Source organism: Streptomyces sp. NPDC050546 (assembly GCF_044457425.1).
Classification (GTDB): domain Bacteria; phylum Actinomycetota; class Actinomycetes; order Streptomycetales; family Streptomycetaceae; genus Streptomyces.
The window spans coordinates 179034-234812 of record NZ_JBITGX010000013.1 but is presented as its reverse complement, the minus strand read 5'-3'; the positions used below and the strand labels follow the sequence as shown (position 1 = coordinate 234812).

At 70.1% G+C, this 55779-nt stretch carries 52 protein-coding genes, 2 pseudogenes and 1 riboswitch (2 of these 55 running past the window's edge); of the genes and pseudogenes, 32 read left to right on the top strand and 22 right to left on the bottom strand.

Annotation, left to right across the window (positions count from 1 at the left end; translation table 11 throughout):
* From rsgA to ACIBK5_RS30325, 3 genes are all read right to left on the bottom strand, one after another.
* A protein-coding gene (rsgA, locus tag ACIBK5_RS30335) for a ribosome small subunit-dependent GTPase A (RefSeq protein ID WP_399024398.1) crosses the window boundary here: on the bottom strand, positions 1–889 show its 5' portion. It extends 122 nt beyond the left edge of the window; only the first 889 of its 1011 coding nucleotides appear in the window; its start codon is at positions 887–889; its stop codon lies off the left edge, out of view.
* 17 nt (positions 890–906) lie between these two features.
* Positions 907–2247 carry a 3-phosphoshikimate 1-carboxyvinyltransferase gene (aroA, locus tag ACIBK5_RS30330; protein ID WP_399024396.1) on the bottom strand — a complete coding sequence of 447 codons (1341 nt, stop codon included), beginning with the start codon at positions 2245–2247 and terminating at the stop codon, positions 907–909.
* A 110-nt stretch (positions 2248–2357) separates the two neighbouring features.
* Positions 2358–3080, bottom strand: a complete 723-nt coding sequence (locus tag ACIBK5_RS30325; RefSeq protein WP_399024394.1) for a M50 family metallopeptidase — start codon at positions 3078–3080, stop codon at positions 2358–2360.
* A gap of 50 nt (positions 3081–3130) precedes the next feature.
* On the opposite strand from ACIBK5_RS30325, the gene ACIBK5_RS30320 reads away from it, so the two are divergent.
* From ACIBK5_RS30320 to ACIBK5_RS30275, 10 genes are all read left to right on the top strand, one after another.
* Positions 3131–3946 carry an SOS response-associated peptidase gene (locus ACIBK5_RS30320; protein ID WP_399024392.1) on the top strand — a complete coding sequence of 272 codons (816 nt, stop codon included), beginning with the start codon at positions 3131–3133 and terminating at the stop codon, positions 3944–3946.
* A gap of 22 nt (positions 3947–3968) precedes the next feature.
* Entirely contained in the window at positions 3969–4595 is a 627-nt protein-coding gene (locus ACIBK5_RS30315) for an alpha/beta family hydrolase (protein WP_399024472.1), read from the top strand.
* Positions 4596–4851: 256 nt separating this feature from the next.
* A complete protein-coding gene (sigR, locus tag ACIBK5_RS30310) occupies positions 4852–5538 on the top strand; it encodes an RNA polymerase sigma factor SigR (protein WP_189723136.1) in 687 nt (228 codons plus the stop codon).
* Positions 5535–5846 (top strand): mycothiol system anti-sigma-R factor, encoded by a 312-nt coding sequence (rsrA, locus tag ACIBK5_RS30305; RefSeq protein WP_309095367.1) that lies wholly within the window; start codon positions 5535–5537, stop codon positions 5844–5846. The genes sigR and rsrA overlap by 4 nt, the downstream gene beginning before the upstream one ends.
* A 160-nt stretch (positions 5847–6006) precedes the next feature.
* The gene (locus tag ACIBK5_RS30300; RefSeq protein ID WP_399024389.1) at positions 6007–7338 is read left to right on the top strand and encodes an HD-GYP domain-containing protein; all 1332 of its coding nucleotides are present in this window, start codon (positions 6007–6009) and stop codon (positions 7336–7338) included.
* Complete coding sequence (locus ACIBK5_RS30295; protein WP_399024387.1) at positions 7335–8582, top strand: HD-GYP domain-containing protein; 1248 nt, start codon at positions 7335–7337, stop codon at positions 8580–8582. The genes ACIBK5_RS30300 and ACIBK5_RS30295 overlap by 4 nt, the downstream gene beginning before the upstream one ends.
* Before the next feature lie 117 nt (positions 8583–8699).
* The gene (locus ACIBK5_RS30290; protein WP_399024470.1) at positions 8700–9680 is read left to right on the top strand and encodes a tetratricopeptide repeat protein; all 981 of its coding nucleotides are present in this window, start codon (positions 8700–8702) and stop codon (positions 9678–9680) included.
* Positions 9681–9813: 133 nt separating this feature from the next.
* A complete protein-coding gene (gene def / locus ACIBK5_RS30285) occupies positions 9814–10461 on the top strand; it encodes a peptide deformylase (RefSeq protein WP_328343249.1) in 648 nt (215 codons plus the stop codon).
* A gap of 295 nt (positions 10462–10756) precedes the next feature.
* Positions 10757–11842: an epi-isozizaene synthase gene (gene cyc1 / locus ACIBK5_RS30280; RefSeq protein ID WP_399024385.1), complete on the top strand. Its 1086-nt coding sequence runs from the start codon at positions 10757–10759 to the stop codon at positions 11840–11842.
* Positions 11839–13206 (top strand): cytochrome P450, encoded by a 1368-nt coding sequence (locus ACIBK5_RS30275; protein WP_399024383.1) that lies wholly within the window; start codon positions 11839–11841, stop codon positions 13204–13206. The genes cyc1 and ACIBK5_RS30275 overlap by 4 nt, the downstream gene beginning before the upstream one ends.
* Positions 13207–13220: 14 nt before the next feature.
* Here ACIBK5_RS30275 and ACIBK5_RS30270 read toward each other — a convergent pair whose 3' ends face one another.
* The 3 genes from ACIBK5_RS30270 to ACIBK5_RS30260 form a co-directional block, all read right to left on the bottom strand.
* Complete coding sequence (locus ACIBK5_RS30270) at positions 13221–14183, bottom strand: GlxA family transcriptional regulator (protein WP_399024381.1); 963 nt, start codon at positions 14181–14183, stop codon at positions 13221–13223.
* Between the two features lie 248 nt (positions 14184–14431).
* Positions 14432–15436: a ribonucleotide-diphosphate reductase subunit beta gene (locus ACIBK5_RS30265; RefSeq protein ID WP_399024379.1), complete on the bottom strand. Its 1005-nt coding sequence runs from the start codon at positions 15434–15436 to the stop codon at positions 14432–14434.
* Positions 15437–15492: 56 nt separating this feature from the next.
* Positions 15493–17868, bottom strand: a complete 2376-nt coding sequence (locus tag ACIBK5_RS30260) for a ribonucleoside-diphosphate reductase subunit alpha (protein WP_399024376.1) — start codon at positions 17866–17868, stop codon at positions 15493–15495.
* A 122-nt stretch (positions 17869–17990) separates the two neighbouring features.
* Positions 17991–18134, bottom strand: a riboswitch (cobalamin riboswitch).
* Between the two features lie 191 nt (positions 18135–18325).
* On the opposite strand from ACIBK5_RS30260, the gene ACIBK5_RS30255 reads away from it, so the two are divergent.
* Positions 18326–21919 carry an ATP-binding protein gene (locus ACIBK5_RS30255; protein WP_399024374.1) on the top strand — a complete coding sequence of 1198 codons (3594 nt, stop codon included), beginning with the start codon at positions 18326–18328 and terminating at the stop codon, positions 21917–21919.
* A 68-nt stretch (positions 21920–21987) separates the two neighbouring features.
* Here the strand turns inward: ACIBK5_RS30255 and mctP are convergent, their stop codons facing one another.
* From mctP to ACIBK5_RS30240, 3 genes are all read right to left on the bottom strand, one after another.
* The gene (gene mctP, locus ACIBK5_RS30250) at positions 21988–23616 is read right to left on the bottom strand and encodes a monocarboxylate uptake permease MctP (RefSeq protein ID WP_399024372.1); all 1629 of its coding nucleotides are present in this window, start codon (positions 23614–23616) and stop codon (positions 21988–21990) included.
* Positions 23613–23867, bottom strand: a complete 255-nt coding sequence (locus ACIBK5_RS30245; protein WP_382835897.1) for a DUF3311 domain-containing protein — start codon at positions 23865–23867, stop codon at positions 23613–23615. The genes mctP and ACIBK5_RS30245 overlap by 4 nt, the downstream gene beginning before the upstream one ends.
* 137 nt (positions 23868–24004) lie before the next feature.
* A complete protein-coding gene (locus tag ACIBK5_RS30240; protein ID WP_215118602.1) occupies positions 24005–24769 on the bottom strand; it encodes a GntR family transcriptional regulator in 765 nt (254 codons plus the stop codon).
* A gap of 266 nt (positions 24770–25035) precedes the next feature.
* Here ACIBK5_RS30240 and ACIBK5_RS30235 point away from each other — a divergent pair, with 266 nt between their 5' ends.
* From ACIBK5_RS30235 to ACIBK5_RS30210, 6 genes are all read left to right on the top strand, one after another.
* Positions 25036–26316: an extracellular solute-binding protein gene (locus tag ACIBK5_RS30235; protein WP_399024369.1), complete on the top strand. Its 1281-nt coding sequence runs from the start codon at positions 25036–25038 to the stop codon at positions 26314–26316.
* Between the two features lie 73 nt (positions 26317–26389).
* The gene (locus ACIBK5_RS30230) at positions 26390–27376 is read left to right on the top strand and encodes a carbohydrate ABC transporter permease (protein ID WP_399024367.1); all 987 of its coding nucleotides are present in this window, start codon (positions 26390–26392) and stop codon (positions 27374–27376) included.
* The gene (locus ACIBK5_RS30225) at positions 27373–28260 is read left to right on the top strand and encodes a carbohydrate ABC transporter permease (RefSeq protein WP_399024365.1); all 888 of its coding nucleotides are present in this window, start codon (positions 27373–27375) and stop codon (positions 28258–28260) included. Before ACIBK5_RS30230 ends, ACIBK5_RS30225 begins: the two co-directional genes overlap by 4 nt.
* A 9-nt stretch (positions 28261–28269) precedes the next feature.
* Positions 28270–29835 carry a glycoside hydrolase family 3 protein gene (locus ACIBK5_RS30220; protein WP_399024363.1) on the top strand — a complete coding sequence of 522 codons (1566 nt, stop codon included), beginning with the start codon at positions 28270–28272 and terminating at the stop codon, positions 29833–29835.
* Positions 29836–29865: 30 nt separating this feature from the next.
* The gene (locus ACIBK5_RS30215; protein ID WP_184590604.1) at positions 29866–30114 is read left to right on the top strand and encodes a helix-turn-helix transcriptional regulator; all 249 of its coding nucleotides are present in this window, start codon (positions 29866–29868) and stop codon (positions 30112–30114) included.
* Positions 30111–30656: a hypothetical protein gene (locus ACIBK5_RS30210; protein ID WP_399024360.1), complete on the top strand. Its 546-nt coding sequence runs from the start codon at positions 30111–30113 to the stop codon at positions 30654–30656. The genes ACIBK5_RS30215 and ACIBK5_RS30210 overlap by 4 nt, the downstream gene beginning before the upstream one ends.
* An 85-nt stretch (positions 30657–30741) precedes the next feature.
* On the opposite strand, the gene nagB is transcribed toward ACIBK5_RS30210, so the two are convergent.
* Positions 30742–31527: a glucosamine-6-phosphate deaminase gene (nagB, locus tag ACIBK5_RS30205; RefSeq protein ID WP_399024358.1), complete on the bottom strand. Its 786-nt coding sequence runs from the start codon at positions 31525–31527 to the stop codon at positions 30742–30744.
* Positions 31528–31774: 247 nt separating this feature from the next.
* Here nagB and ACIBK5_RS30200 point away from each other — a divergent pair, with 247 nt between their 5' ends.
* Positions 31775–32845, top strand: coding sequence for an SIS domain-containing protein (locus ACIBK5_RS30200; protein ID WP_399024356.1), 1071 nt, complete (start codon positions 31775–31777; stop codon positions 32843–32845).
* Positions 32846–32925: 80 nt separating this feature from the next.
* On the opposite strand, the gene ACIBK5_RS30195 is transcribed toward ACIBK5_RS30200, so the two are convergent.
* The gene (locus ACIBK5_RS30195; protein WP_399024355.1) at positions 32926–33678 is read right to left on the bottom strand and encodes an SDR family oxidoreductase; all 753 of its coding nucleotides are present in this window, start codon (positions 33676–33678) and stop codon (positions 32926–32928) included.
* A 97-nt stretch (positions 33679–33775) separates the two neighbouring features.
* Between ACIBK5_RS30195 and ACIBK5_RS30190 the strand changes: the two genes are divergently transcribed.
* Positions 33776–34471, top strand: a complete 696-nt coding sequence (locus tag ACIBK5_RS30190) for a TetR/AcrR family transcriptional regulator (RefSeq protein WP_399024353.1) — start codon at positions 33776–33778, stop codon at positions 34469–34471.
* Positions 34472–34850: 379 nt separating this feature from the next.
* A complete protein-coding gene (locus ACIBK5_RS30185) occupies positions 34851–36317 on the top strand; it encodes a sensor histidine kinase (protein WP_399024468.1) in 1467 nt (488 codons plus the stop codon).
* 186 nt (positions 36318–36503) lie between these two features.
* Here ACIBK5_RS30185 and ACIBK5_RS30180 read toward each other — a convergent pair whose 3' ends face one another.
* Together ACIBK5_RS30180 and ACIBK5_RS30175 are read right to left on the bottom strand one after the other, a co-directional pair.
* Positions 36504–36761 (bottom strand): WhiB family transcriptional regulator, encoded by a 258-nt coding sequence (locus tag ACIBK5_RS30180; RefSeq protein ID WP_016639615.1) that lies wholly within the window; start codon positions 36759–36761, stop codon positions 36504–36506.
* 322 nt (positions 36762–37083) lie between these two features.
* Positions 37084–38052 (bottom strand): diacylglycerol kinase family protein, encoded by a 969-nt coding sequence (locus tag ACIBK5_RS30175; RefSeq protein ID WP_215118593.1) that lies wholly within the window; start codon positions 38050–38052, stop codon positions 37084–37086.
* A gap of 116 nt (positions 38053–38168) precedes the next feature.
* Between ACIBK5_RS30175 and ACIBK5_RS30170 the strand changes: the two genes are divergently transcribed.
* Positions 38169–38618: a hypothetical protein gene (locus ACIBK5_RS30170; RefSeq protein ID WP_399024351.1), complete on the top strand. Its 450-nt coding sequence runs from the start codon at positions 38169–38171 to the stop codon at positions 38616–38618.
* 3 nt (positions 38619–38621) lie between these two features.
* Here the strand turns inward: ACIBK5_RS30170 and ACIBK5_RS30165 are convergent, their stop codons facing one another.
* The 3 genes from ACIBK5_RS30165 to ACIBK5_RS30155 all read right to left on the bottom strand — a co-directional run bounded on the left by ACIBK5_RS30165 (position 38622) and on the right by ACIBK5_RS30155 (position 40710).
* Positions 38622–39758, bottom strand: coding sequence for an RNA polymerase sigma factor SigF (locus tag ACIBK5_RS30165; RefSeq protein WP_399024348.1), 1137 nt, complete (start codon positions 39756–39758; stop codon positions 38622–38624).
* A 17-nt stretch (positions 39759–39775) separates the two neighbouring features.
* A complete protein-coding gene (locus tag ACIBK5_RS30160; RefSeq protein WP_003992877.1) occupies positions 39776–40189 on the bottom strand; it encodes a hypothetical protein in 414 nt (137 codons plus the stop codon).
* A 260-nt stretch (positions 40190–40449) separates the two neighbouring features.
* Complete coding sequence (locus ACIBK5_RS30155; RefSeq protein ID WP_391110355.1) at positions 40450–40710, bottom strand: UBP-type zinc finger domain-containing protein; 261 nt, start codon at positions 40708–40710, stop codon at positions 40450–40452.
* Between the two features lie 64 nt (positions 40711–40774).
* Here ACIBK5_RS30155 and ACIBK5_RS30150 point away from each other — a divergent pair, with 64 nt between their 5' ends.
* Positions 40775–42373, top strand: coding sequence for a Na+/H+ antiporter (locus ACIBK5_RS30150; protein WP_399024344.1), 1599 nt, complete (start codon positions 40775–40777; stop codon positions 42371–42373).
* Between the two features lie 67 nt (positions 42374–42440).
* Here the strand turns inward: ACIBK5_RS30150 and ACIBK5_RS30145 are convergent, their stop codons facing one another.
* Positions 42441–43358, bottom strand: a complete 918-nt coding sequence (locus tag ACIBK5_RS30145; RefSeq protein ID WP_399024343.1) for a 1-aminocyclopropane-1-carboxylate deaminase/D-cysteine desulfhydrase — start codon at positions 43356–43358, stop codon at positions 42441–42443.
* Positions 43355–43810, bottom strand: a complete 456-nt coding sequence (locus ACIBK5_RS30140; protein WP_399024341.1) for a DUF6010 family protein — start codon at positions 43808–43810, stop codon at positions 43355–43357. The genes ACIBK5_RS30145 and ACIBK5_RS30140 overlap by 4 nt, the downstream gene beginning before the upstream one ends.
* A 282-nt stretch (positions 43811–44092) precedes the next feature.
* Here ACIBK5_RS30140 and ACIBK5_RS30135 point away from each other — a divergent pair, with 282 nt between their 5' ends.
* The 3 genes from ACIBK5_RS30135 (at position 44093) to ACIBK5_RS30125 (ending at position 47904) form a co-directional block, all read left to right on the top strand.
* Positions 44093–45499: a family 2B encapsulin nanocompartment shell protein gene (locus tag ACIBK5_RS30135; RefSeq protein ID WP_399024339.1), complete on the top strand. Its 1407-nt coding sequence runs from the start codon at positions 44093–44095 to the stop codon at positions 45497–45499.
* A 111-nt stretch (positions 45500–45610) separates the two neighbouring features.
* Positions 45611–46801 (top strand): family 2 encapsulin nanocompartment cargo protein polyprenyl transferase, encoded by a 1191-nt coding sequence (locus ACIBK5_RS30130; protein WP_399024337.1) that lies wholly within the window; start codon positions 45611–45613, stop codon positions 46799–46801.
* 461 nt (positions 46802–47262) lie between these two features.
* Entirely contained in the window at positions 47263–47904 is a 642-nt protein-coding gene (locus tag ACIBK5_RS30125) for a GNAT family N-acetyltransferase (protein ID WP_399024335.1), read from the top strand.
* Between the two features lie 115 nt (positions 47905–48019).
* Here the strand turns inward: ACIBK5_RS30125 and ACIBK5_RS30120 are convergent, their stop codons facing one another.
* Complete coding sequence (locus ACIBK5_RS30120; protein ID WP_399024333.1) at positions 48020–48619, bottom strand: TetR/AcrR family transcriptional regulator; 600 nt, start codon at positions 48617–48619, stop codon at positions 48020–48022.
* Between the two features lie 124 nt (positions 48620–48743).
* Here ACIBK5_RS30120 and ACIBK5_RS30115 point away from each other — a divergent pair, with 124 nt between their 5' ends.
* The 4 genes from ACIBK5_RS30115 (at position 48744) to ACIBK5_RS30100 (ending at position 51652) form a co-directional block, all read left to right on the top strand.
* A complete protein-coding gene (locus ACIBK5_RS30115; RefSeq protein WP_399024331.1) occupies positions 48744–49328 on the top strand; it encodes a dihydrofolate reductase family protein in 585 nt (194 codons plus the stop codon).
* 407 nt (positions 49329–49735) lie between these two features.
* A complete protein-coding gene (locus tag ACIBK5_RS30110; protein WP_376385860.1) occupies positions 49736–50149 on the top strand; it encodes a YciI family protein in 414 nt (137 codons plus the stop codon).
* Positions 50150–50183: 34 nt separating this feature from the next.
* Complete coding sequence (locus ACIBK5_RS30105; protein ID WP_399024328.1) at positions 50184–51404, top strand: RNA polymerase sigma factor; 1221 nt, start codon at positions 50184–50186, stop codon at positions 51402–51404.
* Between the two features lie 11 nt (positions 51405–51415).
* Positions 51416–51652, top strand: coding sequence for a hypothetical protein (locus tag ACIBK5_RS30100; protein WP_399024326.1), 237 nt, complete (start codon positions 51416–51418; stop codon positions 51650–51652).
* Here ACIBK5_RS30100 and ACIBK5_RS30095 read toward each other — a convergent pair.
* Positions 51649–52382, bottom strand: a pseudogene (locus ACIBK5_RS30095) (VOC family protein). The gene ACIBK5_RS30100 and the pseudogene ACIBK5_RS30095 overlap by 4 nt on opposite strands.
* 104 nt (positions 52383–52486) lie before the next feature.
* Between ACIBK5_RS30095 and ACIBK5_RS30090 the strand changes: the two are divergent.
* Positions 52487–53641 (top strand): anion permease, encoded by a 1155-nt coding sequence (locus ACIBK5_RS30090; protein WP_399024324.1) that lies wholly within the window; start codon positions 52487–52489, stop codon positions 53639–53641.
* Between the two features lie 16 nt (positions 53642–53657).
* Positions 53658–53891, top strand: coding sequence for a hypothetical protein (locus tag ACIBK5_RS30085; protein ID WP_399024322.1), 234 nt, complete (start codon positions 53658–53660; stop codon positions 53889–53891).
* 89 nt (positions 53892–53980) lie between these two features.
* On the opposite strand, the gene ACIBK5_RS30080 is transcribed toward ACIBK5_RS30085, so the two are convergent.
* Positions 53981–54544: a hypothetical protein gene (locus ACIBK5_RS30080; protein ID WP_399024320.1), complete on the bottom strand. Its 564-nt coding sequence runs from the start codon at positions 54542–54544 to the stop codon at positions 53981–53983.
* Between the two features lie 670 nt (positions 54545–55214).
* The gene (gene sodN / locus ACIBK5_RS30075) at positions 55215–55610 is read right to left on the bottom strand and encodes a superoxide dismutase, Ni (RefSeq protein WP_030928916.1); all 396 of its coding nucleotides are present in this window, start codon (positions 55608–55610) and stop codon (positions 55215–55217) included.
* On the opposite strand from sodN, the pseudogene sodX reads away from it, so the two are divergent.
* Positions 55522–55779: pseudogene (gene sodX, locus ACIBK5_RS30070) on the top strand (nickel-type superoxide dismutase maturation protease); its annotated part runs 228 nt beyond the window's last position; the annotation flags it as partial. The gene sodN and the pseudogene sodX sit on opposite strands and share 89 nt — an antisense overlap.

The window sequence follows — 55779 nt, the reverse complement described above, 5'->3', positions numbered from 1 at the left end:
ACGCGCGCGGGCAGCCCTCGGTGCCCGGCTCCAGATCGGGGAAGGCGTGGATGACCCGGGACGGGTCCACGTGGTGCAACCCGAAGGACCGCAGGCCCGGGGTGTCGATCACCCAGCCGTCGCTGTCCGACAGCGGCAGCGCCAGAGCCGAGGTGGTGGTGTGCCGGCCGCGTCCCGTCACCGCGTTCACATGCCCGGTCGTACGCCGCCGCTCCTCCGGCACCAGGGCGTTGACCAGGGTCGTCTTGCCGACCCCGGAGTGCCCGACGAACGCGGTGATCTTGCCGTCGAGCTGCTCGCGCACCCGAGCGACGGCGACGCCGCTGTCCAGTTCCGCGCGGCTCGTGACGACGTAGGGGATGTCGAGGTCGCCGTACAGCTCCAGCAGCTTGTCGGGCGGGGCGAGGTCCGACTTGGTCAGCACCAGCAGCGGGTCCAGGCCACCGTCGTAGGCGGCGACCAGACAGCGGTCGATGAGGCGTGGGCGGGGCTCCGGGTCGGCCAGGGCGGTGACGATGGCCAGCTGGTCCGCGTTGGCGACGACCACGCGCTCGAACGGATCGTCGTCGTCCGCCGTACGGCGCAGCACGGATGTGCGCTCCTCGATGCGGACGATCCGGGCGAGGGTGTCCTTCTTGCCGGACAGGTCGCCCACGAGGGCCACGCGGTCGCCGACCACGGCTGCCTTGCGGCCCAGCTCGCGGGCCTTCATCGCCATCACCACATGGTCCTCGACGAGGCAGGTGAGCCGTCCCCGGTCGACGGTGAGGACGAGGCCCTCGGCGGCGTCCTCGTGCTTGGGCCTGATGTTCGTCCGGGGCCGGGTGTTCCGGCGGCCGGGACGGGTGCGGATGTCGTCCTCGTCGGTGTGCTTGCCGTAGCGGCGCATGACGTGATCCCTGCGTCCTACGCCCCGAGCATCCCGGTCCACAGATCGGGGAAGTCGGGCAGGGTCTTGGCCGTCGTCGCCACGTTCTCGATCTGAACTCCCTCGACCGCGAGGCCGATGATCGCGCCGGCCGTGGCCATGCGGTGGTCGTCGTAGGTGTGGAAGATCCCGCCGTGCAGCCGGCGCGGGCGGATGTGCAGGCCGTCGGCGGTCTCCGTCACGTCGCCGCCGAGCTCGTTGATCTCCTTCGTCAGCGCGGCCAGCCGGTCCGTCTCGTGCAGCCGCAGATGGGCCACGCCGCGCAGGGTCGAGGGGGAGTCGGCGAGGGCCGCGACCGCCGCGATGCCCGGCGTCAGCTCGCCGACCTCGCTCAGGTCGACATCGATGCCGTGGACCGAGCCGGAGCCGGTGAACGCCAGGCCGTACTCGGTCAGTTCGCAGGAGCCGCCCATCTCGGTGAAGATCTCGCGCAGCCGGTCACCGGGCTGGGTGGTGCGGGCCGGCCAGGCCGGGACGACGACCTTGCCGCCGGTCACCAGCGCGGCCGCCAGGAACGGCTGGGCGTTGGACAGGTCCGGCTCGATGACCAGGTCCCGGCCGAGCAGGGCGCCCGGCGTGACCCGCCAGACGTTCGGCTCGCCGCCCGACTCGGGCGTGTCCACCTGGGCGCCGACCGCGCGCAGCATGTCGACGGTCATGCGGATGTGCGGCATGGAGGGCAGCGTGCTGCCGGTGTGGCGGACCTCGACACCCTGGTTGAAGCGCGGCCCGGACAGCAGCAGCGCGCTCACGAACTGCGAAGAGGAGGACGCGTCGATCGCGACCTGCCCGCCCGCCAGGGCGCCGCTCCCGTGCACGGTCATCGGCAGCGCGCCGCGCCCGTCGTCGTCGATCCGGGCGCCGAGCTGTCGCAGCGCGTCGATGACTCCGTTCAGGGGACGCTCGTACGAGCGAGGGTCGCCGTCGAACCGGACGGGACCGTCGGCGAGCGTGGCCACCGGCGGCAGGAACCGCATCACCGTGCCGGCGTTGCCGACGTCGACCGTGGCCGGTCCGCGCAGGCCCGTGGGGAGCACACGCCAGGCCTCGCCGGTGCCGTCCGGGCCCCCCGCGACGGCGGAGCTCGACGACACCGTCTCCTCGATCTCGACGCCCATCGCGCGCAGGGCACCGGCCATCAGCAGGGTGTCGCGGGAGCGCAGGGGGCGGCGCAGCCAGCCGGGCTCGGAGGCGAGGGAGGCGAGGACCAGGGCGCGGTTGGTGACGGACTTGGACCCGGGCACGTGGACCGTCGCGTCGACGGCTCCGCTCGCGTGCGGGGCGGGCCAGAGGGCGGTGTCTGCGGTGTTCGGGGCCATGCCTTTACTTTATAAGCAGGCAGGGAGGCGAGTAGTTCTTCGGGTGCGGCACCGTTGTGGTCGAGCGCGCCGTTCCCCGCGCCCCTGTGACGCTGCCCCTTCGGGGCGCGTCACAGGTCCAGGAGCCACCTGCCCCCGCCTATCAGCGAGCACAGCGACACCGCGTGGAACAGGAAGAACCACATCGCCGCCGGCACATGCGTCAGCCGCGACAGCTGGTCCGCGTCCGAATCACCCGCACCACCCCGTGACCGCTTCGCCTGCAGTTCGAACGCCGGGCGCACTCCGCCCAGCAACAGGAACCACACCACCACGTACGCGAACGCCGCCTGCACCTGAGGGCCGGCCAGCCAGGACACCAGGACGAACAGGCCGCCGGTGACGATCATGGTCAGGGCGCCGTACGCGTTGCGGATCATCACGAGCATGATCAGGAGCAGGGCGGTGGCCAGCCACAGCAGGAGCGTGATGCGGCCGGCGCCCAGCAGGGCCGCTCCGCCCAGGCCCAGCAGGGGCGGGGCGGTGTAGCCGGCGGCGGCCGTGAGGATCATGCCGATGCCGTGCGGCTTGCCGCGGCTGACGGTCAGGCCGCTGGTGTCCGAGTGCAGCCGTATGCCGGTGAGGGTGCGGCCGGTGAGCAGGGCCACGAGCCCGTGGCCGCCCTCGTGGGCGATGGTGATGGCGTTGCGGGAGATACGCCACGGGCCGTGCGGGATCACCACGGCGAGCGCGGCGGCCAGAGTCGCGAGCACCACCCACAGGTCGGGGTCGGGCTGCGTGCCGGAGACCTCGTCCCAGAGGGAGGCGAGCGAGGCGGTAGCGGTGCTGTCCATGTAAGGCGTTGGCTCCCTGTGGTCGGATGGAATCTGGCAGTGTGGCACGTATGTGCGGACGGTATTCAGCGAGTCGCAGGCCAGAGGATCTCGCAGGAATCTTTGAGATCGAGAAGTGGGAGCCCGAGGAGACCCTCGAGCCGGACTACAACGTGGCGCCCACCAAAGAGGTCTACGCCGTCCTCGACCGCCCTCTGAAAGACGTGGACGACCCGCGGCCGGTTCGGCAGCTGCGCAAGCTGAAGTGGGGGCTCGTCCCGTCCTGGTCGAAGACCCCCGAGGGCGGCGCCCGGATGATCAATGCCCGCGCGGAGACCGTCCACGAGAAGCCGTCCTTCCGTCGCGCCTTCACCTCCCGGCGCTGCGTCCTGCCCGCCGACGGCTACTACGAGTGGGTCACCGGCACGCAGGAGCGCGAGCTGGAGGTCGAGGGGAAGAAGAAGCGGCCCCGCAAGCAGCCGTACTTCGTGACACCGGCGGACGGGTCGGTCTTCGCCATGGCCGGGCTGTACGAGTTCTGGCGGGACAGGACGCTGCCGGACGACCACCCGCAGTCCTGGTGGGTGACGTGCTCCGTCATCACCACCGAGGCCGAGACGAGCCCGCTGGCGGTGTCCCCGGCGGACGGTCCCCGGGCCCTGGCCGAGATCCACCCCCGGATGCCGCTGATGCTGACGCCCGACCGCTGGGACGCCTGGCTGGACCCCTCCCGCACGGACGCCGACGACCTGCGCGAGCTGCTCGCCCCGCCGCCCGCCGGGCTGATGCGCGCCTACCCCGTCACCACGGCCGTCAGCAACGTGCGCAACAACGGGCCGGAGCTGCTGAAGGAGCTGGAAGGGCCCGAAGAGGGCACACTCTTCTGACGTGACGCATGCGACGAACGCGATGACGGAGACTGTCGAGACCGACGCCGGAACCGCCCGTATCACCTGGCACGAGGCGAAGAAGGCCCGGCTGGTGCTCGCCGTCAGCCATGGCGCCGGCGGCGGCATCGAGGCCCGCGATCTGAAGGCCCTGGCCGAGGCCCTGCCCGCCCACGGCGTGACCGTGGCCCGTGTGGAGCAGCCGTGGCGAGTGGCCGGAAAGAAGCTGGCGCCCGCGCCGAAGACCCTGGACGTCGGCTGGCGCGGGATCTGGCCCGCCCTCGCCGCACCCGGACTGCCGGTGATCTCCGGCGGCCGCAGCGCCGGCGCCCGGGTCGCCTGCCGTACCGCCGCCGAACTGGGCGCCCACGCGGTCCTCGCCCTCAGCTTCCCCCTCCATCCACCGGGCAAGCCGGAGAAGTCCCGGGCGGACGAACTGCTCGGTTCCGGGGTGCCCACCCTGGTCGTCCAGGGCGGGAACGACCCGTTCGGGAAGCCGGAGGAGTTCCCTGCGGGCTCGTACGAACTCGTCGAGGTGCCGTACGGCGATCACGGCTTCGCCGTCCCCAAGCGTGCGGAGATCTCGCAGGACGAGGCCGTGAAGCTCATCACGGACGCGGTCCTGGAGTGGACCGGGTCACTCGGGTAAAGCTCCGGGAATGCCGGGGCGGCGAGCGCTGTTGTGCGGGACGTACGTGCTGGAGACCAGCGCAGACGCCGTAGGAGAGGAAGTCCGCCGCATGGGTTCGACCATCTGCCCGAGCCGCAGCAGCCGCGCCGACCTGGAGTGGACGGTGCTGCACGCGGCCAGGACCGCCCCTGTTCGGGCGGCGGGCGGACCGGATCGTCGTCTATCCTCCGATTCGGGTGAGACCGGTCTCGGTCTCACGAGAACACTCGAGGAGGTGGGTCCGGTCACTGGGACCGACGCAGGGACCGAACACGGCCAGGCGGAGCAGCCCGAGGGCCAGGGCGGCACGGGCGCGGAGACGGCCGCGGAGCGCAGTGCGCGCTTCGAGCGGGACGCGCTCGAGTTCCTCGACCAGATGTACTCGGCCGCGCTGCGCATGACGCGCAACCCGGCCGACGCCGAGGACCTGGTGCAGGAGACGTACGCCAAGGCGTACGCGTCCTTCCACCAGTTCCGCGAGGGCACCAACCTCAAGGCGTGGCTGTACCGGATCCTCACCAACACCTTCATCAACTCGTACCGCAAGAAGCAGCGCGAACCTCAGCGCTCCGCGGCCGAGGAGATCGAGGACTGGCAGCTCGCCCGCGCCGAGTCGCACATGTCGACGGGCTTGCGCTCCGCGGAGTCGCAGGCGCTCGACCACCTGCCCGACTCGGACGTGAAGGAAGCGCTCCAGGCGATCCCCGAGGAGTTCCGCATCGCCGTGTATCTCGCGGACGTCGAGGGGTTTGCCTACAAGGAGATCGCCGACATCATGGGGACACCCATCGGTACGGTGATGTCCCGGCTGCACCGGGGCCGCCGTCAGCTGCGCGGCATGCTGGAGGACTACGCCCGTGACCGCGGGATGGTCCCGGCCGGCGCCGGAGAGTCGAACGAAGCGAAAGGCTCGGGGTCATGAGCTGCGGAGAGCCGCACGAGACGGATTGCAGCGAAATCCTCGATCATCTCTACGAGTTCCTCGACCGAGAGATGCCGGACTCGGACTGCGTGAAGTTCGAGCACCACTTCGAGGAATGCTCGCCCTGCCTCGAGAAGTACGGGCTCGAACAGGCCGTGAAGAAGCTGGTCAAGCGCTGCTGCGGGCATGACGACGTGCCGGGCGACCTGCGGGCCAAGGTCATGGGGCGGATCGACCTGATCCGTTCCGGCCAGGCGGTCCCCGAGCAGGACGTCACGGCCTCGCCTGCCACGCCCCAGGAGTCCTGACACTCCTGCGCTTTTCAACTACCCCGCCTCTTCAGGGGTAGTCCTCCTCTAGTCACCTTCGAACGCGTCACTCGAACGTGCTAATCCACGGGCTATCGGCCCGTGGAGCCCCCCACCGCCCTAGGCTCCGGGCCTGACGGACATGGCCGGGGAGGGGCTCATGGAAGCGGTATCGGCGCGGGTACGGGTGTATGTCGCCTCTGTCGCCGTCGCCGCCCTGTGCTGTCTGCTCCCGCTGCCGGGCGTCCGTACGCCCTGGTGGGCGGTCGCGCTGCTCGCCGCGCTGTACGCCGGGTGCGAGCGCGTCGCCCGGTCCCGGTTCGTCGGCATCTCGCACCCGGCCGGGACCTTCTACCCCGTGCTGCTCGCCGGTGCCTTCCTGCTGCCGGCGCCCGCCGCCGCCCTGGTCGCCGTGCCCGCCGCGCTGCTCTCGCCCGTCGGGCAGCGGCCCGTGACGCTGCGGCGGATCTGGCGGGCCGCCCAGCTCGTCCTCGGGGTGTGGGCCGCCGCCAAGGTGCACTGGGTGCTCGGCGGGCGGGACGCGGTCGTCGCGGGCGACGTCCCCTACGCGCTCGGGCCGGCCGGGGCCGCCGTGCTGGCGTTCTGCCTGGTGCTCGCGCTGCTGGACGGCGGGATCCTCGCCGTCGCGGAGCGGGTGCCGGTGCGGCGGGCCTGGCGGGGGCTGGTGGCGCGCTCGCTCGCGCCGATCGCCGTGCACGGGCTCGCCGGGCTGATGATGGCCGTCCTGTGGCGCAGCCCGTACGGTCCCGTGGCCGCCCTGCTCGTGCTGCTGCCGATGTGCGTCTCGTGGTGGGCGTTCGCCCAGTACCACCGGGAGCGCGCCGCCCACCAGGCGACCATCCGGGCACTGGTCCAGGCCGTCGACATCAAGGACGGGTACACACGCGGGCACAGCGAGCGCGTCGGGCAGGCCTCCATGATGATCGCGCGCGAGCTGGGCATGGACGACGAGCGCGTCGAGGTGCTCCGCTTCGCGGGGATCCTGCACGACGTCGGCAAGCTGGGCGTGCCCACCCGGCTGCTCAGGAAGAACGGGCCGCTGACCCCCGAGGAACGGCGCGTGATCGAGCTGCACCCCGAGTACGGGCACGAGATGGTGCGCGGCATCGGCTTCCTCGGGGAGGCCCGTGCCGCCGTACTGCACCACCACGAGCGGCTGGACGGCAGTGGGTACCCATACGGGCTGGTGGGCCGTCAGATCCCGGAGTCCGCGCGGGTCGTGGCGGTCGCCGACGCCTTCGACGCCATGACCTCCACCCGGAGCTACAGCAGGGCCCGCCCCGTCCCGGTGGCCCTGGAGGAACTGGAGCGGTGCGCGGGCAGCCACTTCGATCCCGTGATGGTCGCGGCCCTGGTCGAGGCCGTACGGCGGGCGGGCTGGCACCCCGCGGTGACCGCCGACGACGCCCGCACGCCCCGGGTGCCCGCGCCCGGCGAACCCGTCTCCAGCCGGCCGGGAGCACACCGGTGAGCGCGTGCGGGGCGCCGCTCCTGCGCACCCTCGTCCACGCCTCCGCCGCCCTCCTCGCCACGAGCTCCCTCGCCGTCACCCTCTACAACGGACTCGAGGAACGCCGCGTCGCCCTCGCCTTCGGGGTCCTCGTCACCGTCGGGGAGCTCACCCGGCGCAACGGGGCGCGGGTCCGGGAACCGGCACCGCTCGGGGCCGCGGCGGCCCTGTCGTACGCGCTGCTCGGGGAGGCGGGCGGGCAGGCCACGCACCACGGCCTCGCCCAGGTCGTCGCCGTCGTACTGGCCGCCTCGCTGCTCGGCAGCGTGCCGCACGTCGCGCGCGGCCAGGGGCCCACCCTCGACCACCTGGCGCGCCGCATGCTCACCGTCGGATTCGTCGCCGTGTGCTTCCAGCCCCCGTACAACCGGGGGATGTTCGACGACTGGGGCGGCCCCGCCTACGCGCTGCTGCTGCTCGCGCTGCTGTCCCTGACCGCGCTGTGCGACGCCCTGCTCGCCGCCGCCCTGGCCCACTCCCGCACCGGCTGGCCCTTCGGCCCGGTGCTGCGGGACGAGCTGCGGGCCGTGTGCGGCATCGGGTCCGCCGTCATCGCGACCGGGGCCGTGATGGCGCTCGCGGTCGCCGTCGTCGGGCTGTGGGCGCTGCCCGTCTTCTCCGTGCCGCTGCTGCTCGCCCAGATGTCGTTCCGGCGGTACGCCGCCGTCCGGGCCACCTACCGGCAGACCATCGCCTCCCTCGCGCGGGCCACCGAGGTCGCCGGCTACACCCCCTGCGGGCACGCCCGGCGCGTCGCCGCGCTCGGCCAGGCCGTGGGGCGGGACCTGGGCCTGACCGAGCCCGAACTGGCCGTGCTGGAGTACGCCGCGCTCATGCACGACATCGGCCAGCTGAGCCTCGTCGATCCGGTGCCGGCGGGCGCCACCGCCGACCTGCCCGCCGCGGAACAGCGGCGGATCGCCCTGCTCGGCGGCGCCGTCGTACGGCATACGGGGGTCGACGAGGCGGTCGCCGTGGTCGTGGAGCGGCAGGCCGACCCCTACGCCGAGCAGCCGCTCGCCGCGCGAATCGTCCGGGCCGTGAACGCGTACGAGGAGAAGTCCAGGGAAGGCGGGCCCGGCGGGCCGCTGACGGCGCTGGAGGAACTCCGGCTCGCCACCGCCGGGAAGTACGCGCCGGAAGTGGTGGAATCACTGGCCCGGGTACTGGCAAGGAGCAGTCTGACTCTGCCCGTGGCTGGGTAACCCATGGGTAATGAGCGGCTCGGAGGCCGTACGTGGTTGGATGCGAAGGAGAAGGTGTCCGGGGGCTCGAAACACAGCTACGGCCAGCCCACCGCACGGAACTGGCAGGCGGGAATCGTGAGGATCTTCGGCAAGGGACGGCACCGGCCCTCCGCCTCCTGGCGGCAGGCCACAGACAGGGCGTTCACACTTATCGGCGACGGCCGGTACGAGGACGCGGGCGCACTGTTGACACGTGCCGCCGATCTGGAGCCCTGGTTGTCCGAGTCGTGGTTCAACCTGGCCCTGCTGCACAAGTTCCGGCACGACTGGGAGCAGGCACGGGCGGCGGGCCTCAGGGCCGTGGCCCTGCTCGACCGGGACACCGGTGCTCCCGACTGGTGGAACGTCGGCATCGCCGCGACCGCCCTCCAGGACTGGCCGCTGGCCCGGCGTGCCTGGCAGGCCTACGGGCTGCGGATGCCGGGTTCCGCCATGGCCGCCGGCGAGCCCGTCGGCATGGACCTCGGCAGCGCGGCCGTACGGCTGTCCCCGGAGGGGGAGGCCGAGGTCGTGTGGGGGCGGCGGCTGGATCCCGCGCGGATCGAGGTGCTGTCCATTCCGCTGCCGTCGTCGGGGCGGCGCTGGGGCGAGGTCGTGCTGCACGACGGGGTGCCGCACGGGGAGCGGACCACGGCCGCCGGGCACACGTACCCGGTGTTCGACGAGATCGAGCTGTGGGCGCCGTCGCCGGTGCCGACCTGGGTGGTGCTGCTGGAGGCGGCGACCGAGGCGGACCGGGACGCGCTGGAGCAGCTGGCGGGGGACGCCGGGTTCGCCGCGGAGGACTGGTCCTCCTCGGTGCGGTTGCTGTGCCGGATGTGTTCGGAGTCCCGGATGCCGTCGGACGAGGGTGACGGGGAGCATCTCGATCCGCATGATCACAGTGAGCCGGGGCATCCCGGGCCGCTGGGGCATCGGACGGACGGGCAGCTGTGGGTTCCCGAGCGGGAGTGCGGGCTGGCCGCGCCGGCTTCGCTGGTGAGGGGGTTGCTGGACGGGTGGGTGGCCGACAGCCCTGATTCCCGGGACTGGCGGGATCTGGAAGAGGTCTGTTAGCGCCGTTGTCGGGTGCGGCCGCGTCGTGGTTGTTCGCGCAGTTCCCCGCGCCCCCAGGCAAAAGAATGGCGTGCGACACCGGCGTACTCTGTATCCGCATCCCATTTTTTGTGCAGGAAGGCGTACGTACGTCATGGCTCAGCAGGACACCGATCAGCAGCCCGGCGTGCTCCCCGTCGATGACGAGGGGTACGTGATCGACACGGAGGACTGCGAGGAGCGCGAGGCGGCCTGGCGGGAGCGGGGGACCTCGCGGCCGATCACGGTGGTCGGGAACCCGGTGCTGCACAAGGAGTGCAAGGACGTCACCGAGTTCGGCGAGGAGTTCCAGCAGCTCGTCGCGGACATGTTCGCCAGCCAGCGCACCGCCGAGGGCGTGGGCCTGGCCGCCAACCAGATCGGTGTCGACCTGAAGGTCTTCATCTACGACTGCCCCGACGACGAGGGCGCCCGGCACACCGGTGTGGTCTGCAACCCCAGGCTCGTCGAACTGCCCGCCGAGAAGCGCCGGCTGGACGACAGCAACGAGGGCTGCCTGTCCGTGCCCACCGCGTACGCGCCGCTCGCCCGGCCCGACTACGCAGAGGTGACCGGGCAGGACGAGAAGGGCAACCCGATCAAGGTGCGCGGCACCGGTTACTTCGCTCGGTGTTTGCAGCACGAGACCGACCACCTGTACGGCTACCTGTACATCGACCGGCTCTCCAAGCGCGAGCGCAAGGACGCGCTGCGGCAGATGGCCGAGAACGAGCCCCGCTACCCCGTGGTCGCGAACGACTGAGACCTCGCGAGCACCAGGCGAACGGCGTCTGATCGGGAATCCCGTCCCGAACAGACGCCGTTCGTCTGTGCCGTTCGTCTGTCCGTCGCACGTTCGATCGCTTCTGCTCTCCTGGTGATCCGCTACCAGTCACACACCGGGAGGATCCCGGCACTGTGGGGTAGTGAATGAAGCAAATGCGTTCCCAGAACGGTCAGTTGTAGTGCTGAATGGGATGAGCGGGGTATGCAACGGCGCACGCCCGGCACGAAGGGAGGGGCGCCCGCGCCAACTGGCGGCTGAGAGGGGTTAGTTCGTGCATGCTTTGCCAGACGGCACCACATCGACACCGACCACCATCGCAGTTCCACCGTCGCTCTCTCTACCGGTGATCGAGGCGGCGTTTCCCCGGCAACTCCACCCGTATTGGCCGAAGTGCCAGGAGAAGACCCGGGCCTGGCTGCTCGAAAAGCGGCTCATGCCCGCGGACAAGGTGGAGGAATATGCCGACGGCCTTTGCTACACCGACCTCATGGCCGGGTACTACATCGGTGCCCCCGACGAGGTCCTCCAGGCGATCGCGGACTACAGCGCCTGGTTCTTCGTCTGGGACGACCGGCACGACCGTGACATCGTGCACGGCCGTCCGGCCGCCTGGCGGCGGCTGCGGGACCGGCTGCACACGGCCCTCGACTTCCCCGGGGCGCACCTGCACCACGAGGACCCACTGGTCGCCGGGTTCGCGGACAGCGTGCTGCGGCTGTACGCGTTCCTGCCGAGGACGTGGAACCTCCGGTTCGCCCGGCACTTCCACGCGGTGGTCGACGCCTACGACCGGGAGTTCCACAACCGTTCCCACGGAATCGTGCCCACCGTCGACGAATATCTACGGTTGCGCCGGCTCACCTTCGCCCACTGGATATGGACGGATCTACTGGAGCCGACCGCAGGATGCGAAATACCCGACCCCGTCCGGAAACACCCGGCATACCGGCGGGCAGCGCTGCTGAGTCAGGAATTCGCCGCCTGGTACAACGACCTCTGCTCCCTTCCCAAGGAAATAGCGGGCGACGAGGTGCATAATCTCGGAATCAGTCTCATCACCCATGAGGGGCTGACTCTGGAACAGGCGGTCGTGGACCTGAGGCACCGTGTCGAGAATTGCATCACTGAATTCCTCGATGTCGAACAGGAAGCATTACGGTTCGCCGACGACCTCGCCGACGGCACCGTGCGGGGAAAGGAACTGAGCGGCGCCGTGCGGGCCTGTCTGAGCAATATGCGCAACTGGTTCAGTTCCGTCTACTGGTTCCACCACGAGTCCGGCCGGTACATGGTCGACAGCTGGGACGACCGGTCCACGCCCCCGTACGTCAACAACGAAGCGGCAGGTGAGAAATGACCGTCGAGTCTGTGCAACCCGAAGCCCCGGCACCGGATCTGCGTGAGCCGCCCCGGGCGGGCGGCGGAGTCCCCGGCCTCGGTCACGGCTGGAAGCTCGTGCGCGACCCGCTGGCGTTCATGTCCCGGCTGCGCGACCACGGTGACGTGGTCCGCCTGAAGCTCGGGCCGAAGACCGTGTACGCCGTCACCACCCCGGACCTCACCGGCGCTCTGGCGCTGAGCAACGACTTCATCATCGCCGGGCCGCTCTGGGAGTCCCTGGAGGGCCTGCTCGGCAGGGAGGGAGTGGCCACGGCGAACGGGCCGCGGCACCGGCGCCAGCGGCGCACCATCCAGCCCGCCTTCCGGCTCGACGCCATCCCCGCCTACGGGCCGATCATGGAGGAGGAGGCGCACGCGCTGACCGAGCGCTGGAAGCCCGGCGAGACCGTCGACTGCACCTCCGAGTCCTTCCGGGTGGCCGTGCGCGTCGCGGCCCGCTGTCTGCTGCGCGGCGCCTCCATGGACGAGCGGGCGGAGCGGCTGTGCGTCGCGCTCGCCACCGTCTTCCGCGGGATGTACCGGCGGATGGTGGTCCCGCTCGGGCCGCTCTACAAGCTGCCGCTCCCGGCCAACCGCGAATTCAACCGGGCATTGGCCGATTTGCATCTCCTGGTGGACGAGATCGTCGCCGAGCGCCGGGCATCCGGTCAAAAGCCGGACGATTTGCTGACGGCATTGCTGGAGGCGAAGGACGAGAATGGCGACCCCATCGGGGAACAGGAGATCCACGATCAGGTCGTCGCGATCCTCACCCCCGGCAGCGAAACCATCGCCTCCACGATCATGTGGCTGTTGCATATGCTCGCGGAACACCCTGAACAGGCGGACCGGGTGCGTGACGAAGTAGAAGCCGTCACCGGTGGGAGGCCGGTGGCATTCGAGGACGTCCGGGGACTCAGGCACACCAACAATGTCGTCGTCGAGGCCATGCGTTTGCGTCCCGCCGTCTGGATTCTGACGCGCCGGGCGGTACGTGACACGGAACTCGGTGGATACCGGATTCCGGCCGGGGCGGACATCGTCTACAGCCCGTACGCGATCCAGCGCGACGCGAAGTCGTACGAGCGGAACCTGGACTTCGACCCCGATCGCTGGCTGCCGGACCGTGTCAGGGACATCCCGAAGCACGCCATGAGCCCGTTCAGCGTGGGCAACCGCAAGTGCCCGAGCGACCACTTCTCGATGGCACAGCTGACGCTGATCACGGCGGCGCTGGCCAGCAGGTACCGCTTCGAGCAGGTGGCCGGTTCGAAGGACGGCACACGCGTCGGCATCACGCTCCGGCCGCACGACCTGCTGCTGCGGCCGGTGCCGAGGTGACCGGCCGGTGAGCGTCAGGCCGCCTCGGGCCCCCTGAACGTGCGCCGGTAGGCGTTCGGCGTGGTGCCCACCGCCCGGACGAAGTGGTGGCGCAGCGTGGCCGCGTTGCCGAACCCCGTTCGGCCGGCGATCGCGTCCATCGTCTCGTCCGTCGCCTCCAGCAGCCGCTGGGCCAGCAGCACCCGCTGGCGCAGGACCCAGCGGTAGGGAGTCGTCCCCGTCTCCTGCTGGAAGCGGCGGGCGAAGGTGCGCGGGGACATATGGGCGTGGGCGGCCAGTTGCTCGACGGTGACCTCCTCGTCGAGGTGGCGCTCCATCCACGCCAGCACGTCGCCGATCGTGTCACCCTCGGAGTGGGGCAGCGGGCGCTCGATGTACTGGGCCTGGCCGCCGTCGCGGTGCGGCGGCACCACCATTCGCCGGGCGATCTTGTTGGCGACCTCGGTGCCCTGCTCCTTGCGGACCAGGTGGAGGCAGGCGTCGATTCCGGCGGCCGTGCCGGCGGAGGTGATCACCGGATCCTCGTCCACGTAGAGCACGTCCGGCTCCACTACGGCCCGGGGGTACTGCCGGGCGAGGTCCCGCGCGTGCTTCCAGTGCACGGCGCAGCGGCGGTCGTCCAGCAGCCCGGCGGCGGCCAGCACGAAGGCGCCGGAGCAGACGCTGAGCACCCGGGCGCCGCGGTCGACCCCGCGCCGCAGGGCGTCCAGCAGCTCCGGAGGGAACTCACGGGACGCGTAGCTGTGCCCGGCCGGTACCGCGATCAGGTCGGCCGTCTCCAGCCGCTCCAGGCCGTGCTCGACCTGGAGCGAGAAGCCCGAGTTCATGCGCAGGACCGGGCCCTCGGCCGAGGCGACGGCGAAGTCGTACACCGGCAGGCCCTCGTCGCTGCGGTCGGTGCCGAAGACTTCGCACACCACACCCAGTTCGAAGGGGTTCACGCCGTCGAGCAGGACGGCGGCCACGTTCTGGAGCATGTCTCCAGTGTGCCTCGTCAGTGGCAGTAATTCGAGGGTCCCCGGCAGTACTGCCACTGACGGTAAGGAGTCATCGGCGCGACAGTGGTGTCCATGGAAACGAACCAGGCACAGACACTCATCGCAATGATCTTCGTACTCGGGACGCTGGTCCTCCTGGTCCTCCCGTCAGTGATCGGCATCATGCGCGACAAGCGCGCCGACCGTCAGATCAGGGAGGCCCAGGAGGCCCGGGAGAGCGAGCGGGCTCAGAAGTCCTCGTCCAGGTCGACGGTGCCCTCCACCGCCACCTGGTACGCCGAGGGGCGCCGCTCGAAGAAGTTGGTCAGCTCCTGAACCCCCTGGAGCTCCATGAAGGAGAAGGGGTTCTCGGAGCCGTACACCGGAGCGAAACCGAGGCGGGTCAGCCGCTGGTCCGCCACGCACTCCAGGTACTGCCGCATCGACTCGGTGTTCATGCCCGGGAGGCCGTCACCGCACAGGTCGCGCGCGAACTGCAGCTCGGCCTCGACGGCCTCCCGCAGCATGTCCGTCACCTGCTGCTCGAGCTGGTCGTCGAACAGCTCCGGCTCCTCCTTGCGGACGGTGTCGACCACGTCGAAGGCGAAGGACATGTGCATCGTCTCGTCCCGGAACACCCAGTTGGTGCCGGTGGCCAGGCCGTGCAGCAGGCCCCGGCTGCGGAACCAGTAGACGTAGGCGAAGGCACCGTAGAAGAACAGGCCCTCGATGCACGCGGCGAAGCAGATCAGGTTTAGCAGGAACTTGCGGCGGTCCGCCTTGGACTCCAGGCGGTCCAGCTTGTCGACCGAGTCGATCCACTTGAAGCAGAACTCGGCCTTCTCGCGGATCGACGGGATGCTCTCCACGGCGTCGAACGCGGCCGCGCGGTCCTCCGGGTCGGGGAGGTAGGTGTCGAGCAGCGTCAAGTAGAACTGGACGTGCACGGCCTCCTCGAAGAGCTGCCGGCTCAGATACAGCCGCGCCTCGGGGGAGTTGATGTGCTTGTACAGCGTCAGCACCAGGTTGTTCGCGACGATCGAGTCGCCCGTGGCGAAGAAGGCGACCAGTCGGCCGATCAGGTGCTGCTCCTCCGGGGACAGCTTGGCGAGGTCGGCGACGTCCGAGTGGAGGTCGACCTCCTCCACGGTCCAGGTGTTCTTGATGGCGTCCCGGTAGCGCTCGTAGAAGTCCGGGTAGCGCATGGGGCGGAGAGTCAGCTCGAAGCCGGGGTCGAGAAGGTTCTGGGTCATAACAGCCGGCGCGGAGCGCCGTCCTCCAGGGGTGGTGGTCGGGTGGCGGGTGGGAATTACTGGCAGGCCTCGCAGGACTCGGGGTTTTCCAGGGAGCAGGCGACCGCGTCGGGGTCGGCTGTCTGCTGCACGGGGATGGTCTTCTCAGGCTGCGCCTGGGACTGTGCCGCGCGGGCGATGCGGGTCGCCGGGCGCGAACGCAGGTAGTACGTCGTCTTCAGCCCGGCCTTCCAGGCGTACGCGTACATCGAGGAGAGCTTGCCGATGGTCGGCGTCTCCAGGAAGAGGTTCAGGGACTGGGACTGGTCCAGGAACGGTGTCCTGGCCGCCGCCATGTCGATCAGACCGCGCTGCGGGACCTCCCACGCCGTGCGGTAGAGCGCCCGTACGTCCGCGGGGATCCAGGCGAACTCCTGCACCGAGCCGTTCGCCTCGCGCAGCGCCTCCCGGCTGCGGGCGTCCCACACGCCGAGCCGCTTCAGCTCGTCCACCAGGTAGGAGTTGACCTGGAGGAACTCGCCCGACAGCGTCTCGCGCTTGAACAGGTTGGACACCTGCGGCTCGATGCACTCGTACACGCCCGCGATGGAGGCGATGGTGGCCGTGGGTGCGATGGCGAGGAGCAGGGAGTTGCGCATGCCGGTCGTGGCGACGCGCTCGCGCAGGGCCGCCCAGCGCTCGGGCCAGGTCAGCTCCACGTCGTAGTGGTCCGGGTGCAGCACGCCCCTGGCCGTACGGGTCTTCTCCCAGGCCGGCAGCGGGCCGTTGCGCTCGGCCAGATCGGTGGAGGCCTCGTACGAGGCGAGCATGATGCGCTCGGCGATACGGGTGGAGAGCGCCTTGGCCTCGGGCGAGTCGAAGGGCAGGCGCAGCTTGAAGAAGACGTCCTGCAGGCCCATGGCCCCGAGGCCGACCGGACGCCAGCGGGCGTTGGAGCGGCCCGCCTGCTCGGTCGGGTAGAAGTTGATGTCCACGACCCGGTCGAGGAACGTGACGGCCGTACGGACGGTCTCGTCCAGGCGCTCCCAGTCGAGGTCGCCGGTCGATGTGTCGACAAAGGAACCCAGGTTGACCGACCCCAGGTTGCAGACCGCCGTCTCCCCGTCGTCGGTGACCTCCAGGATCTCCGTGCAGAGGTTGGAGGAGTGCACGACGTGGCCCGGCTCGGCCGTCTGGTTGGCGGTGCGGTTGGCGGCGTCCTTGAAGGTCATCCAGCCGTTGCCGGTCTGCGCGAGGGCACGCATCATGCGGCCGTACAGCTCACGGGCGGGCAGGGTCTTCCTCGCCAGGCCCTTCGCCTCGGCCGCCCGGTACGCGGCGTCGAACTCCTCGCCGTACAGGTCGACCAGCTCGGGCACGTCCGAGGGGGAGAACAGCGACCACTGCCTGTCGGCGTTCACCCGCCGCATGAACTCGTCCGGCACCCAGTGCGCCAGGTTCAGGTTGTGCGTACGGCGGGCGTCCTCGCCGGTGTTGTCGCGCAGCTCCAGGAACTCCTCGATGTCGGAGTGCCAGGTCTCCAGATAGACCGCGGCCGCGCCCTTGCGGCGACCGCCCTGGTTCACGGCGGCGACCGAGGCGTCGAGGGTCTTCAGGAACGGGACGATGCCGTTGGAGTGGCCGTTGGTGCCGCGGATCAGCGAACCGCGCGCACGGATACGGGAGTACGAGAGGCCGATGCCGCCCGCGTGCTTCGACAGCCGCGCCACCTGGTGGTACCGGTCGTAGATCGAGTCCAGCTCGTCCTTGGGGGAGTCGAGGAGGTAGCAGGACGACATCTGGGGGTGCCGGGTGCCGGAGTTGAAGAGGGTGGGGGAGGAGGGGAGGTAGTCGAGGCGGCTCATGAGCCCGTAGAGCGCGGCGACCTCGTCGACGGCCTGTGCCGTGTCGTCCTCGGCGAGGCCGGCGGCGACGCGCAGCATGAAGTGCTGGGGCGTCTCGACGACCTTGCGGGTGATCGGGTGGCGGAGCAGGTAGCGGCTGTGCAGCGTCCGCAGGCCGAAGTAGCCGAAGCGGTCGTCGGCGGCCCGGTCGATCAGCGCGTCGAGCCGGGCGGCGTGGACGCGCACGAACTCGGCGGTCCGGTCGGCGATCAGCCCCTCACGGTGGCCGACCGCGACGGACTCGGTGAAGGACGTGACGCCCTGGGAGGCGGCCTCTTCGCGGATGCCGATCGTCAGCAGGCGCGCGGCCAGCCGGGAGTAGGCGGGGTCCTCGGAGATGAGGCCGGCGGCCGACTCCGTCGCGAGCTCGCGCAGCTCCGTCTCGTCCGCCCGCGCGGACCGGCCGCGCAGCGCGGCGGCGGCGACCCGGCCGGGGTCGGCGTCGGGGAGATCGGCGGTCAGCTCGGTCAGGGTCCGCAGCAGCGCGGCACCGGGACCGTCGTGCTCTTTCTCGGAAGCTGAGACCGGTTCGGCTGGCGCGATGGTCACGTGGGGCTCTCCCTCGCTCGGCAAGGGGCCTCGCGCAGGGCAGGGGGCAGCACACGAGCGCACACGGCGTCGCGTCCACCGGCCCATTCCACGAGGCCCGGACGTCAGGGCACCCCGGCCGGACGGCCGGGTGCGCTGTCGGCAGGTCCTCGGACTGACGCTTGTGCATGAAACATGCACAAGTACACCGTTGCGGGACAGTTCCGGATTCGCACCGGATTCCCCTGCGGCGGCAGCGAGCACGAGCATACATCTTGTGCTGGGTTCGGGTGACGCCCCCAGATGTTGTGTCGCGCTGGTGTCGGAGCGTCAGCTGACAGGTGAGAAGAGTGATGCCCTGCCGGCGTTTCCCCATCGGGTTGCGGGGCATGCCGGGAGTGCTTCCATGGAAGTAGGTGCCGACGTCCGCGGGTCCTCCGTACTGGGAATCAGATCGCCCTCGGAGGGAGTACTCACCATGACGAGGGTCGTCCGTCGCACACCTGGCAAGGCGCGGCCGCACAACGCGCCGATGGCCACCCTGGATCTGCGACGGGCGGCGAGATGGACCAGCCGCGTCGTCGTCGGCTACTGGCACAGCCTGACCATCCGTCTCGAGGCCCGCCGCGGCACCACCCGGCCCAGGAAGTGGCGCAGGTGGTTCTCCTACACCAACGTGCTCCGGATGGTCTGGGCGGTCGGCGCCCTCGTGGTCTTCGGCTGGATCGGGGCCGGCGTGCACATGCTGGTCACCGACGAGAAGACCACGGTCGAGAGATGGCAGCAGGACCCTGGACTCGACGCCTTGGTCCGCTTCGTCGGTCCGGCCCTCACCGCTTCGGTCGCCGCCGCGCTCTTCCTGTTCTGGTGGTACAGCTGGAACAAACGGCGCTACCTCGTGAAGGCGCGCAAGGACCCGCACAAGCTCGTGCTCACGGCCGGGCAGGACTCCACCGAGATCGTGGGTCGCGAGGAGCTCGCGCAGGTCATCGCCCAACGGCTGAGGGAGCGCGGCACCCGTCGGCCCTATCTGCTCGTGGGCGGTGTCGGCACGGGGAAGACCGCCGTCCTGGTGCGGCTCACCGAACTACTGGCCCAGCAGCGTGCCGTGCCCGTGCCGATCCGGCTGCGGGACGCCGACGGCGGGACCGAGCTGAACTTCGAGCGCATGGCCAGGCAGCGTTTCGCCGAGGTGGCGCCGCAGGGCATTCTGGCCCGCACCAAGATCGAGCGGGTGTGGCAGCAACTGCTCGCCGACGACAAGCTGGTCGTCATCGCCGACGGACTGGAGGAGGCTCTTCTCGACGGCGGCCTTCAGCAGAACCGGGACAACATCATCCGCTGTGCCATCGAACGCGCCTATGAGGAGCGGCTCCCGGTGGTCATCGCTTCCCGGCCACACAGTCCCCTGGACACCACGCCCGCCGCGATCGTGGAGCTGGAACCGCTGAGCGAGGAGGAGGCGCTGCAATTCGTCAAAGCCTCCGTACCGGAGACGGACGAGCGTCGCGTGGACTGGATCGTGGAGACGGCGGAGGTGACCGAATCGCCCGTCTATCTGCAGATCGCGCGTGAACTGCACCGGCACGGTGCACTGGAACGTGACCGTCCGACCGATGACCCGAAGCGTCTGAACACACGCAGCCGGGACCGGAGCACGCTCCGGTTGTGGCTGCTGGACACCTGGGGCCGTGCCCTGCTCGAAGGCCGGCTGCGCGAGGACGTCGCGCTCGCCCCGCACGAGCGCCGCGACACCCTCGAGGTGGTCTCCGCACTGGCCTGTGTGGGACTGCTCCAGGACAAGCTGGAGGTGGACTGCGCCGAGCTGCTCGGCCCGGAGGGCCACCCCGGTGGACGTCTGTGGGTCAGGGTGCCCGGCACCGACCAGTACGGCACCAACGGGAACGCCTTCTCCGAGTGGCACCGGGAACAGATCTGGGCAGCGCTCTGCGCCAGGCTCGGCGACCAGGAGGGGAGGCGGCTGCACAGAGGGAACATGGCGCAGTGCCACGCGGTCCTCGCCCGTCTGGTGGGCAACGCGGACAAGCTCGGGCTGTTGGAGAGCTCCGAGATGAAGGCGCGCTTCCCGCACAGCATCCTGCAGGCCTACTTCGGTTTCCGGCTGCTGAGCCACCTGGAGGAGGCCGATGCCGGCGAGCTGATCGAGCAGGTGCTGCGGCCGCCCGGCCCCGGTCGTGAGCTGCTGGTCGCGGTCGTGTTCATGTCCCGCGGGCGGGTGGGGAGACGCCCTCCCCGAGTCGGCGGCGCCGGGGCCGGATTCCAGGAGGGGAAGGACGAGCCGTCGCACAGGGGCCCCGTGCGTGGGCGCGCCCTGTCCGAGCGGCTCTGCGCGGCCGCGCAGCACCGACCGGACGACCCGAAGACCCTCGACCTCTACGCGGCTGCCCTCGAAGTCGAGAGTGTGGAAGCCGACCCAGGGCGTCTGGGCGACATCGTCGAGAGGGTGGCGGCCGATTGGTCGGGCATCCAGGGCGATCAGCGCACTCTCGAGGATGCGAAGCTGAGGCTGCTCAAGCAACTGGGCGCGGCGTCGCGGGAGGCCTCGAAGAAGATCGACACCACGGCGATGTACGAGAAGATCTTCGAGATAGGCATCGCTGAGCCCTCGTACTCCATCCGCCTGGCCGTCGCCCAGGAGTTCGGCAGCGGCGGCAACGAGGCGTTCGCCGTGATCCGTGAGCGGGTCGGTCTCAACAGTGACCCCATAGGGGAGTACAACGCCAAGATCCTCGACATGAAAGCCCGGAACACGAGGGAATTCGAAGCGTGGACCTCAAGAATGGGGGAGGCCAGATCCGCCCGCGCGTCCTCGCCCGCCGCGTCCTTCGAGGCCATCGACCGGCTGCAGACCGAGCGAGAGGAACTCAACCAGCGGTACGAGAACCAACGGGTCGAACTGCTGCGTGAGTTCGTGATGCGGGCCTGGATGCTGCCCATGCTGCTGGGGTCGGTCGACGACTCCCACCGCGGTGAGGCCCGGGAGCGCCTCACCAAATGGCTGCTCCACCTCGACCCGGCCCACACGGACGGCGCCCCCGACATGCCGCTCGCCCTGGAGGCCGCGCTGGCCCAGGGCTTCAAGTACGCGGCCAACCGGCGCCAACGCCATCCGAACACCGATCCCGGCAGAAGCGTCGACCTGATCCGGCAGGCGGAGACCGTACTGCAGCAGACCCGGTGCTGGTACTCGCAGCTCAGCCTGCTCCAGGCGCTGTGCCTGTGGAAACTCCCGGACCGGTTCAGCCACCACGACCGGGACAGCGACACCACGGCAGGGCCGGGCGACGATCACCACGGGTCGCGCGAGCCGCTCCTGACGATCGGTGGTTCCACCGCCGTACAGACCGTGCGGCGCTGGCTGGCGATGGCCGGCACGGTGAACGCACCACCCGGCCCGCCCGGTGCGAACGGCGACTCACCGCGGCGGCTGCTGCACCCGTTCGTCGCCGAGGCGGGCGATCTGGTGGCCCTCGCCCTGGAGACCGGACAGCCCGAGCGCTTCCTCTGGATCGACGAGAAGGGCGTCGCCGACAACATCGGTTCCCGTACGGACCACTCCGGCGCCTACCGCAAGCACAACCTGTGGATCCCGCCCTCGGTCGGCTGGAGCACCCTCGACGGGAGGGCCCAACGGCTCGTCGCCGACGTGCTGGTGATGCTGAACCTCGTCGAACGGGACGGAAAACCCGACGAGGTCGAGGAGCGGATGGCCCGCGCGGAGCAGTCCGGCATGCCTCTCCCACCGTGCCTGTGCACGAACCGCGAGCCGCTGCGGCCCGGCGCACGGGTCGGTACCGCGAACCCGCCCGCACCCGGCGCCACATGCCTGCCCGACTGCAAGTTCCAGCTCTGCCCGTACCCTCCCCACGACTCCGTGCCCCGGGGAGAGATCCGGGAGCCGTTCTGCCGCCAGCAGCAGGCCCTGCTGCCCGGACGGCTGCGCCGCTGGTTCCCCAGGCTGTTGCGCCGGAAGACGCCACCTTGGGTGAGCATGCGCGTCCGCGAGCTGGACCGCTTCTGGCATGCGATGGCCGCACGCACCCGCGACTAGCCAGGGCGGCGGACGGATACGCCGACGGGCCGCCGGGTGGTCTCCCGACGGCCCGTCCTGCGCTGGGATCAGTGCGAGGAGCCCGCCGTGGCCGGCGGCAGCTCCACCTGTACCCCGGGGTCGCCCGCGTCCGCCGTGTAGTCCTCCGGCTTGGTCTCGTCGATGCCGTCGGGGGCCTTGAGGGCCTTCAGGGCGAAGGTGAGGACCACCGTCACCACCACGTTCAGGACGAACGCCGTGAGACCGATGTAGCCGATCTCGCCGATGCCGGGGATCTCCTTCGAGGAGCCGCCGAAGTGCTTCTGGGTCGGCGAGGCGACCCCGTACGCGGCGGCCGTCCCGTAGATCATGCCGACCGCCCAGCCCGCGAGCAGCGCCCACCGGTGGAACCAGCGGGTGAACAGGCCGCCGACCAGGGCAGGGAAGGTCTGCAGGATCCAGATGCCGCCGAGCAGCTGGAAGTTGATGGCGACGGTCTTGTCCATGGTGAGGACGAAGGCCAGCGCGCCCACCTTCACCAGCAGGGAGACCAGCTTGGAGACCTTGGTCTCCTGCTCCGGCGTGGCGTCCGGCTTGAGGAAGTCCTTGTAGATGTTGCGGGTGAAGAGGTTCGCGGCCGCGATGGACATGATGGCCGCCGGCACGAGCGCGCCGATGCCGATCGCCGCGAACGCCACGCCCGCGAACCAGTCCGGGAACATCGTCTCGAACAGCTGCGGGATCGCCAGCTGCCCGTTCTGCACCTTGATCCCGGCCGCGATCGCCATGAAGCCGAGCAGCGCAAGCAGGCCCAGCATCAGCGAGTACAGCGGCAGGATCGTGGTGTTGCGGCGGATCACCTCACGGCTGCGCGAGGACAGCGTCGCCGTGATCGAGTGCGGGTACATGAACAGCGCGAGCGCCGAGCCGAGCGCCAGCGTGGCGTACGTCCACTGCCCCGCCTCCGGCGGCACCAGCGCACCGCGTGCCGCCCCCGTCGCCGGGTTGGTCTGGCTGTACGCGTCGCCCGCCTTGGCGAAGATCTCGTCGAAGCCGCCCAGCTTGATCGGGATGTAGATGATCGCCACCGCGATGACGATGTAGATCAGGGTGTCCTTGACGAAGGCGATCAGCGCCGGGGCACGCAGGCCCGAGGAGTACGTGTAGGCCGCCAGCACGCCGAACGCGATCAGCAGCGGCAGGTCCTTGATGAACCAGTTGGTGTCCTCGCCGCCGCCGACGCCCATCACGTCCAGCACGGCCTGGATGCCGACGAGCTGGAGCGCGATGTACGGCATGGTCGCGAGGATGCCGGTGACGGCCACGGCCAGCGACAGGCCCTTGGAGCCGAAGCGGCCGCGCACGAAGTCGGACGTCGTCACATACCCGTGCTTGTGGGAGACCGACCACAGGCGGGGGAGGAAGGTGAAGATCAGCGGATAGACCAGGATCGTGTACGGCACCGCGAAGAAGCCGGCCGCGCCCGCCGCGTAGATCGCCGCCGGTACGGCCACGAAGGTGTACGCCGTGTACAGGTCGCCGCCGAGCAGGAACCACGTGACCCAGGTGCCGAACGACCGGCCGCCCAGGCCCCACTCGTCGAGGCTGTTCTCGTTCTCGGCCTTGCGCCACCGTGAGGCCAGGAAGCCCATGACCGTGACGAGCAGGAAGAAGAAGATGAAGACGGCGAGTGCGACGCCGTTCACGCCGTCCTTCACCGCGCACCTTCCTTACGGGCGCGCTGGTCACGCTGCCACAGCTTGTACGCGGTCATCGTCAGCGCGGTGGAGATGAGCACCCACGCCATCTGGTACCAGTAGAAGAACGGGATGCCGATGAAGGCCGGGTCGGTCTTGGCGTACGAGCCGACCCACAGCATGGCCACGAAGGGCGCTACGAGGCAGAGGGCGATGACGACACGCATCGGCGTCACCACCGGACCTCTACTGGCTTCTGGGGCTTGCGACATCGAGCGGCTCCGTCCCCTCAGTGATCACCTGTGTAATGCGCAGGCAATCTAGGTCAGGGTGCGGCGGGAACGGAACCCCTCGTCCGCAATGCGACACCCAATAGAAACCGGGCGTCACCAGCGGTCCACCGCGTGCGCTACTCGACAGGCCGCTTCAGCCGGGCCACGAACTTGTACCGGTCCCCCCGGTACACCGACCGCACCCACTCCACCGGCTGCCCCTCCCGGTCCAGCGAGTGCCGGGACAGCATCAGCATCGGCAGGCCGACGTCCGTGCCGAGCAGACCGGCCTCGCGCGGGGTGGCCAGCGAGGTCTCGATGGTCTCCTCGGCCTCCGCGAGATGGACGTCGTAGACCTCGGCGAGCGCGGTGTACAGGGACGTGTACTTCACCAGGGACCGGCGCAGCGCGGGGAAGCGCTTGGCGGACAGATGGGTGGTCTCGATGGCCATCGGCTCGCCGTTGGCCATGCGCAGCCGCTCGATGCGCAGGACGCGTCCGCCGGGCGCGATGTCGAGCAGGCCGGCGAGGCGGTCGTCGGCGGTGATGTAGCCGATGTCCAGCAGCTGCGAGGTGGGTTCCAGGCCCTGGGCGCGCATGTCCTCGGTGTACGAGGTCAGTTGGAGCGCCTGGGAGACCTTCGGCTTGGCGACGAACGTGCCCTTGCCCTGGATGCGCTCCAGGCGCCCTTCGACGACCAGCTCCTGAAGCGCCTGGCGCACGGTCGTGCGCGAGGTGTCGAACTCCGCGGCCAGCGTGCGCTCGGGCGGAACCGGCGTGCCGGGCGCCTGGGTGTCCGTCATGTCGAGCAGGTGCTTCTTCAGGCGGTAGTACTTGGGCACGCGTGCGGTACGGACGGGCGCCCCGTTCTCGTTCTCCGCACTGCTGACGTCGGTGCTCATGCTCCGCCTTCCCGGCTCGGTCCGCCGACACGATCCCACTTGTATACCGTCGGCGCCGCTTTTGGTCTAGTCCACCACGTCCAGTGGTCTACCTGAAGTATGGCGTGTACAGCTGGTATTTCGCTGGCTTATTACTTAAAGGTTCCTGCATATGTAGGTCGCATAACGGCTGGTCAGAGCCTTATCGGACCTCTTGACAGGTCTCGTGGTCCAGGCCAAGCTCCTCCCTACTGGTCTACACCAATGGTCCAGCTGAGGAGGGTGGCGTGAAGCGCAAGCTGATATCCGCGATCGGTATCGCGGGCATGATGGTCTCCATCGCGGCGTGCGGGGGCGAGGGCGGTGGTTCGGACAAGGGCGGCGCGGACGCCAAGGAGCTGACCGTCTGGCTCACCGTCGACGCCCAGAACAACTGGCCGCAACTGGTGAAGGCCGCCGACGCGGCGGTGCAGAAGAAGCACCCCGGTCTCAAGATCAACCACGAGTACTACGGCTGGCCCGACAAGAATGCCAAGCTCGACGCCGTCCTCGCCACCGACAAGGCGCCCGACGTGGTCGAGATGGGCAACACCGAGATGCTCGGCTACATGGTCAAGGGCGCCTTCGCTCCCCTGGACCCGGCGAAGTTCGACAACTCCGACGTCTGGCTGGACGGCCTCAAGGCCTCGGTCACCTACGAGGACAAGACCTACGGCGTCCCGTACTACGCCGGTGGCCGTGTCGCCAACTGGCGCAAGGACATCGCGGCTTCGGTCGGGGTGAAGACGCCCCCGAAGACCTACAAGGAACTGACCACCGCCCTGGACAAGATCCAGAAGAAGGAGGGCGGCAAGTACAACGCCTGGTACCAGCCGACCCGCGACTGGTACGCGGCCATGTCCTTCGTCTACGACGCCGGCGGCGCCATCGCCACCGAGTCGGGCGGCCAGTGGAAGGCCTCTCTCTCCTCGCCCGAGTCCCTCAAGGGCCTGACGGAGTTCAAGAACGTCGTCGACTCCTACATGCACGGCGACAAGACCAAGGACGAGTCCGACCGCTACATCGTCTACGGCCAGGGCAAGTCCGCCATGATCTTCGCCGCCGCCTGGGAGGGCGCGACCGCCGAGGACCCGAAGAACGACAAGACCGGCAAGCTCAAGGGCAACCTCGAGAACTTCGTGATGCCCGGCCCGTCCGGCAAGAACATGCCCGTCTTCCTGGGCGGCTCCGACCTCGCCGTGCCGGTGAAGTCCGACGCGCAGGACCTGGCCGCCGAGTGGATCAACGCGTACACCGGCTCCTCCGGGCAGAAGGGCCTGATGGCCAAGGGCAATCTGCCCAACAACAAGACCGACCTCGCGACACTGAAGAACGACCCGGCGACGGCGGTCCCCGCCACCGCGGCCGAGTCCAACTGGTTCGTCCCGATGGCCCCCGGCTGGGGCCAGGTCGAGAAGGCGCAGATCCTGCAGACCATGCTGCAGAGCATCGGCACCGGCAAGAAGTCCGTCGAGGCCGCCGCCAAGGACGCGGACGCCGCGATCGACAAGGTCATCAACACCAAGTGACCTACGGGCGGGGCTCCCTCACCGGGCGGAGCCCCGCCGTCGCCAGACCTGAGGGAGCGCCGAGGAGCACGCGATGAGTGCCGCAGACACCACCACCCCCGCCAAGGTGCCGCCACCGCGACAGGCACCGCCACCCCCTGCCGACGATCCGCCACGGGTGAGGCGGCCGTCGGGCGGGGCCACGGCCCCCTGGCTGCTGCTCGCGCCCTGCCTGCTGATCCTCGCCCTGGTCATGGGCTATCCGCTGGCCCGTCTTGTCACCCTCTCCTTCCAGAAGTTCGGGCAGTCCCAGCTGTGGGGCTTCCAGCCGGCCGAGTCGGTCGGGTTCGACAACTTCGCCAAGGTGCTGGGAGACGGCGAGTTCTGGGCCGTCGTCCTGCGCACCGTCGTCTTCGCGGCCGGGGCCGTCGTCCTCACGATGGTGATCGGCATGGCGCTCGCCCTGCTGCTCCAGCGGGTCTCCGGCTGGCTGAAGGTGCTCATCAACATCGTGCTGGTGGCGAGCTGGGGCATGCCGGTGATCGTGGCCACCACGGTCTTCAAATGGCTCTTCGACTCGGACTACGGCATCTTCAACGCGCTGCTCAGCAAGCTGCCCGGCGTCGACATGATCGGCCACAACTGGTTCGCGAGCGGCCCCGAGGGCCTGGCCGTGATCATGCTGCTGGTGGTGTGGGGAGCCGTGCCGTTCGTGGTGATCACGCTCAGCGCGGGTCTCACCCAGGTGCCGAAGGAACTGGAGGAGGCGGCCCGCCTGGACGGCGCCGGCTCCTGGGGCGTCTTCCGCTATGTCACCCTGCCCGTCCTCAAACCGATCATCGTGATGCTCACGACCCTGTCGGTCATCTGGGACATGGGCGTCTTCCCCCAGGTGTTCGTCATGCGCAACGGCCACCCCGAGCCGGAGTTCCAGGTCCTCAACACCTACTCCTACGACCGGGCGTTCGTGGTCAACGACTACGCGCAGGGCTCGGCCATCGCGCTGATCACCGTCCTGCTGCTGCTCGGCGTGGTCGCCGTCTACATGCGGCAGATGCTGAAGATCGGAGAGGTCGAATGAGCACGCTCGGCACGTTCGCCGGAGCCGGCCGTCGGGGGACGGTCAGCGGCCGGAAGACCGCCGGCCGCCGTAAGTCGCGGCTCGGCTGGAACCTCGTCGGCCTCCTGGTCTTCGTCATCGCGGGCTTCCCGCTCTACTGGATGCTCAACACGGCGTTCAAGCCCGCCAAGGACGCCATCGACCCGGACCCGAGCCTGCTGCCCACCGGCATCACCTTCGCCAACTTCGGCCGGGCGCTGGACATCGCCGACTTCTGGGGCCCGGTGGGCCGCAGCATGGTGGTGTCGCTGGCGGTCGTCGTCATCGGCATGGTCGTCGGGCTGCTGGCCGCCCTCGCCATCTCCCGCTTCGCCTTCCGCGGCCGGAAGATCGTGATCGTGGGCATCCTGGCCGTCCAGATGGTCCCGCTGGTCGCCATGATCATCCCGGTGTTCCTGCTGCTCAACGACCTGGGCCAGTACGACAGACTGACCGGCCTCATCATCACCTACCTGACCTTCGTCCTCCCGTTCACGGTGTGGACCCTGCGCGGCTTCATCGTCAACATCCCGAAGGAACTGGAGGAGGCGGCCATGGTCGACGGCTGCTCCCGCACGGGTGCCTTCCTCCGGGTCGTCTTCCCGCTCCTGGCCCCCGGCATGGTCGCCACCTCGGTCTACGGCTTCATCCAGGCCTGGAACGAGTACCTCTACGCCCTGATGCTGCTCAGCCAGAAGAACCAGACCGCGACCGTCTGGCTCGGCAACTTCACCACCAAGCACGGAACCGAATACGCCCCGATGATGGCCGGCGCCACGATGATGGCCGTGCCCATCGTCGCCCTCTTCCTCCTCGTCCAGCGCAAGATGGCCGCGGGCCTGACCGCGGGCGCCGTGAAGGGATGACCCCACCCGATGACGACACTCGCCAGCGGTGCGGACACGCTCACGCGTGACGCCCTGACGGTTCTCCAGCCCGGCTTCACCGGCACCACCGCCCCCGACTGGCTGCTGCGCCGGCTCGGTGAGGGCCTCGCCTCCGTCGGCCTGTTCGGCCGCAACATCGCCTCGCCCGGCCAACTGGCCGCGCTCACCGCGCAGCTGCGCTCCGAGCGCGACGACGTGCTGGTCGCGATCGACGAGGAAGGCGGCGACGTGACCCGCCTGGAGGTGCGGTCCGGCTCCTCCTTCCCGGGCAACCACGCGCTCGGCGCGGTCGACGACGTCGAACTGACGCGAGCCGTCGCCCACGAACTGGGCCGCCGCCTCGCGGCCTGCGGCGTGAACCTCAACTGGGCCCCGTCAGCCGACGTGAACTCCAACCCCTCCAACCCGGTGATCGGCGTCCGCTCCTTCGGCGCCGACACGACCCTGGCCGCCCGGCACACCGCTGCCTACGTCGACGGCCTCCAGTCCGCCGGAGTCGCCGCCTGCACCAAGCACTTCCCCGGCCACGGCGACACGGCCGTCGACTCCCACCACTCCCTCCCACGCATCGACGTCCCCGCGGACGTGCTCGCCGACCGCGAACTGACCCCGTTCCGCGCGGCCATCGCCGCCGGCACCCGGGCCGTGATGAGCGCCCACATCCTGGTCCCGGCCCTGGACCCCGACCACCCGGCCACGCTCTCCCGGCGCATCCTGACCGGCCTGCTGCGCGGCGAACTCGGCTACGACGGCCTCATCGTCACCGACGGCATGGAGATGCGGGCCATCGCCGGCACCTACGGCATCGAACGCGGCAGCGTCCTCGCCGTCGCAGCCGGAGCCGACGCGATCTGCGTGGGCGGCGGCCTGGCCGACGACGCGACGGTACTGCGGCTGCGCGACGCCCTGGTCGCGGCCGTACGCGCGGGCGAACTCCCGGAGGAACGCCTCGCCGACGCCGCCGACCGGGTACGGGCCCTGGCCCGCTGGACGGGCACGGCAGCCCCCTCACCCGAGGACCCGCACGCCGACGACATCGGCCTGCGGGCCGCCCGCCGCGCCCTCACGGTCACCGTCGCCCCGGGCCTGGAGCGCCCGGAGAGCTTCAAGCCCCTCACCGAACCGCCCTACGTCGCCGCCCTCACTCCCGTCGCCAACATCGCGGTCGGCGACGAGACCCCGTGGGGCATCGCCGCGGAACTCGTCCACCTCCTGCCCGGCACCGTGACCGGCAGCTTCTCCGCCGAGGACGGCAAGGGCGGCAGGGCCGACTCGGCCGGGAAGAGCGGGGCGAGCGCCGGACGCGCGGCCCTCCGGGCGGCCGGCCCGCGCCGCATCGTCGCCGTCGTCCGCGACGAACACCGCCACCCCTGGATGGCCTCGGCCCTCGACACCTTGCTGGCCGCCCGCCCGGACACCATCGTGGTCGAGATGGGCGTCCCCCAGTCCTCCCCGCGCGGTGCCCTGCACATCGCCACCCACGGCGCGGCCCGCGTCTGCGGCCGGGCGGCAGCCGAGGTGATCACCGGACTGGCCGGGATCGCGGGGTTGTAAGACTGCCTCCGAATGTAGTACTTCTTATACATGAGCGAGCAGGTGCACAACAGGTTGGCCATGGTGCGCGCCGAACGGAAGGTGTCGCGCCAGAGCCTGGCCGAGGCAGTGGGAGCCCACTACCAGACCATCGGCTACATCGAGCGAGGGCAGTACAACCCGAGCCTCGACCTGGCGCTGAAGATCTCGAAGTTCTTCGGCCTGCCGGTCGAGGCCGTGTTCTCCCTCGAACCGTTCCGGCCGCTCACGGACGAGGTCTACGGGAGGAACCAGCCATGACGACCACACGCCTGACCCGCTACGACCGGAGCATGCTGCGGCTGATGAACGACCGCCGGGGCCACGCCTGGTACGCCACGGCGGCACGCCGGCGTCTGGCCGTCGCGGCGCACCTCACCCTCACCGTGGCCCTCGGCGGACTGATGACCCACTTCTTCCTCGCCGAGGGCGAGCCGCTGTGGCCCGTCGCCGTGATGGCCGTACTGCTGCTTCCCTGGATGGTCGCCACCGGCGTCATCAACGGTGCCACCAGGGGCCTGCTGGAGCTGCGCGAACACGTCCTGGACGAGAGGCAGTCGGCGGAACGCAGCCGCGTCCTGGCCCGCGCCCACCGCGTGACGACCCTGCTCCTGGCGGCGGTGGCGGTTGCCCTGCTGATCACGGGCGGCGTCGCCGGCGACGCCCCGAAGGCCTACGCCGCGCCCCTGCTCGTCGCCGTCCTCGTCGTCCACTGGCTGGTGCCCCTGTGGGTGGCCGGCCTGCGCGCCCAGGACGAGCCGGCCGAGGACGACATGGTCGAGGCCGCTACCCTCGGCCGATAGGACCTGTCGCCCGGGAGGCCGCACGCAGTGAAAGGGCGGCACCCTGTCAGACCCCGCCTCTGCGGCGTTTCCCGAAGGCCAGGCCTCAGATCCCCTGCCACTCCGGCTTGTTGACGTACGTGTGCCGGAAGTAGTCCGCCAACTTCAGCTTCGACGCGGCGGCCTCGTCGACGACGACGGTCGCGTGCGGGTGGAGCTGGAGCGCGGACGCGGGGCACACCGCGGCGACCGGCCCTTCCACCGTCGCGGCGACGGCGTCCGCCTTGCCCTCGCCGGTGGCGAGCAGCACCAGGTGCCGGGCCTCCAGGATGGTCCCGATGCCCTGTGTGATCACGTGATGCGGCACCTGGTCGATGTCGCCGTCGAAGAACCGCGCGTTGTCGATCCGGGTCTGCTCGGTGAGCGTCTTGATCCGGGTCCGTGACGCCAGCGACGAGCACGGCTCGTTGAACCCTATGTGCCCGTCGGTCCCGATCCCGAGCAGCTGAAGGTCCACGCCCCCGGCGTCCGACAGCGCCTTGTCATACGCCTCGCACGCGGCCTGCACGTCCTCGGCGGTGCCGTCCGGGCCCGTGAACCGGCCCATCCCTATCCCGAGCGGCTCCAGCACCTCACGCCGCAGCACCGAGCGGTACGACTCCGGATGGTCGGCGGGCAGCCCCACATACTCGTCGAGCTGCGCGATCCGCGCCCCCGCGACGTCCACGGCACCGGAGAGCACCTTGGCCGCCAGCGCCTCGTACACGGGCAGCGGCGTCGAGCCCGTCGCCACACCGAGCAGCGCGTCGGGCTTGCGCCGGAGCAGCTGGGCCATGGCCTCGGCGATGAGCTCGCCGCCCGCCTTGGCGTCCGGAACGATGACAACTTCCACGCTGGGCCTGCCGATCTGAGAGGAATGCTCGACTGGGACTGGACCCTCTGGGGGTCATGTGGTTTAGACCAATCTAACAGAGCGGGGCTGCCGCTCCCAGGGTGTACGCACTCGCTCCCGAGCAGGCGGCACGACTGTGCCGACCAGGCCTCGACCAGGTGAACAGTGCCGGTCCCGCGGGGGCGTTCTCCGGCCCGGAGGAGTGGAATGGGAGCTGCAGACGCCCATGCCACGGAAGGACCCCGCCATGACCGCCGCCACACCGGACCCCTTCAGCGAGCTCCCGGGCCGGACCATGGCCCGGGAGATGGCGGAGCAGCCCGCCGTCCTGCGCCGGATCCTGGCCGACGGCGCCCCCGCCGTCCGGGACGTGGCACGGCGGATCGCCGCCCGCGCACCCCGCTTCGTCCTGCTGACCGCCCGCGGCACGTCCGACAACGCCGCCCTCTACGCCAAGTACCTCCTGGAGATCCGCCTCGGCCTGCCCTGCGGACTCACCTCGATGTCCACCACCACGGCCTACGGCGCCCGCCCCGACCTCACGGACGTCCTCGTCGTCACCGTCAGCCAGTCCGGCGGCTCCCCGGACCTGGTCGCCTCGACCCGGGCCGCCCGCGAGGCCGGCGCGATCACCCTGGCCGTCACCAACAACCCCGACTCGCCGCTCGCCGACGTCTCCGAGTACCACATCGACATCATGGCCGGACCGGAGAAGGCGCTCCCCGCGACGAAGACCTACACCGCCTCCCTCCTCGTGCTCTACCTGTTCGTCGAGGGCCTGCGCGGCGGAGACGGTGCGCCCGCGCACGTCCTGCCGGACCTCGCCGGGCAACTGCTCGCCCGGCAGGACGAGGTGCGCACCCTCGCCGCCCGCTACCGCTTCGCCGAGCGCATGGTGATCACCTCGCGCGGCTACGGCTACCCCACGGCCAAGGAGGCCGCCCTCAAGCTGATGGAGACCAGCTACATCCCCGCCCTCTCCTACTCCGGCGCCGACCTGCTGCACGGCCCGCTCGCCATGGTGGACAACGTCTCGCCGGTCATCGCCGTGGTCACTGACGGCAAGGGCGGCGAAGCGCTCCAGCCCGTCCTCGACCGGCTCCGCGGTCGCGGCGCCGACCTGGTCGTCATCGGCCCCGGGCATCAGGTCGAGCAGGCGTCGGCCGGCTTCGCGCTGCCGACGGACGGCGTGGCCGAAGAGGTCCAGCCCGTCCTGGAGATCATCCCCCTCCAACTCCTCGCCTACGAGGTCACCATCGCCCGCGGCCAGGACCCGGACGCGCCTCGCGCGCTGGCGAAGGTGACGGAGACGCGCTGAACAACGACGGGACTCGCCCGGACCGGGGGAGTGCCCTCAGTCCTGGTCGCCCCTGCGCCGGCGCGTGCTCCCGCCCTCGTCTAGGTGAGCGAACCTCCTGTCACATCCACCCAGCTCCCCGTCACCCACCGGCCCCCGTCCGAGGCCAGGAACGCCACCACGTCCGCGACATCGGCGGGCTCGCCCACTCCGCCCAGTGCCGATATCGCCGCGGCCTTGGCCCAGCCGTCGGCACTTCCGCGCAGCAGTCCCGCCGTGTTGTCCGTGTCGATGATCCCGGGCGCCACCGAGTTCACCGTGATGCCCCGAGGGCCCAGTACCTTGGACAGGTCCCGTGAGAGGACGTCCAGCGCGCCCTTCGTCATCGCGTAAGCCATGTTGTCGGGCATCACCGCCGTCCGGGCCAGCCCCGACGAGATGTTGACGACCCGGCCGCCGTCCCGCAGTCGCGTCATGCCGTGCTTGAGGATGAAGAACGGCGCCTTCACATTGACCGCGAAGACCTGGTCGTACCCCCGCTCGTCCAGCTCCCCGATCGGTCGCGTGTTCCCGATCCCCGCGTTGTTCACCAGGATGTCGAGCCCGTCCGCGTGCCGGTCGAACTCCTCCCACAGCGCCTCGGCGTCCCCCGGTACTCCGAGTTCCACGCCCACTGTGAACGCCGAGCCGCCCGCCGCCTCGATCGCCGCGACCGTCTCCTTCGCCGCCGCCTCGCTCCTGCCGTAGTGCACCGCGACCCGCGCGCCGTCGCGCCCCAGTCGCTCGGCGATCCCTCGCCCGATGCCCCTGCTCGCCCCCGTGACGAGTGCCGTCCGGCCCGTGAGCACGCCCATGGCTGCGCCCCCTTCGCAATTTCCTAGTGGTCGATACAGAAATGACCGTACAGCAGGCCGCTGACATTTCTCTAGTGCCCGCTATAAAATGCACCCCATGGTGAACGACGACGCGTCCGCGAAGACCGAGAGGCATGCCTCCGCGGACGCCCGGAGGGTGGAGGCCGCCGGGGAGGGCAAGAAGAGGGGCAGGCCTCGCGGCCGCCCCCGCTCCTTCGATCGCGAGACCGCGCTGGAGAAGGCCCTTCTGGCCTTTTGGGAGCACGGCTACGAGGCCACGTCCGTCTCCGATCTCACCCGCGTCATGGGTATCGGCGCCCCCAGTCTCTACGCGGCCTTCGGCGACAAGCGCTCCCTCTTCGAGGAGGTCGTCCGCGTATACGGCAGGGGGCACGGCTCCGTCCCCGACCGTGCCCTCGCCGAGGAGCCCACCGCCCGGGCCGCCGTCGAGCGCACACTGCGTGAGGCCGCCACCGCGTACACGGAACCCGGCCACCCGCACGGCTGCCTTGTCGTCCACGCCGCCACGAACTGCTCGGACGCCGAGGTCGAGCAGTCGCTGCGGGACCGCCGCAACGCCAGCATCGCCGCGTTCGAGAGCCGCATCAGGGCCGATGTCGCCGCCGGCGTGCTGCCCTCGGCCACCGACGCCGCCGCCCTGGCCCGCCATGTCGGGGCGATGATCCAGGGCATGTCACAACAGGCGCGGGACGGGGCGAGCCGGGAGGAACTGGAGGCGGTCGCGAAAATTGCCATGACTATCTGGCCCCGCACAGGAACCCACACGGGTTAGGCTGCGTGGTGGACGTCAGGACGTCCGATACGCGGGAGACAGCACAACAACGAACAGCCTCCAACGCATGGACACCCCCTAGTGGTCTAGTCCACAATGCGTACGAGTGGCGCTCGCGAAGCGCGTACAAGCCTCCGTCTTCCCCGCACAGGAGGACGGACCGAGGAACCGAGGCTCTCTGCCCTGACTGCCCCGGGTCCTCATCCTTCGGCCGACCGGGACCGCACACCCCACGGCCGATGCTGCTCCGGGCTGCGGTGCCGGGAGGGTTGAGGGTCCCTCTCAGGCGCCGCGGCCCGCGGGTGTTTCCGTGCCCGTACGGGATCCGAATATTTCAGAGCCGTACAAACCCCCGGGTACGCTCGCACACGTGCCCTCCATGAACGAACTCGTACGCCAGCACACCGCACTCGACGACACCGATCTCGAGTGGCTGCACCTGCTGGTCTCGGAGTGGCAGTTGCTCTCCGACCTCTCCTTCGCCGACCTGGTCCTGTGGGTCCCCACCAGCGACGGCACCCGGTACGTCTCGGTCGCCCAGATGCGGCCCAACACCGGCCCGACCTCGTACCAGGACGACATGGTGGGCCACCTCGTCCCGCGAGGCCGCCGCCCCATGCTGGACGCCGCCCTCGACGAGGGCCGCATCGTGCGCGAGGGCGACCCCGAGTGGCGCGAAGAGGTTCCCGTCCGGGTCGAGTCGATCCCCGTGCGGCGGGAGGGACGAGTCCTCGGCGTCATCGCGCGCAACACCAACCTCCTCACCGTGCGCACCCCGAGCCGCCTGGAGCTCACCTACCTGCAGAGCGCCTCCGACCTCGCACAGATGATCGCGGCCGGCTCCTTCCCGTTCGCGAACCAGCAGCTCGACATGGACGCCTCGCCCCGCGTGGGCGACGGCCTGATCCGGCTCGACGCCGATGCCATCGTCCAGTACGCCTCACCGAACGCCCTCTCCGCCTACCACCGTCTCGGCCTCGCCTCCGACCTCGTCGGCCAGCACCTGGGCAGGACCACCGCGGAACTCGCCCCGACCCGGGGTCCGGTGGACGAGGCGCTCGCCAAGGTGGCCAGCGGCTGGGCGCCGCGCGAGTTCGAGATCGAGGCCAGCGACGGGGTGATCCAGTTCCGCGCGATTCCCCTCAGCCCCAAGGGCACCCGCATCGGCTCGCTGGTCCTGCTCCGTGACGTCACCGAACTGCGCCGCCGCGAACGCGAGTTGATCACCAAGGACGCGACGATCCGGGAGATCCACCACCGGGTCAAGAACAACCTCCAGACGGTGGCGGCCCTGCTCCGTCTCCAGGCCCGGCGCATCGAGTCCGACCGCGGCCGCGAGGCCCTCGAAGAAGCGGTGCGGCGCGTCGGCTCGATTGCGATCGTGCACGAGACGCTCTCTCAGAACCTGGACGAGCGCGTCGAGTTCGACGAGATCGCCGACCGCGTCCTGGCCATGGTCGCGGAAATCTCCCCGGGTAAGGTCACGGGCCGGCGCACCGGCCGCTTCGGCATCCTCGACGCCGAGGTCGCCACACCGTTGTCGATGGTGCTGACCGAGGTTCTGCAGAACGCCCTGGAGCACGGATTCCGCGAGGGCGACACCGGCACGGTCGAGGTGTCGGCGGTCCGCGGCGGCACGACCAAGGAAGCCCGGCTGCTGGTCACCGTCCAGGACGACGGCGTCGGACTGCCGGAGGGCTTCGATCCGCACACCGCGGGCAACCTCGGCCTGCAGATCGTACGGACCCTGGTGGAAGGCGAGTTGGGCGGCACCTTCGACATGGTCCCGGCCCCTGAGCGCGGGACCCGCGTGATCCTCGACATCCCGGTGCGCTCACAGAAGTAGGAAGCGGCCGACGTGCCCAAGCCCCCTGAACAGCATTGAGCCCCGGGCCACTTGGTGGCCCGGGGCTTCAAGCTCGTTGCTGCTTTGCTAAGCGCATCGGGGGAACTGCGCGCTGCGGCTCGGGGGCGGGAGATGCGTACTCGCTGTACGCGCCGCCAAGCTCAGGCTGTCAGCAGGGGTGGGTTGTCAGGCGGAGGCCTGACGGGCCCGGTTGCGGGCGGCGCGGCGCTTCATGGCACGGCGCTCGTCCTCGCTGAGACCACCCCAGACGCCGGAGTCCTGGCCGGACTCGAGCGCCCACTGCAGACACTGCTCCATCACCGGGCAGCGACGGCAGACGGCCTTGGCTTCCTCGATCTGCAGCAGCGCAGGACCGGTGTTGCCGATGGGGAAGAAGAGCTCGGGGTCTTCCTCGCGGCAAACGGCGTTGTGACGCCAGTCCATGGCTGCTACCTCTCCTTGGTATTACGTGCAGGGCTTGCTTGTGAATGTGAACGCTTTCACGAATCCCTCAACAAGTGAAGGGCCGACCGCCAGGTTCCCTGGCGTGGGTCCTGTGTTTTGAAGGGGGATTCTGGTGATCAGTGGAGGCCGGTGTTGCGGGCCGTCCCGATCGCCACGTAGAGACTCGCAAACCTCAGCGGCGGATACAACCCCTTCTGGAAAGTTTTTTTTGATTCTTCGGTGTCGACTAGGTCACAGCCGTACTTCCATGGGGTGGATCCTGGCCTAAACGTTCGAGTGAAAGGACTTTAGCCAGTTCTGCTCACACAATCACACGCAGTGCACGGCGTACGCCTGTGAACGTCACGCTCGTTCGCAGGCCCAGGTGGTCACCGTCCATCTGGAGGGGGAGCGGCACCTTGGAATGCAAGGTGAACTCGGTCAAGTCGTGCAGGGAAGTGGCGTGTTTGCCATGGGGTCCACGCTCGGGGGACGAAGTGAGCAACTGGGTCCCATACCGGGCAACAGCGGCGGTGGACAGACGGCTGAGACCGAAGAGATCGAGGCCGGTATCGAACGAGGCCTTAGGCGCCGCGTAGATCGGGCGATTCCCCAGAAACGTCCACGGGGAGGTGTTCGAGACTATGGACAGCACCAGATCGGTGACCGGATCCTCGCCGGCCCGCTCCAGTGTGATCATGCCGTGCCGGCGGTTGGTCTCACCGAGGAGCTGACGCACGACCTGGCGTACGTAGAGAGCGTGTGTGGATTTCCGGCCGCGTTCGCGGTGCTGTTCCACCCGGCCCACCACTCCGGCGTCGAAGCCGAGGCCCGCGTTGAAGGTGAACCAGCGGGCCGGCACCGTCTCGTCCTCCGTGCCGGGCGTACCGGAGGCCAGACCCAGGCCGACGGTGCGTTCGCTGCCGTCACGCAGGGCGTCCAGCAGCGCGCCGGTGGCCTCCACTGCGTCATTGGGCAGGCCGAGGGCGCGGGCGAAGACGTTGGTGGAGCCGCCCGGGACCACGGCGAGGCCGGGGAGGTGCCCCGGGGCGGGGCCCGCGTGCAGGAGACCGTTGACCACTTCGTTGACCGTGCCGTCGCCGCCGAGGGCCACCACCAGGTCTATGTCCTCGCTGTCCGCCGCCTGCCGGCCCAGGTCGCGCGCGTGGCCGCGGTACTCGGTGGTGACCGCCTCCAGCTTCATCTCGCTGGCGAGCGCGTGGATCAGTACGTCGCGCGTACGCGCACTGGTGGTGGTTGCCGCCGGATTGACCACGAGAAGTGCACGCATGACTGGCAGCGTACCTACTGGGGGGTACCGGGCCCAGACCGAGGTAGGGATCCGGTAAGAGACCAGGGGTGAACCTCCCCACGGGGGGCGCGTACGGCGAGGGCTACCCTTCAGGGGTGAGCAGTGAGCAGACCCCCACCACTGAGGAAACCACCGGCCCCCGCCCCCGGCGTCTGACGTACGCCGCGCTGCTGGCCGCACTGGAGGGGCTCGCACTGGTCGTCGGCGGCCTCTGGATCCTTGTCCTCGGCCTCACGGGTCATCCGGACGACCGGCAGCAGGCGGTGACCGGAGGCATCACGCTGGTCGTGCTCGCACTGCTGCCGCTGCTCGCGGCCCGTGGTCTGCTCGCCCTGCGCAGCTGGAGCCGCGGCCCGGCCGTCATCACCCAGCTCATGGCGCTGCCGGTGGCCTACAACCTGCTGCAGGCCGACAGCATGGCCATTCCGGCCGGGATCGCCCTCGCGGTCGTGGCCGTCACCGCGCTCGTCCTGCTGGTGAACCCCGAGACGACCCGGGCCCTGGGGATCCGCGGGCCCGGCAACCCCGGCAACGTGGAGAAGTAGCCGTCACTCCTCGACGAGGAGCTTCTCCCGCAGCTGCGCGAGCGTGCGCGCCAGCAGTCGCGAGACGTGCATCTGTGAGATGCCGACCTCCTGCGCGATCTGCGACTGGGTCATGTTGCCGAAGAACCGCAGCAGCAGGATCCGCTTCTCCCGCGGCGGGAGGTCCTCCAGCAGCGGCTTGAGGGACTCCCGGTACTCCACGCCCTCCAGCGCCTCGTCCTCCGCGCCGAGGGTGTCGGCGACCGCCGGGGACTCGTCGTCGGTGTCGGGGACGTCCAGGGACAGCGTGGAGTACGCGTTGGCGGACTCCAGGCCCTCCAGGACCTCCTCCTCCGAGATCGCCAGCTTCTCGGCGAGCTCGTGGACCGTGGGGGAGCGGCCGTGCAGCTGCGAGAGCTCGGCCGTGGCCGTGGTCAGCGCCAGGCGCAGCTCCTGCAGCCGGCGCGGGACGCGAACCGCCCAGCCCTTGTCGCGGAAGTGCCGCTTGATCTCACCGACGACCGTCGGGGTCGCGTACGTCGAGAACTCCACGCCGCGATCCGGGTCGAAGCGGTCGACCGACTTGATCAGTCCGATGGTGGCGACCTGGGTGAGGTCGTCCAGCGGCTCGCCGCGGTTGCGGAAGCGGCGCGCGAGATGCTCGACGAGGGGCAGGTGCATACGGACCAGCTGGTTGCGCAGTTCCGCGTACTCCGGACTGCTGTCTGCCAGGGTGCGCAGCTTGAGGAACATCTCGCGCGCCCCGCTGCGGTCCGGAGAGCCGTGGTGCGCACCCTGTGCGTGGTGCGCGCTCGGCGCCTGATGCTCGGAGTCTCGCTCGTGCTCGCTCATCGTCCCGCCCGTCGCCCTTCCCCGAGCCCTCGCCTCCTCCGCCACTCTCGACTTCGCGCGAGTGGGAGGACCCCCTGAGACGGGGGACGCGGTGATCCCCCCGCCCGGAGGCGCGCTCCGCACGGCACCGCCCTGGTCCAGCGGCCCGCCGCCCGGGAGGACGGCCCCCGTGGAGTCGTCCTCAGGGTGCGGGCGGGCCTGCTCGGGGATGCCGTCGATACCGTCCGCCATGCGCCGGGCCCCGCTCGGACCGCTCGTGCCCGTGCCCTCGGCCGGCAGCTCTCGTGTGCTGCGCTCTTCGTCCCGCACCGGCCCGTCCTCGCTCCTCACGCCGGCCCGGGTCCCGCGCCGCGCTGTTTGTAGAGGCTGATCGAAACGGTTTTGTCCTTGTCCACGGCAGAGGAGACCTTGCCCGCGAGGGCGGACAGGACGGTCCAGGCGAAGGTGTCCCGCGAGGGGGCATGGCCATCCGTGGTCGGTGCCGAGACAGTGACCTCGAGTGAGTCGTCGACGAGGCGGAATACACAGCTGAGCACCGAGCCGGGCACGGCCTGCTGAAGCAGGATCGCGCAGGCCTCGTCCACCGCGATGCGCAGGTCCTCGATCTCGTCGAGGGTGAAGTCCAAACGGGCCGCGAGACCGGCCGTGGCCGTACGCAGCACCGACAGGTAGGCACCCGCGGCCGGCAGCCGGACTTCCACGAAGTCCTGGGTCGCGGGCTCGCCTGCGATCTGGGACACCCTCACCTCCATGGTGGTACAAGCGTTTCAGGGCCGAGGGTCGCCCCCCGGGGTAACGCGATACGTGGTTCAGCGGTGACGCTATCGCGCTCTCGATGGTCCTGTCCCCGGGACCCCAACCCCTTGTCGTCACTCACAGTAAACCTGTGGATACGCTCCGTGTCTAGGGGTTGGGCGGGCCCAAATGGGAAGAGCGCGCGCCGGGTTGACGTACCCAGACGTCAGACGGTCGAACCGTCCGCCGCCGGGGTCTTGCCGAGTCACACCAGGACATGGTCGACGAAGCACCATCGCCAGGTCTCCCCGGGCTCGTGCGTCCGCATCACAGGATGGCCGGACTCCGTGTGGTGCCCCGCCGCGTGCCGCCCCGGCGAGGAGTCGCAGCAGCCGACGTGACCGCAGCTGAGGCACAGCCGTAGTTGTACCGGATCCATGCCTTCCGCCAAGCACTCCGGACACGTCTCGCTGAGCGGGCCGGGTTCGGGGTGCGGCAGCGCGTCGGCGTGCGTGCACTGTTTCATGATTGCCAGGTTACGACGGTCGAGCGGAAGACCGCGCGGAAAAAAAGAGGGGCGGGCGAGAACGATGGACGTGATGCCACTGCTGTTGCTGGTGGCGGGCAGTGCCGCGATCGCCGCGGCCGCGCGGCGCACCCCGGTGCCTGCGCCGCTGCTGCTGGTGGCGATCGGGCTGGCGGTCAGCTACGTCCCCGGGGTGCCCGAGTACACGCTCGACCCGCACATCGTGCTGCCGCTCATCCTGCCCCCGCTGCTGCACACGGCAGCCACCGACAGCTCCTACCTCGACCTGCGGGCCCAGCTCAGGCCGGTCGCGATGCTGTCCGTCGGGTACGTGCTGTTCGCGACCTTCGTCGTCGGCTGGGCCCTGTACCTGATCGTGCCCGACCTGCCGCTGACCGCGGCCCTGGTCTTCGGCGCGGTGGTGGCGCCGCCGGACGCCGTCGCGGCGACGGCGGTGGCACGCCGGGTCGGGCTGCCGTCCCGGATCACCACGATCCTCCAGGGCGAGTCCCTGCTGAACGATGCCACCGCGATCACCGCCTACCGGGTGGCCCTCGCGGCCGCCGTCGGCGAGGGCGCGACCTGGGCCGGGGGCATCGGCGAGTTCCTGCTCGCGGCGGTCGGCGGTGTCGTGGTCGGGCTGGTGCTGATGGCGCCGATCCATTGGCTGCGCACGCACGTGAAGGAGGCGCTGCTGCAGAACACGCTCTCCCTGCTGATCCCGTTCGTCGCCTACGCCGTCGCCGAGCAGGTGCACGCCTCCGGTGTCCTCGCGGTCGTGGTCGTCGCGCTCTACCTGGGACACCGCGCGTGGGAGGTCGACTTCGCCACGCGTCTCCAGGAGGAGGCGGTGTGGAAGATGGTGGCCTTCGTCCTGGAGTCGGCCGTGTTCGCGCTGATCGGACTGCAGCTGCCGGTGGTCCTGCGGGGCCTCGGACAGTACGAGGGCGCCGAAGCCGCCTGGTACGCGCTCGCCGTCTTCCTGGTGGTCGTCGCGGTCCGGTTCGTCTGGGTGTATCCGGCGACCTTCCTGCCCCGGCTGCTGTCGGCGCGGATCAGGAAGCGTGAGGAGAACCCGACCTGGAAGGGGCCGTTCATCATCGCGTGGGCCGGCATGCGGGGCGTGGTCTCGCTGGCCATCGCCTTCTCCATCCCGCTGACCATGCACGACGGAGAAGAACCCTTCCCGCACCGCAACCTCATCCTCTTCCTGACCTTCACGACGGTCATCGGCACCCTGGTCGTGCAGGGCCTGACCCTGCCCCCGCTGATCCGTCTGCTGAAGGTCCCCGGGCGGGACGCCCAGGCCGAGACGCTCGCCGAGGCGAACGCCCAGGCGCAGGCCTCCCGGGCCGCCGAGCGGCGTCTGGACGAACTCCTCACCGACGAGCGCAACGCCCTCCCCGCCCCGCTCGCCGACCGGCTGCGCATCGTCCTTGAGCGCCGCCGCAACGCCGTATGGGAACGGCTCGGGCAGGCCAACCCGGTCACCGGGGAGTCCGTCGACGACACCTACCGGCGGCTGTCGCGGGAGATGATCAGCGCCGAGCGCGAGGTGTTCGTCAGGCTCCGGGATGCCCGGTACATCGACGACGAGATGCTGCGGACCCTGCTGCGCAGGCTGGACCTGGAGGAGGCGGCCGCCTTCCGGGAGGCGGCGTAGTGACGCGCACGGAGGTGCCGCCGGGCGTCAGGAGGCGCTGCTGGGGCTCAGGAGACCCTGCCGAGTGTCATGGGAAGGGGCGGCCGGTGATGACGGCCGCCACCGTCGTCCCGCGCGGGAAGGCGTCTTCCTCGGCCAGGGCGACGAGGCCGTACAGCAGCTTGGCAACGTACAGACGTTCGACGGGCAGGCCGTGGCGGTCCTCGAAGTCCGAGGCGAAGGCGTCGAGCTCGTCGGGCACGCGCGCGTAGCCGCCGAAGTGGAAGCGGTCGTCGAGGCTCCAGGTGCCGCGGGGTCCGCCGAAGGCCCGCCGCTGCAGGGCCTCGGTCTCGGCGGTCAGAAAGCCGCCCTTGAGGACCGGAACGCCCAGGGCGCGCTGCCCGGGAGCGAGCCCGGCGGCCAGTCCCGCCAGCGTGCCGCCGGTGCCGCAGGCCACGGCCACGACATCGGCCCGGTCGCGCAGCTCGGCGCCGAGTGCCCGGCAGCCGCGTACGGCCTCGGCGTTGCTGCCGCCCTCGGGGACGACGTAGGCCTCCTCGGCCTCGGCCGCGCGCAGGATCCCGGCCAGGGCCCGCGGCTCCGACTTGCGGCGGTACGTCGCCCGGTCGGCGAAGTGCAGCCGCATGCCGTCGGCCGCACACCGCGCGAGGGAGGGGTTGAGGGGACGGCCGGCCAGCTCGTCGCCGCGTACGACTCCGACCGTGGGGATGCCGAGCAGCCGGCCGGCCGCGGCCGTGGCGCGCAGGTGGTTGGAGTAGGCGCCGCCGAAGGTGACGACGGGACGGCCTGCCGCCGCCGCGAGATTCGGCGCCAGCTTGCGCCACTTGTTGCCGATCAGCTCGGGGTGGATCAGGTCGTCCCGCTTCAGCAGCAGCCGGACGCCCCGGCGCTCGAACCGGCCGTCGACGACCTCCCGTACCGGCGAGGGCAGCCGGGGGCGCAGCGCCGCGAGGCCGGGCGGGCCGGGTGTGTCGGGGCTGGTCACCTCGTCATTGTCGCCCGGGTTGGGTGGGACCCGGCCGCCGGTGCCGGTTCGGAGCGCCTGGCCCGGCGCCGGTCCCGCACGAACTCGATGAGTGACGGCCCGCCCCGCAGACACCAGAGCGCGATCACCGGGTCGCAGATCGCGCAGCCCAGGGACGAGGTGTGGAGGAACGGGATGATCGGGTTGCCCTTGATGTGGTGGACGATGTCCCACGCCGTGTGCAGCAGCCAGCCGACGCCGATCCACGTCCACGATTCCAGACCGCGGAACGCGACATAGGTGACCAGCGCGGTGAACGGGAACTCCCAGCCGCCCATGCCGCCGCCGCTGAGATACGCGGCACCGGCACCGGCGACCATGACCGCGTTCAGGCGCCGCCGGTGCGGTTCGCGGACCAGGGACATCGACAGGGCGTAGAGGATGCCGATGACGATCGGCGCGACGTACTGCATCGACGGGGCCGTTTCTGGAGCCGGGAAGGGAACGGCTCATCACGCTAGATACGGTCCGGCCCGCTCCCCAGTGGCGTGAGCGACAGGTTTCCACGGGTTGTCGCCACCCGGTCCGGCCAGAACCTTCGAACGCCAAAACGGGCCTCCTCTGCCCAGTGATACGAAGATCCATTCCCGCTCTTTCGGGTAATAGCATCGCGACGCTGAGTGAGGAAGGCTTGCCCGTGGACATCGATGCCCGAGTCATATGGGCGTTGGGCATAACCGGGAGGGCAGTTCTCTATGTCGGTAGGCGAAGAGGTCCGCACGGAGGAGACCAAGCCGCAGCAGAGTCTCGGCACGGCGGCCGCGCGGAACCTGGCCACCACGACCAAGTCCGTGCCGCAGATGCAGGAGATCAGCTCCCGCTGGCTGCTGCGGATGCTGCCCTGGGTGGACATCCAGGGTGGTACGTACCGGGTGAACCGGCGGCTGACCTTCGCCGTCGGCGACGGCCGGATGACGTTCGTGAAGACCGGCGACCGCGTCGAGATCATCCCCGCGGAGCTGGGCGAACTGCCGGCGCTGCGGTCGTACGAGGACGAGGAGGTGCTCTCCGAGATCTCCCGCCGCTGCGAGCAGCGGGAGATCCAGGCGGGCGAGGTGATCGCGTCGTTCGGCAGCCAGTCCGACGAGGTGTACCTGCTGGCACACGGCAGGGTGGAGAAGATCGGCACGGGCCCGTACGGGGACGACGAGTCCCTCGGAGTCCTCGCCGACGGCGCCTACTTCGGCGACGAGGCCCTGCTGGACGAGGACGCGATCTGGGAGTACACGGCCCGCGCGCTCACCGCGTGCACCGTGCTCGTGCTGCCCCGCCAGGAGTTCGAGCAGATCGCGGAGCGCTCTGACTCACTGCGCGAACACGTGCAGCAGCGCCGCGCGATCCCCGAACAGCGCTCCAACAAGTACGGCGAGAAGGAGATCGACCTCTCCGCCGGCCACTCCGGCGAGCCGGACATCCCCCACACGTTCGTCGACTACGAGGCCAAGCCCCGTGAGTACGAACTGAGCGTCGCCCAGACCGTGCTGCGCATGCACACGCGCGTGGCCGACCTCTACAACCAGCCCATGAACCAGACCGAGCAGCAGATCCGGCTGACGGTCGAGGCGCTGAAGGAGCGCCAGGAGCACGAGCTCGTCAACAACCGCGACTTCGGGCTGCTGCACAACTGCGAGTACGAGCAGCGGATCCAGCCGCACGACGGGGTGCCCGGCCCGGACGACATGGACGAGCTGCTCAGCAGGCGCCGCGGCACCAAACTGCTCCTCGCCCACCCGCGTGCGATCGCCGCGTTCGGGCGTGAACTCAACAAGCGCGGGCTGGTGCCCGAGACCATCGACGTCGGCGGCAACCGCATCCCCACCTGGCGTGGTGTGCCGATCTACCCGTGCAACAAGATCCCGGTGACCGAGGCCCGGACGACGTCGATCATCGCGATGCGTACCGGTGAGGCCGACCAGGGTGTCATCGGCCTGCGGGCCACCGGCATCCCGGACGAGATCGAACCGAGCCTGTCGGTGCGCTTCATGGGCATCAACGAACAGGCCATCATCAAGTACCTGGTCACGGCGTACTACTCGGCCGCGGTCCTGGTACCGGACGCGCTCGGAGTCCTGGAGAACGTCGAGATCGGCCGCTGGCGGTGACGCTTCCGGTATGCCGGCCGTGTCCCCGCCCGCCCGGGCGGGTACATCCTCGGGGTACGCGCCCAGCGGCAGCGGAAGCGCCACCGTCCGCTCACACTCCGAGGCGGTCCCATGGGTGAGTCCCTTACGGAGTTCAGGGCGGAGACGCCGCTGCCCGCCCCCGGTGAGCAGCGAGCCGCCCTCGGTGAGCAGCGAGGCGCCGAGCCAGGGCGTGCGGCCGGCGTGCCGGAAGGGCGGGGGCCCGTCGGGACACAGCGGGACGGCCGGCCCGGACCGGCCGAGGGGCACGAGGCGGTCATACTCCTGGACCGGGCCCGGGCGGAGGTCGACCCGGTGCTGCGGGCCGCGATCGACTCGCTGCCCGGGCCGATGCGCCGGATCGCGCTCTATCACTTCGGCTGGGAGGAGGCGGACGGCACCTCGGCCGAGGGGGGCTCGGGCAAGGCGATCCGCCCCGCGCTCGTCCTCGCCGCTGCGTCCGCTCTCGGGGGTCCCGAGGCGCGGGCGGCGGCGGTCCGGGCGGCCGCGGCGGTGGAGCTGGTCCACAACTTCACGTTGCTGCACGACGACGTGATGGACCGGGACACCACACGCCGGCACCGGCCCACCGCGTGGACGGTGTTCGGAGACGCCGACGCGATCCTCGGTGGAGACGCCCTGCAGGCGCTGGCCCTTCGGCTGCTCGCGACGGATCCGCACCCGGCGGCCCGGGCCGCCGCGGTCCGGCTCGCGGACTGCGTGGTCGAACTGTGCGCGGGCCAGCACGCGGACACGGCCATGGAACGGTGCGACCCGGGCGAGGTCACTCTCGAGGAGGTGCTCGCCATGGCGGAGGCCAAGACGGGCGCACTGCTGGGAAGTGCCTGCGCGATCGGGGGCCTGTACGCGGGCGCCGGGGACGGGGACGTGGCGGCACTGGACGCGTTCGGCCGTGAGGCCGGGCTCGCCTTCCAGCTCATCGACGACGTCATCGGCATATGGGGCGACCCGCACCGCACCGGCAAACCCGTCGGCGCGGACCTGGCCGCCCGCAAGAAGTCCCTGCCGGTCGTCGCGGCCTTCACATCCGGCACGCCGGCGGCCGCCGAGCTTGCCGACCTGTACGCACGACCTCGCGAGAAGGAGGACCTGGACCACATCGCCCTGACCGTGGAGCGCGCGGGCGGCCGTGACTGGGCGCAGGGTCAGGCGGCCGATCGGATGGCGCGGGCGATGCAGCAACTGGCGCGCGCGGTGCCGGACCCGGAGGCGGCGGGCGGCCTGCTGGCCCTCGCCGAGTTCGTGACACGGCGCAGCAGTTGACGTTCGGCAGTGGCTGACGGCCGACAGCAGTTGACGTTCGGCAGTGGCTGACGGCCGACAGCAGTTGACGTTCGGCAGTGGCTGACGGCCGACAGCAGCCGACCTTCGGCAATGGCTGACGGCCGACAGCAGCCGACCTTCGGCAATGGCTGACGGCCGACGGCGGACGGCCTTCGGTAGAGCTGGCGGCATCGGCAGCACAGCGTGATCCTTCGGGCGACCGAAGGCAGGACCCCGGAGTGTCGGGTCCGTGCGGCTCCTGACCCCGCGCGGCTTCCGGACTCCGGTCGGCGGGTCCCGCACTGCCCCACGGTGTGCGGGGCCCGCCCCTCTCACGCATCGCGCGATCTAGTTTGGACGGATGTTCGACTGAATTCCGCCAAGCTCCCGCCCTGCCTGCCCTGGACGACCCTCAACCCCCCTACGATCAACGCCCGTCGGGACGAGCTAAGGGGCGGGGCATGGGTGTGGCGATCCGTACAGCGGGCGAGGCGGACAGGGAGTCGGTCGTCCGGCTGCTGGACGAGGCGTTCCAGGACGACCCGGTGAGCGGCTGGGTCTTCCCCGGTGCGGAGGACCGCCGTGAACATCACCCCGGGCTCATGGCCGCCTTCACCGACATCGTGCTCGCGGCGGGCCGTATCGACGTCACCGAGGACGGCTCGGCCTGTGCGCTGTGGCTGTCCATACCGGCCGGCGACCATGACGGCGGCACCGAGGACGGTGACTCCGGGGACGGCGACTCCGACGACGACGGTCCGGCACAGGTGCGGGCGGCCGTCGACCCGGACAACGAACGCATCGAGCTGATCGGCCGGCTGACGGCCGCCGTCCACCCCTCGGGGCGGGCCCACGAGTATCTGTGGATGATCGGCGTCGCCCCCGGTCGGCAGGGTGAGGGGCTGGGCACCGCGCTCATCGAGTCGGTCCTCGACCGTTGCGACCGAGAGGGGCTGTCCGCCTATCTGGAGGCCAGCAGTGCCCGCAGCCGCAAGCTGTACGAGCGTCTCGGCTTCGAGGTCACCGGTCCCGTCCTCGACCTCCCGGACGGCCCGGCCATGTGGCCGATGTGGCGCGAGCCGCGTACACGCACGGGCTCCTAGAGCCTGCTTTCCCGACCCGAACCGGCCCGACCCGACCCGACGGGGCCAGGGTCCCGAACTCAGCCCCAGCCCCAGCCCCGCCCAGCCCCAGCCCCAGCTCCAGCCCCGCCCAGCCCTAGCCCTGGCCCTCCTCCGGCAGTACCGCCGCCACGATCCGCTCCACCAGACCGTCCGGCACGCCCACCCCGGGCAGTACGCCCTCCAGGACGCCCGGCAGGGTCAGATGCTCCAGGAGCAGCCCGAGCATGGCCAGATACAGCACGGCGACGGACTCGTCGCCGCCGGGCAGTCCGGCCGTCCGGTGGAACTCCATGGCCTCGTCCAGGTCGCCGCGCACCGACTTGGTGTAGGAGGCGAGCAGTTCGGGGCGCCGGGTGGCCTCCAGCCGTAGCTCCATGAGGGCCAGATAGCCCGTGCGGTCGCGGGTCGCGCGGGCCATGAGGTCGTGCATGAAGGCCGTGACCAGTGAGCGGTCCTTCGGCCGGGTCATCAGCTCGGCGATCACCGCGGGATCCGGTGCGAGCCGCACATGCAGCCGGGTGTCGATCTGGCGCAGCAGGTCGGCGCGTCCGGTGAAGTAGTTGGAGGCCGTGCCGACGGGCACGCCGGCCTCAGTGTCCACCGCGCGGAACGTCAGCCCGCGCGCCCCCTCGCGCGCGAGCACCTCGACACCGGCGTCGACGAGCGCGGCCCGGCGCTCGGGATTGCTGACCATGTGGAGTTCCTTCTCCCACTTTCGGGGGCCCCTGGTATCGGTCCCTGTTATCCCCTTGCAACCACTACAGTCGAAGTACTACAACTGAAGTCGTTGTAGCGACAGCCTACGAAAAGAGACCGGCTTGCGAAAGCTCACGTACTTCATCGCCTGCTCCATCGACGGCTTCATCGGGGACCCGGACGGCGACGCGGCGTCGATGTTCCCCTTCGTCGACAAGGAGTTCTTCGCCTTCCTGAAGGCGGAGTATCCGGAGACCATGCTGCCCCTGGGCCGCCGAGCCCTCGGCCTCGAAGACCTGCCGAACCAGCGGTTCGACACCGTCGTCCAGGGCCGCCGCAGCTACGACCTCGCCCTGAAGGAAGGCATCACCAGCCCGTACCCGCACCTGCGCGAGTACGTCGCCTCCCGCTCGCTGAAGGAGTCGCCCGACCCGAACGTCGAGATCATCGCGGACGACCTGGTCGGCAGGGTCCGCGAACTGAAGGCCGAGGAGGGCGAGTTCGGCATCTACCTGTGTGGTGGCTCGAAGATCGCGGGCGAACTGGTCGACGAGATCGACGAGCTCGTCATCAAGACCTATCCGCTGGTGTACGGCTCGGGCATGCCCATGTTCGGGAGCGGGTTCGCGATCTCGGAGTTCACCCTGGAGTCCGTGCGTACGTTCGGCAACGGCGTGCTGGTGCGCTCGTACAGCAGGAAGCGCTGAGCCCTCGACCGTCCTACTCTGAGGACATGGGCAGAGACGAACACGTCTGTCCGACCTGCGGGCAGCCAGTGGAAACAGTCGTCCGGCGCCACAAGACGCTGGGCACGTGGGTCCCCTTGTGGGTGGCAGGCCCCTGCCACAACCCCGAGTGCGGGGCCCACGAAGCGGAGGCCACTCACAGCGCCTCCACCGTCGCGGACACGCGGCCTGCCGAGGAAACCCGGCTCGGCACGTACCCCCGTTCGACCGACGATGACACCGCCCCACCTGCGACACCCCCGGCCGAAACGGCCCCCGGAGAAACCGTCTCGGAAAACTCCTGAGCCCGTGTCGAGAATCCCGGCCCGGCTCCGACGTCCCCTGTGAGAGCCGCCCGGCAGGGTGGTGAGAGCCGAAGGAGCGGACTGATGAAGTACCTGGTCATGGTGCAGGGCACTCAGGCGGACTACGAGGCCATGCGCGGCAAGGCGTCAGCGGACTCGCCCGCCTGGAACGAGGACGAGCTGCAGGCCATGTTCGCCTACATGGGAGCCATCAACGACGATCTCTCCGAGACCGGGGAGTTCGTCGACGGGCAGGGCCTGGCCGAGCCGGCGCAGACCCGGCATGTCACCCTCGGTGACGACGGCAAGGCGGTGATCACCGACGGCCCGTACAGCGAGACCAAGGAGCTGCTGGCCGGCTACTGGGTCCTGGAGTGCGAGAGCCTGGAGCGGGTCACGGAGATCGCCGACCGCATCTCCCGCTGCCCCCAGCCGGCCGGTGCCCCGGACTACCCGGTCGTGATCCGCCCGATCATGGACGGCAGCGGGGACATCTGACGAGTCGGCCCGTGCGACGCCGACGGATCCGCCGGTGAGGAACACACCCGAGGTCGAGGACCTGCTGCGCCGGAACGCGCCGCAGGTCCTCGGCGCGCTGGTCAGACGGTACGGGCACTTCGACGCGGCCGAGGACGCCGTACAGGAGGCGCTCCTCGCGGCGGCCGGGCAGTGGCCCTCGGCGGGCGTGCCAGACAATCCGCGCGGCTGGCTGATCAAGGTGGCCTCGCGGCGGCTGACCGACGCCCTGCGCAGCGAGGAGGCCCGGCGGCAGCGCGAGGAGCGGGCGGCGGCGCTCATGCCCCGCGACGCCTTCACCGCCCCGCCGCCCGGGGAGCGGGCTCCCCGTGAGGACGACACCCTCTCGCTGCTCTTCCTGTGCTGCCATCCGGACCTCACCCCGCCCGCCCGGATCGCGCTCACGCTGCGCGCCGTCGGCGGGCTGACGACGGCGGAGATCGCCCGCGCGTATCTGGTCCCGGAGACGACGATGGCGCAGCGCATCAGCCGGGCCAAGCAGAAGGTGCGGGGCGTGCGTTTCGGCCGCCCGGACCGCTGGGAGCAGCGGCTGCCGTCCGTTCTGCAGATCCTCTACCTGATCTTCAACGAGGGCTACACCGCCACCTCCGGCCCGGCTCTCCAACGCCCCGACCTGGCGGGCGAGGCCGTACGGCTGACCCGTACGGTCCACCGGCTGCTGCCCGAGGACGGCGAGGTGGCCGGGCTGCTCGCGCTGATGCTGCTCACCGACGCCCGCCGTGATGCGCGCAGCGGACCGCGCGGGGAGCTGATCCCCCTCGACGAGCAGGACCGCGACCGCTGGGACAAGGCCGCCATCGAGGAGGGCGTCGCGCTGGTGACCCGGGCCCTGTCCCGGGGCAGGCCCGGGCCGTACCCCCTGCGTGCCGCGATCGCAGCCGTACACGACGAGGCGCCTTCGCCGGAGGCGACGGACTGGGCCGAGATCCTGGGTCTGTACGACGTCCTCGTCGGCCTGGTCCCCGGTCCGGTCGAACGCCTCAACCGCGCGGTCGCCGTCGCCATGGTCCACGGCCCACGCGCCGGCCTGACCGAACTGGACGCCCTGTCAGGCGAGTTGAAAGGCCACCGGCTGGACGCGGTACGGGGCCATCTCCTCGAGCGCGCGGGCGAGCCCGAAGCCGCTCGGGCCGCCTACGAGTCGGCGGCCGCCCAGACCCTCAGCCTGCCCGAGCAGCGCTATCTCCAGGCGCGGGCGGCGCGCTTGAGGCACTAGCGTGTTCAGACATGGGCATGACGGGGGAGGGGCGTCGCGGCGTATGGCGCTGGGTAGTCGTCGCGTGGGCGCTTGCCGTGGTCGTCGCGGGCGGGCTGACGTTGTGGATGCAGGACTCGACGGAGCCTCAGGGGCCGTACGTCCGGGAAGAGACGAGACCCGACGAGACACCGAGTCTGCCGCCCTGCCCGACGCCCGAGGGCGTCGATGCGGCCCTGTGCGCGTACGCGTACACGGAGGCCGACTAGCCGCGCGGCCCGCCCGTCTCCGGATCCCGGGCCGTCAGGCAGTACGTGCCGCCCGCCGGGTCGCGCATCACCGTCCAGCCGGAACGGTCGGCCACGCGTACGGCCCCGAGTCCCTCGTGCCACGCCCGGGTCACGGCGACGTCCGCGCACGCCAGGTCGAAGTGGGCGGAGGGCGGGCGTTCCTCGCCGAGGCGTTGCAGAAGCAGCCGGACCGGCAGGCCGGGAGGCGGCTCGACCACATGGAACTCCGGGAGCGCGCCGGGACGCGACACCCAGCCGTCCAGCAAGCCGCTCCAGAAGGCGACTTCGGCGTCGTACGACGACGGCGGGACGTCCAGGCACACCTGGTCGAGCCGGCTGCCCCGCACCACACCCGGGCGCGACGACTGGCCGGCCACGGATCCGCGCAGAACAACTGCCCGCCGGGCGAACGCAGCACGACGAGCGACCCGAGGTCAGCCACCACGCCCGCCCCGAGCCGCACCGCCGAGTCCGCGAACGCCGCCACGTCGTCCACACAGAAGTCGAGATGCGCCCCGCCTTCCCCCGACCGCACCGCCTGGGCCTTCACGCATGCGTCGGCGCCGTCGGGGAGCAGGGTCACGAACTCGAAGTGCTCCCCGCGGAATTCGGAAAGCCGCGTGTCCGTGACGGCCGTCCAGAAGTCACATGCGGTACCGAAGGTCTCGCGTGGCCGGTCGGCGAAGGCGTAGGTCCAGCGGATCCTCATGGGCGCGATCGTAGAGGGGCCCGCCACGGCCACCTGCGTGAACCTTGACCAGCCTTTGCCTCGCCGTTCCCCGTGTATTGGTCTGCGCTTGTTTGCATTCAGGAATGGACCACATCACGTTCCTCGTGGCGGTCGTCATCGTCACGGCGCTCGCCTTCGACTTCACCAACGGATTCCACGACACGGCGAACGCGATGGCCACGTCCATCGCCACCGGCGCGCTGGCTCCCCGTACGGCGGTCCTGATCAGCGGTGTCCTCAACGTCGTCGGTGCCTTTCTCTCCACCGAGGTGGCCAAGACCATCTCGGGCGGCATCGTGGACGACACTCTCGTCAGTCCGGGGATGATCTTCGCGGGGCTGGTCGGGGCCATCCTGTGGAACCTGCTGACCTGGCTCGTCGGACTGCCATCGAGCTCCTCCCACGCCTTGTTCGGCGGACTGATCGGGGCCGTGTGGGTCGGGGCGGGCAGCCACGGCGTCAACTTCGACAAGGTCGTCGAGAAGGTACTCGTCCCGGCGGTGGCCTCGCCGCTGGTGGCCGGTGTCGCCGCGCTGATCGCCACCTACCTCGCCTACCGGCTCACCGACCGCGCCCGCAAGGACTCCGTCACCAAGGGCTTCCGGATCGGCCAGATCGCCTCCGCCTCCCTGGTCTCCCTCGCCCACGGCACGAACGACGCGCAGAAGACCATGGGCGTCATCACCCTCACCCTGATCTCGGCCGGCGCGCTCGGCCATGACGCCGGCCCGCCCCTGTGGGTCATCGCCTCAGCGGGCCTCGCCATCGGCCTGGGCACCTACCTCGGTGGCTGGCGGATCATCCGCACGATGGGCAAGGGCCTCACCGAGATCCAGTCGCCGCAGGGCTTCGCCGCCGAGACCGCCTCCACCACCGTCATCCTCACCTCCGCCCACCTCGGCTTCGCCCTGTCCACCACCCAGGTCGCCTCGGGCAGCATCCTCGGCGCGGGGCTCGGCCGCAGGCTCGCTGAGGTCCGCTGGGGTATCGCGGGCCGCATGGTGATCGCCTGGATGATCACCCTGCCCGCCGCCGCGCTGGTCGGCGGCCTGGCCGCGAGCGTCGTCCAGAACGGCGGCGATCTCGGTACGGCGGTCGTCGCCCTGGTCGGCGCCGCCCTCGCCGGGGGCATCGTGCTCATCTCGCGCCGAAACCCGGTGCACGCGCACAACGTCAACGACGCGCACGAGGTCAGCATCCGCACCGAGCAGCCCGCCAAGGTCGGCGCGGCAGCCTGAACGACGGGGAGTCGACATGCATCTGGACTGGACCGCACTCGGCCAGGTCGCCGCGGTGAGCGTCGGCGTCACCGTCGCCGTGGTCGTCGTGTTCGCCTTCGGCGTCCTCGGCCTCGCCCGGCTGGACGGCGCGCGCGACCAGCCTGGCGGCACCTCAGCCTTCGGCCTCACCCAGGCCGCCCTGTGCTTCCTCGCCTGCGCGGCCGTGGTGGTGTACGGGATCTACCTGATCGTGCCTCAGTTCCACTGAGCCGTATCGTGCCTCAGTTTCACTGAGCCGCGCGTACGACGGCCGTCCGGGTCCGGACGGCCGTCGTACCGACGCGTCTGTCGCTGGAATCAGTCGCAGGGCGCGACGGACTTGACCCGGTCGATGATCGGCACACCGCCCGACCACATGATGGCGGTCACCTCGGCACAGTCCACCGAGTCGCTGCCAGTGGTCTCGTACTTCACCGGCCCCGCGTACTGCGAGAAGTTGCCCTCGTCCACCTTGCACGCCGCGCCGGTCAGGTTCGGGCACAGCTTGAGCTTCATCTTCTTCGCCGTGCCGAGGTTGTTGTCGAAGACGGCGCAGGCACCGGCCTTGCCGACCGTGTGCTTGGTGTAGGTGAACAGGGTTCCGAAGCGCCGTGCGTCGGGAAGCCGCTCCGCGTTCTCCAGTTCGTAGCCACTTCCGCACAGCGAGGCGGTGGCACGGACCGCCGCCGGATTCTCGGCCGCTACGGCACGGGTCTGCGCATCGCGTGCGCCGGCTTCGGAGAACTCGACGCCGGTCCCGGCGACGACCATGGTGCGGTCTGCCGGAGCCTGGCCTTCCGCCGAGGCCAGCGGGGCGGTCGCCAGGACGGCGACGAGCGCGGCGACCGGGGCTATGGCGCGTGACAGTGTGCGCATGGACATCAGGTGTTCCCTTCGTAGAGTGTTCACTGGCCTGAGGGGCAGGCCGCAGCCTTGACCCATGTCTGGGCAGCGAGATGACCCTTGTCTGGGCAGCGAGAGCCTGCTCGTCGGGGCGTGCGCGTCAGCCCGGGCAGCCCACCGCGTGCCTGGCGTCAGGGAAGCCGCATGAAGGCGGGCGGGCGGGCAGAGCCAAATCGGCGTGCGTCAACAGCACGGCATCGAGGCATGACGATGTATCCCCCCATGGCGACAGCGCCCCCCAGGGTGCTGGGTGACGCACTGTCAGAGCAGCTTGGTCACGCTGCGTTTGCGGAGGTCACCATAGCCACAGGCCATAGTCGAGGGGCAAGAGGGACAGATGGGGCGAAGGGGGGATGGCTTGAACATGCCATGACATCGAAGAGAGGTTCGAGGTAGCCGGCTCCTCCCGCTCATCTGCCGATTCACCGTGTGGCTGTTGTGAAGGGAAGTTGGGATTCCGGTGTGCGTGCCGACTTTTGATGGCTGGATTTCTCCCCCGGTCGGCCGGGCGGCACGCGCCTGTGGCCGGGCAAAAGAAAAATCCGCACCCGGGCCGTTCTGGACGCCGTACTTGGCGTCCTGCGGACCGGGTGCGGACAGGTAGGCGATGCGACCTGCTTAACCGCAGGTCAGACGGCCTGGCCAAAGATCAGGCCTTCTTGGTCTCCCAGAAGATCTTGTCGATCTGGGCGATGTAGTCCAGAGCCTTCTGGCCGGTCGCCGGGTCGGTCGAGCCCTTGGCGGCCGAGAGGGCCTTGAGGGCGTCGTTGACCAGCTGGTGCAGCTCCGGGTACTTCTCGAAGTGCGGCGGCTTGAAGTAGTCGCTCCAGAGCACCGAGACGTGGTGCTTCGCGAGCTCGGCGCGCTGCTCCTTGATGACGGTGGCGCGCGCCTGGAAGTGCGGGTCGTCGTTGCCGGCCATCTTCTCCTGGACAGCCTTGACCGACTCCGCCTCGATGCGGGCCTGGGCAGGGTCGTACACACCGCAGGGCAGGTCGCAGTGCGCACTGACCTTGACCTTGGGGGCAAACAGGCGGGAAAGCATGGAGCATTCCTTCCTCGTGATCGTCTTCTCACAGGGGACATTACTCCGTGAGGGACTGGTTTTCGCGGGTGCCCCCATGGGCTTAGGACAAAAGTCCGGGGTGAGACTGAGACTGGTGGAGGAAGAACCGGGGAGGTGCCGGGTGATGCCGGAGCTGTCGCAGGAGTCC

Bases quoted from the DNA above. Each gene is read 5' to 3' on its own strand.
- ACIBK5_RS30090 (WP_399024324.1), top strand. From the start codon at position 52,487: ATGGACCACATCACGTTCCTCGTGGCGGTCGTCATCGTCACGGCGCTC.
- ACIBK5_RS30100 (WP_399024326.1), top strand. From the start codon at position 51,416: ATGGGCATGACGGGGGAGGGGCGTCGCGGCGTATGGCGCTGGGTAGTC.
- ACIBK5_RS30245 (WP_382835897.1), bottom strand. From the start codon at position 23,867: ATGTCGCAAGCCCCAGAAGCCAGTAGAGGTCCGGTGGTGACGCCGATG.
- ACIBK5_RS30270 (WP_399024381.1), bottom strand. From the start codon at position 14,183: ATGCTCCAGAACGTGGCCGCCGTCCTGCTCGACGGCGTGAACCCCTTC.
- ACIBK5_RS30325 (WP_399024394.1), bottom strand. From the start codon at position 3,080: ATGGACAGCACCGCTACCGCCTCGCTCGCCTCCCTCTGGGACGAGGTC.
- sodN (WP_030928916.1), bottom strand. From the start codon at position 55,610: ATGCTTTCCCGCCTGTTTGCCCCCAAGGTCAAGGTCAGTGCGCACTGC.
- ACIBK5_RS30215 (WP_184590604.1), top strand. From the start codon at position 29,866: ATGAGCGAGCAGGTGCACAACAGGTTGGCCATGGTGCGCGCCGAACGG.
- ACIBK5_RS30120 (WP_399024333.1), bottom strand. From the start codon at position 48,619: ATGGTCAGCAATCCCGAGCGCCGGGCCGCGCTCGTCGACGCCGGTGTC.
- ACIBK5_RS30300 (WP_399024389.1), top strand. From the start codon at position 6,007: ATGGAAGCGGTATCGGCGCGGGTACGGGTGTATGTCGCCTCTGTCGCC.
- ACIBK5_RS30080 (WP_399024320.1), bottom strand. From the start codon at position 54,544: ATGTCCATGCGCACACTGTCACGCGCCATAGCCCCGGTCGCCGCGCTC.
- aroA (WP_399024396.1), bottom strand. From the start codon at position 2,247: ATGGCCCCGAACACCGCAGACACCGCCCTCTGGCCCGCCCCGCACGCG.
- ACIBK5_RS30190 (WP_399024353.1), top strand. From the start codon at position 33,776: ATGGTGAACGACGACGCGTCCGCGAAGACCGAGAGGCATGCCTCCGCG.
- ACIBK5_RS30275 (WP_399024383.1), top strand. From the start codon at position 11,839: ATGACCGTCGAGTCTGTGCAACCCGAAGCCCCGGCACCGGATCTGCGT.
- ACIBK5_RS30265 (WP_399024379.1), bottom strand. From the start codon at position 15,436: ATGACCCAGAACCTTCTCGACCCCGGCTTCGAGCTGACTCTCCGCCCC.
- def (WP_328343249.1), top strand. From the start codon at position 9,814: ATGGCTCAGCAGGACACCGATCAGCAGCCCGGCGTGCTCCCCGTCGAT.
- ACIBK5_RS30135 (WP_399024339.1), top strand. From the start codon at position 44,093: ATGTCGGTAGGCGAAGAGGTCCGCACGGAGGAGACCAAGCCGCAGCAG.
- ACIBK5_RS30185 (WP_399024468.1), top strand. From the start codon at position 34,851: ATGAACGAACTCGTACGCCAGCACACCGCACTCGACGACACCGATCTC.
- ACIBK5_RS30195 (WP_399024355.1), bottom strand. From the start codon at position 33,678: ATGGGCGTGCTCACGGGCCGGACGGCACTCGTCACGGGGGCGAGCAGG.
- ACIBK5_RS30140 (WP_399024341.1), bottom strand. From the start codon at position 43,810: ATGCAGTACGTCGCGCCGATCGTCATCGGCATCCTCTACGCCCTGTCG.
- ACIBK5_RS30110 (WP_376385860.1), top strand. From the start codon at position 49,736: ATGAAGTACCTGGTCATGGTGCAGGGCACTCAGGCGGACTACGAGGCC.
- ACIBK5_RS30225 (WP_399024365.1), top strand. From the start codon at position 27,373: ATGAGCACGCTCGGCACGTTCGCCGGAGCCGGCCGTCGGGGGACGGTC.
- ACIBK5_RS30180 (WP_016639615.1), bottom strand. From the start codon at position 36,761: ATGGACTGGCGTCACAACGCCGTTTGCCGCGAGGAAGACCCCGAGCTC.
- ACIBK5_RS30255 (WP_399024374.1), top strand. From the start codon at position 18,326: ATGACGAGGGTCGTCCGTCGCACACCTGGCAAGGCGCGGCCGCACAAC.
- ACIBK5_RS30130 (WP_399024337.1), top strand. From the start codon at position 45,611: ATGGGTGAGTCCCTTACGGAGTTCAGGGCGGAGACGCCGCTGCCCGCC.
- ACIBK5_RS30175 (WP_215118593.1), bottom strand. From the start codon at position 38,052: ATGCGTGCACTTCTCGTGGTCAATCCGGCGGCAACCACCACCAGTGCG.
- ACIBK5_RS30230 (WP_399024367.1), top strand. From the start codon at position 26,390: ATGAGTGCCGCAGACACCACCACCCCCGCCAAGGTGCCGCCACCGCGA.
- ACIBK5_RS30315 (WP_399024472.1), top strand. From the start codon at position 3,969: ATGACGGAGACTGTCGAGACCGACGCCGGAACCGCCCGTATCACCTGG.
- ACIBK5_RS30200 (WP_399024356.1), top strand. From the start codon at position 31,775: ATGACCGCCGCCACACCGGACCCCTTCAGCGAGCTCCCGGGCCGGACC.
- ACIBK5_RS30220 (WP_399024363.1), top strand. From the start codon at position 28,270: ATGACGACACTCGCCAGCGGTGCGGACACGCTCACGCGTGACGCCCTG.
- ACIBK5_RS30125 (WP_399024335.1), top strand. From the start codon at position 47,263: ATGGGTGTGGCGATCCGTACAGCGGGCGAGGCGGACAGGGAGTCGGTC.
- ACIBK5_RS30320 (WP_399024392.1), top strand. From the start codon at position 3,131: ATGTGCGGACGGTATTCAGCGAGTCGCAGGCCAGAGGATCTCGCAGGA.
- ACIBK5_RS30210 (WP_399024360.1), top strand. From the start codon at position 30,111: ATGACGACCACACGCCTGACCCGCTACGACCGGAGCATGCTGCGGCTG.
- ACIBK5_RS30085 (WP_399024322.1), top strand. From the start codon at position 53,658: ATGCATCTGGACTGGACCGCACTCGGCCAGGTCGCCGCGGTGAGCGTC.
- rsrA (WP_309095367.1), top strand. From the start codon at position 5,535: ATGAGCTGCGGAGAGCCGCACGAGACGGATTGCAGCGAAATCCTCGAT.
- ACIBK5_RS30240 (WP_215118602.1), bottom strand. From the start codon at position 24,769: ATGAGCACCGACGTCAGCAGTGCGGAGAACGAGAACGGGGCGCCCGTC.
- ACIBK5_RS30155 (WP_391110355.1), bottom strand. From the start codon at position 40,710: ATGAAACAGTGCACGCACGCCGACGCGCTGCCGCACCCCGAACCCGGC.
- ACIBK5_RS30150 (WP_399024344.1), top strand. From the start codon at position 40,775: ATGGACGTGATGCCACTGCTGTTGCTGGTGGCGGGCAGTGCCGCGATC.